Source organism: Salinivibrio sp. MA440 (assembly GCF_001996265.1).
In the GTDB taxonomy this organism is placed as follows: Bacteria; Pseudomonadota; Gammaproteobacteria; order Enterobacterales; family Vibrionaceae; genus Salinivibrio; species Salinivibrio costicola.
The window spans coordinates 1-43,693 of record NZ_MUFI01000029.1 but is presented as its reverse complement, the minus strand read 5'-3'; the positions used below and the strand labels follow the sequence as shown (position 1 = coordinate 43,693).

43 protein-coding genes and 7 tRNA genes are annotated in these 43,693 nt (G+C 51.3%); 33 read left to right on the top strand and 17 right to left on the bottom strand.

All coding sequences use genetic code 11. The annotated features are described in order from the left end of the window. Positions 1–137: 137 nt before the first annotated feature. The 25 genes from mnmG (at position 138) to BZG80_RS10210 (ending at position 17,833) form a co-directional block, all read left to right on the top strand. A complete protein-coding gene (gene mnmG / locus BZG80_RS10330; protein WP_077576850.1) occupies positions 138–2,027 on the top strand; it encodes a tRNA uridine-5-carboxymethylaminomethyl(34) synthesis enzyme MnmG in 1,890 nt (629 codons plus the stop codon). 1 nt (position 2,028) lies between these two features. Next, on the top strand, positions 2,029–2,655 hold the full coding sequence (gene rsmG / locus BZG80_RS10325; RefSeq protein WP_077576851.1) for a 16S rRNA (guanine(527)-N(7))-methyltransferase RsmG: 627 nt from the start codon (positions 2,029–2,031) through the stop codon (positions 2,653–2,655). Between the two features lie 13 nt (positions 2,656–2,668). Continuing rightward, the gene (locus BZG80_RS10320) at positions 2,669–3,466 is read left to right on the top strand and encodes a ParA family protein (RefSeq protein ID WP_025744729.1); all 798 of its coding nucleotides are present in this window, start codon (positions 2,669–2,671) and stop codon (positions 3,464–3,466) included. A gap of 8 nt (positions 3,467–3,474) precedes the next feature. Next, positions 3,475–4,365: a ParB/RepB/Spo0J family partition protein gene (locus tag BZG80_RS10315; protein WP_077679282.1), complete on the top strand. Its 891-nt coding sequence runs from the start codon at positions 3,475–3,477 to the stop codon at positions 4,363–4,365. A gap of 180 nt (positions 4,366–4,545) precedes the next feature. Next, positions 4,546–4,935 carry a F0F1 ATP synthase subunit I gene (locus BZG80_RS10310; RefSeq protein ID WP_077461786.1) on the top strand — a complete coding sequence of 130 codons (390 nt, stop codon included), beginning with the start codon at positions 4,546–4,548 and terminating at the stop codon, positions 4,933–4,935. 8 nt (positions 4,936–4,943) lie between these two features. Then, complete coding sequence (atpB, locus tag BZG80_RS10305; protein WP_025744730.1) at positions 4,944–5,732, top strand: F0F1 ATP synthase subunit A; 789 nt, start codon at positions 4,944–4,946, stop codon at positions 5,730–5,732. A 70-nt stretch (positions 5,733–5,802) separates the two neighbouring features. Beyond that, positions 5,803–6,054: a F0F1 ATP synthase subunit C gene (atpE, locus tag BZG80_RS10300; RefSeq protein ID WP_025672872.1), complete on the top strand. Its 252-nt coding sequence runs from the start codon at positions 5,803–5,805 to the stop codon at positions 6,052–6,054. Between the two features lie 52 nt (positions 6,055–6,106). Continuing rightward, positions 6,107–6,577, top strand: coding sequence for a F0F1 ATP synthase subunit B (atpF, locus tag BZG80_RS10295; RefSeq protein WP_077461785.1), 471 nt, complete (start codon positions 6,107–6,109; stop codon positions 6,575–6,577). A gap of 15 nt (positions 6,578–6,592) precedes the next feature. After that, a complete protein-coding gene (atpH, locus tag BZG80_RS10290; RefSeq protein ID WP_077677237.1) occupies positions 6,593–7,126 on the top strand; it encodes a F0F1 ATP synthase subunit delta in 534 nt (177 codons plus the stop codon). 16 nt (positions 7,127–7,142) lie between these two features. Beyond that, positions 7,143–8,684 carry a F0F1 ATP synthase subunit alpha gene (gene atpA, locus BZG80_RS10285; RefSeq protein ID WP_077679281.1) on the top strand — a complete coding sequence of 514 codons (1,542 nt, stop codon included), beginning with the start codon at positions 7,143–7,145 and terminating at the stop codon, positions 8,682–8,684. 47 nt (positions 8,685–8,731) lie between these two features. Continuing rightward, positions 8,732–9,598 (top strand): F0F1 ATP synthase subunit gamma, encoded by an 867-nt coding sequence (atpG, locus tag BZG80_RS10280; RefSeq protein WP_025744734.1) that lies wholly within the window; start codon positions 8,732–8,734, stop codon positions 9,596–9,598. Positions 9,599–9,634: 36 nt separating this feature from the next. Beyond that, complete coding sequence (gene atpD, locus BZG80_RS10275) at positions 9,635–11,038, top strand: F0F1 ATP synthase subunit beta (RefSeq protein ID WP_025744735.1); 1,404 nt, start codon at positions 9,635–9,637, stop codon at positions 11,036–11,038. Between the two features lie 19 nt (positions 11,039–11,057). After that, positions 11,058–11,480, top strand: a complete 423-nt coding sequence (locus BZG80_RS10270; protein ID WP_077661256.1) for a F0F1 ATP synthase subunit epsilon — start codon at positions 11,058–11,060, stop codon at positions 11,478–11,480. A gap of 152 nt (positions 11,481–11,632) precedes the next feature. After that, complete coding sequence (gene glmU / locus BZG80_RS10265; protein WP_077576855.1) at positions 11,633–12,991, top strand: bifunctional UDP-N-acetylglucosamine diphosphorylase/glucosamine-1-phosphate N-acetyltransferase GlmU; 1,359 nt, start codon at positions 11,633–11,635, stop codon at positions 12,989–12,991. 117 nt (positions 12,992–13,108) lie between these two features. Next, positions 13,109–13,183: transfer RNA gene (locus tag BZG80_RS10260), tRNA-Gln, on the top strand. Between the two features lie 2 nt (positions 13,184–13,185). Next, positions 13,186–13,262, top strand: a tRNA-Arg gene (locus tag BZG80_RS10255). A 42-nt stretch (positions 13,263–13,304) separates the two neighbouring features. Beyond that, positions 13,305–13,389 (top strand) — tRNA-Leu (locus tag BZG80_RS10250). A 39-nt stretch (positions 13,390–13,428) separates the two neighbouring features. After that, a tRNA-Gln gene (locus BZG80_RS10245) sits at positions 13,429–13,503 on the top strand. A gap of 9 nt (positions 13,504–13,512) precedes the next feature. Beyond that, positions 13,513–13,589, top strand: a tRNA-Met gene (locus BZG80_RS10240). Positions 13,590–13,630: 41 nt separating this feature from the next. Then, positions 13,631–13,717: transfer RNA gene (locus BZG80_RS10235), tRNA-Leu, on the top strand. Between the two features lie 46 nt (positions 13,718–13,763). Further along, positions 13,764–13,848, top strand: a tRNA-Leu gene (locus BZG80_RS10230). 153 nt (positions 13,849–14,001) lie between these two features. Then, entirely contained in the window at positions 14,002–14,766 is a 765-nt protein-coding gene (locus tag BZG80_RS10225; RefSeq protein WP_021022743.1) for a DeoR/GlpR family DNA-binding transcription regulator, read from the top strand. Between the two features lie 21 nt (positions 14,767–14,787). Continuing rightward, entirely contained in the window at positions 14,788–16,623 is a 1,836-nt protein-coding gene (gene glmS / locus BZG80_RS10220; protein ID WP_077679280.1) for a glutamine--fructose-6-phosphate transaminase (isomerizing), read from the top strand. Positions 16,624–16,902: 279 nt separating this feature from the next. Beyond that, complete coding sequence (locus tag BZG80_RS10215; RefSeq protein WP_021022741.1) at positions 16,903–17,274, top strand: helix-turn-helix transcriptional regulator; 372 nt, start codon at positions 16,903–16,905, stop codon at positions 17,272–17,274. A 187-nt stretch (positions 17,275–17,461) separates the two neighbouring features. Then, positions 17,462–17,833, top strand: coding sequence for a helix-turn-helix transcriptional regulator (locus BZG80_RS10210; protein ID WP_021022740.1), 372 nt, complete (start codon positions 17,462–17,464; stop codon positions 17,831–17,833). 45 nt (positions 17,834–17,878) lie between these two features. On the opposite strand, the gene ilvA is transcribed toward BZG80_RS10210, so the two are convergent. The 5 genes from ilvA to ilvG are packed head-to-tail and all read right to left on the bottom strand — an operon-like array spanning position 17,879 to position 24,160. Beyond that, on the bottom strand, positions 17,879–19,438 hold the full coding sequence (ilvA, locus tag BZG80_RS10205; protein ID WP_077576857.1) for a threonine ammonia-lyase, biosynthetic: 1,560 nt from the start codon (positions 19,436–19,438) through the stop codon (positions 17,879–17,881). A 2-nt stretch (positions 19,439–19,440) separates the two neighbouring features. Then, entirely contained in the window at positions 19,441–21,282 is a 1,842-nt protein-coding gene (gene ilvD / locus BZG80_RS10200; protein ID WP_077679279.1) for a dihydroxy-acid dehydratase, read from the bottom strand. 17 nt (positions 21,283–21,299) lie between these two features. Next, positions 21,300–22,241 (bottom strand): branched-chain-amino-acid transaminase, encoded by a 942-nt coding sequence (gene ilvE / locus BZG80_RS10195; RefSeq protein ID WP_077679278.1) that lies wholly within the window; start codon positions 22,239–22,241, stop codon positions 21,300–21,302. A gap of 18 nt (positions 22,242–22,259) precedes the next feature. Beyond that, positions 22,260–22,517 (bottom strand): acetolactate synthase 2 small subunit, encoded by a 258-nt coding sequence (gene ilvM, locus BZG80_RS10190; protein WP_021022736.1) that lies wholly within the window; start codon positions 22,515–22,517, stop codon positions 22,260–22,262. Then, the gene (ilvG, locus tag BZG80_RS10185) at positions 22,517–24,160 is read right to left on the bottom strand and encodes an acetolactate synthase 2 catalytic subunit (protein WP_077679277.1); all 1,644 of its coding nucleotides are present in this window, start codon (positions 24,158–24,160) and stop codon (positions 22,517–22,519) included. The genes ilvM and ilvG overlap by 1 nt, the downstream gene beginning before the upstream one ends. Before the next feature lie 488 nt (positions 24,161–24,648). Between ilvG and BZG80_RS10180 the strand changes: the two genes are divergently transcribed. Further along, positions 24,649–26,172 carry a YifB family Mg chelatase-like AAA ATPase gene (locus BZG80_RS10180; RefSeq protein WP_077576860.1) on the top strand — a complete coding sequence of 508 codons (1,524 nt, stop codon included), beginning with the start codon at positions 24,649–24,651 and terminating at the stop codon, positions 26,170–26,172. On the opposite strand, the gene BZG80_RS10175 is transcribed toward BZG80_RS10180, so the two are convergent. The 9 genes from BZG80_RS10175 to def all read right to left on the bottom strand — a co-directional run bounded on the left by BZG80_RS10175 (position 26,173) and on the right by def (position 35,418). Further along, positions 26,173–26,889 (bottom strand): thiol:disulfide interchange protein DsbA/DsbL, encoded by a 717-nt coding sequence (locus BZG80_RS10175; protein WP_077679276.1) that lies wholly within the window; start codon positions 26,887–26,889, stop codon positions 26,173–26,175. Between the two features lie 32 nt (positions 26,890–26,921). Beyond that, positions 26,922–27,902, bottom strand: a complete 981-nt coding sequence (locus tag BZG80_RS10170) for a serine/threonine protein kinase (protein ID WP_077679275.1) — start codon at positions 27,900–27,902, stop codon at positions 26,922–26,924. 105 nt (positions 27,903–28,007) lie between these two features. Next, positions 28,008–29,435 carry a cytochrome c oxidase accessory protein CcoG gene (gene ccoG, locus BZG80_RS10165; RefSeq protein ID WP_077679274.1) on the bottom strand — a complete coding sequence of 476 codons (1,428 nt, stop codon included), beginning with the start codon at positions 29,433–29,435 and terminating at the stop codon, positions 28,008–28,010. A gap of 178 nt (positions 29,436–29,613) precedes the next feature. Then, positions 29,614–29,889 carry a YihD family protein gene (locus BZG80_RS10160; RefSeq protein ID WP_077576863.1) on the bottom strand — a complete coding sequence of 92 codons (276 nt, stop codon included), beginning with the start codon at positions 29,887–29,889 and terminating at the stop codon, positions 29,614–29,616. A 94-nt stretch (positions 29,890–29,983) separates the two neighbouring features. Then, positions 29,984–31,015 carry a GGDEF domain-containing protein gene (locus BZG80_RS10155; RefSeq protein WP_077461773.1) on the bottom strand — a complete coding sequence of 344 codons (1,032 nt, stop codon included), beginning with the start codon at positions 31,013–31,015 and terminating at the stop codon, positions 29,984–29,986. Between the two features lie 141 nt (positions 31,016–31,156). Continuing rightward, positions 31,157–32,533 carry a Trk system potassium transporter TrkA gene (gene trkA, locus BZG80_RS10150; RefSeq protein WP_077461772.1) on the bottom strand — a complete coding sequence of 459 codons (1,377 nt, stop codon included), beginning with the start codon at positions 32,531–32,533 and terminating at the stop codon, positions 31,157–31,159. 22 nt (positions 32,534–32,555) lie between these two features. Beyond that, complete coding sequence (gene rsmB / locus BZG80_RS10145; protein WP_077679283.1) at positions 32,556–33,842, bottom strand: 16S rRNA (cytosine(967)-C(5))-methyltransferase RsmB; 1,287 nt, start codon at positions 33,840–33,842, stop codon at positions 32,556–32,558. A gap of 108 nt (positions 33,843–33,950) precedes the next feature. Next, the gene (gene fmt, locus BZG80_RS10140; protein ID WP_021022726.1) at positions 33,951–34,898 is read right to left on the bottom strand and encodes a methionyl-tRNA formyltransferase; all 948 of its coding nucleotides are present in this window, start codon (positions 34,896–34,898) and stop codon (positions 33,951–33,953) included. 7 nt (positions 34,899–34,905) lie between these two features. Next, complete coding sequence (def, locus tag BZG80_RS10135; RefSeq protein WP_077679273.1) at positions 34,906–35,418, bottom strand: peptide deformylase; 513 nt, start codon at positions 35,416–35,418, stop codon at positions 34,906–34,908. 117 nt (positions 35,419–35,535) lie between these two features. Here def and BZG80_RS10130 point away from each other — a divergent pair, with 117 nt between their 5' ends. The 4 genes from BZG80_RS10130 to BZG80_RS10115 are packed head-to-tail and all read left to right on the top strand — an operon-like array spanning position 35,536 to position 38,751. Continuing rightward, on the top strand, positions 35,536–36,591 hold the full coding sequence (locus BZG80_RS10130; RefSeq protein ID WP_077679272.1) for a LysM peptidoglycan-binding domain-containing protein: 1,056 nt from the start codon (positions 35,536–35,538) through the stop codon (positions 36,589–36,591). Further along, complete coding sequence (dprA, locus tag BZG80_RS10125; RefSeq protein ID WP_077679271.1) at positions 36,581–37,690, top strand: DNA-processing protein DprA; 1,110 nt, start codon at positions 36,581–36,583, stop codon at positions 37,688–37,690. Before BZG80_RS10130 ends, dprA begins: the two co-directional genes overlap by 11 nt. 2 nt (positions 37,691–37,692) lie before the next feature. Further along, on the top strand, positions 37,693–38,166 hold the full coding sequence (locus BZG80_RS10120; RefSeq protein ID WP_021022722.1) for a DUF494 family protein: 474 nt from the start codon (positions 37,693–37,695) through the stop codon (positions 38,164–38,166). Positions 38,167–38,193: 27 nt separating this feature from the next. Further along, a complete protein-coding gene (locus BZG80_RS10115) occupies positions 38,194–38,751 on the top strand; it encodes a DNA topoisomerase family protein (RefSeq protein WP_077679270.1) in 558 nt (185 codons plus the stop codon). Here the strand turns inward: BZG80_RS10115 and BZG80_RS10110 are convergent. Together BZG80_RS10110 and purE are read right to left on the bottom strand one after the other, a co-directional pair. Next, positions 38,748–39,896 carry a 5-(carboxyamino)imidazole ribonucleotide synthase gene (locus tag BZG80_RS10110; RefSeq protein ID WP_077679269.1) on the bottom strand — a complete coding sequence of 383 codons (1,149 nt, stop codon included), beginning with the start codon at positions 39,894–39,896 and terminating at the stop codon, positions 38,748–38,750. The genes BZG80_RS10115 and BZG80_RS10110 overlap by 4 nt on opposite strands. Positions 39,897–39,901: 5 nt before the next feature. Next, complete coding sequence (gene purE / locus BZG80_RS10105; RefSeq protein WP_077679268.1) at positions 39,902–40,384, bottom strand: 5-(carboxyamino)imidazole ribonucleotide mutase; 483 nt, start codon at positions 40,382–40,384, stop codon at positions 39,902–39,904. A gap of 178 nt (positions 40,385–40,562) precedes the next feature. On the opposite strand from purE, the gene hemF reads away from it, so the two are divergent. Genes hemF through BZG80_RS10090 form a run of 3 tightly spaced genes read left to right on the top strand, consistent with a single transcriptional unit; the run spans position 40,563 to position 42,565 of the window. After that, positions 40,563–41,480, top strand: coding sequence for an oxygen-dependent coproporphyrinogen oxidase (gene hemF / locus BZG80_RS10100; RefSeq protein ID WP_077647449.1), 918 nt, complete (start codon positions 40,563–40,565; stop codon positions 41,478–41,480). A gap of 3 nt (positions 41,481–41,483) precedes the next feature. Continuing rightward, positions 41,484–42,308: a shikimate dehydrogenase gene (aroE, locus tag BZG80_RS10095; protein ID WP_021022717.1), complete on the top strand. Its 825-nt coding sequence runs from the start codon at positions 41,484–41,486 to the stop codon at positions 42,306–42,308. Beyond that, positions 42,305–42,565: a DUF1488 family protein gene (locus BZG80_RS10090; RefSeq protein WP_021022716.1), complete on the top strand. Its 261-nt coding sequence runs from the start codon at positions 42,305–42,307 to the stop codon at positions 42,563–42,565. Before aroE ends, BZG80_RS10090 begins: the two co-directional genes overlap by 4 nt. Here BZG80_RS10090 and BZG80_RS10085 read toward each other — a convergent pair. Next, positions 42,562–43,101 (bottom strand): gamma carbonic anhydrase family protein, encoded by a 540-nt coding sequence (locus BZG80_RS10085; RefSeq protein WP_077679266.1) that lies wholly within the window; start codon positions 43,099–43,101, stop codon positions 42,562–42,564. The genes BZG80_RS10090 and BZG80_RS10085 overlap by 4 nt on opposite strands. Positions 43,102–43,693: the final 592 nt, after the last annotated feature.

The window sequence follows — 43,693 nt, the reverse complement described above, 5'->3', positions numbered from 1 at the left end:
GATCTTATATATATAAAGCGAAAGCCTTAAGAAGATCAGGATCAAGGTTTGGTTCCTTGTTGAGATAAAAAGCGCTAGAATGTCGCCCCTTTTGCTTAGTTCATGCGCAAACACTTAACCAGGTTGAGGCTTTAATCATGTTTTACCAGGATCACTTTGACGTCATCGTTGTGGGTGGTGGCCATGCTGGTACCGAGGCAGCACTAGCCGCCGCTCGAATGAATCAAAGAACGTTGTTATTAACCCATAATATCGACACTTTGGGACAAATGTCGTGTAACCCTGCAATTGGCGGGATCGGGAAAGGACACCTGGTAAAAGAAATTGATGCCCTAGGCGGCGCGATGGCGCAAGCTATCGACAAAGGCGGGATCCAGTTTCGAACCCTGAACGCGTCGAAAGGACCCGCAGTACGAGCAACACGAGCACAAGCTGATCGTGCATTGTACAAAGCGGCGATCCGCCATACCCTGGAAAACACGCCACACCTATCCCTTTTCCAACAAGCCGTGGTGGATTTGATCGTCGATCAGGATCGCGTCACTGGGGTAGAAACAGAAATGGGACTGAAATTCAGCGCAACCACTGTGGTGTTGACTGTCGGTACCTTTTTAGGTGGAAAAATCCATATTGGTATGGATAACTACTCCGGAGGGCGCGCTGGAGATCCACCGTCGAACAAGCTCGCCGATCGCCTACGTGCACTGCCGTTTCGCGTCGATCGTTTAAAAACGGGAACGCCACCGCGTATCGATGCGCGTTCAGTCGATTTCTCAGTGATGCAAACCCAACATGGTGATACACCACGTCCGGTCTTTTCGTTTATGGGCGATGTCAGTCAACATCCTCAACAAATGCCTTGCTATATCACGTATACCAATGAAAAAACCCATGACGTGATTCGAGAAAACTTATCTCGAAGCCCAATGTATGCCGGTGTCATTGAAGGGATTGGTCCACGTTATTGCCCATCGATTGAAGACAAAGTGATGCGCTTTGCCGACAAAGACAAACATCAGATCTTTGTTGAACCTGAAGGGCTAACCAGCAATGAGCTGTATCCAAATGGTATTTCCACCAGCTTACCGTTTGATGTGCAAATGGGGATCATTCAATCGATCAAAGGCTTTGAAAACGCCAAAGTGATCCGCCCAGGTTATGCGATCGAGTATGACTTTTTCGATCCCCGCGATCTTAAGCAAACACTAGAAACCAAATTTATTAGCGGGTTATTCTTTGCCGGACAAATCAACGGCACCACCGGCTATGAAGAAGCGGGGGCTCAAGGCTTGCTGGCAGGATGTAACGCGGCGCTGCAAGCACAAGGCAAAGACGGTTGGAGCCCGCGTCGCGACCAAGCGTATATGGGCGTATTGATTGATGATCTCTCTACCATGGGCACGCAAGAGCCCTACCGTATGTTTACGTCGCGTGCTGAGTATCGCCTATTGCTGCGTGAAGATAATGCGGATATGCGTTTGACGGAAAAAGGCCGTGAGCTCGGTTTGGTCGATGATACGCGCTGGGCGCGTTTTAACCAGAAAATGGAAAACATGGAGCAAGAGCGTCAACGGTTACGTGGCACATGGATCCATCCCCATTCTGACGATGTGGCAGCACTGAACGCGATGCTCAAAACACCGTTAACACGCGAAGCGAATGGCGAGGATCTCCTGCGTCGTCCTGAGTTGCGGTATCGCGATATTGTGACATTACCAAGTTTTGAACCGGCTCATGCGGATCAGCAAGCCAGTGAACAGGTGGAAATTCAGGTGAAATATGCGGGGTATATTGACCGTCAGCAAGATGAAATTGCTAAATCACAACGTCATGAAAATACCGAATTACCCACTGATCTCGACTACGACCACATAAAAGGTTTATCGAACGAAGTGAAAGGTAAGCTCGCCGATGCGCGTCCTGAAACCGTGGGTAAAGCATCACGTATCTCTGGCGTTACGCCGGCGGCGATCTCCATTTTGCTTGTCCATTTGAAAAAGCAAGGCATGCTGAAAAAAGGGGCATAAAATGGAACAACAACTCGAACATGGGCTGGCGCAAGCTGGCCTCGTCCTGTCAGCACAACAGCAACAGCAGTTACTGGACTACGTGCGTCTGCTGCACAAATGGAATAAAGCTTACAATTTAACCTCGGTCCGTCATCCTGACGACATGGTGGTGAAACATATTCTTGATAGTCTCGTTGTCTCGCCCCACCTCAAAGGCCAACAGTTTATCGATGTCGGCACAGGACCGGGACTACCAGGCATCCCATTGGCCATTGCTAATCCGGACAAACAGTTCACCCTATTGGACAGTTTGGGTAAACGGATTCGTTTCATCCGCCAAGTTCTTCACGAACTTGGACTGACAAATGTGACCCCGGTCCAAAGTCGAGTGGAAGACTTTACCCCTGAGCATGGATTTGATGCTGTACTCAGTCGCGCCTTTGCATCGATGAGCGACATGGTGAGCTGGTGTCACCACTTACCGCATGCGCAAGGATGCTTCTATGCGTTGAAAGGACAAGTGGACCAACAAGAAATTGATGCGCTTCCTGCTGATTGTTCTGTGACCGATATCAAAGCTTTGAAGGTACCGGGATTGGAAGGGGCGCGTCATCTAGTAATCTTGAGAGCTAAGAGTAACGAGTAGAGGTCGAAAGCACGTGGGTAAAGTTATCGCGGTAGCAAACCAAAAGGGCGGCGTGGGTAAAACCACCACGAGTGTCAATCTCGCAGCATCACTGGCTGCCACCAATCGCAAGGTGCTACTGATCGATTTGGACCCACAAGGCAATGCGACTATGGCGAGCGGCATCGATAAGTACGATGTCCATGCAACGGCCTATGACCTACTCATTGAAGAAACACCGTTCGAACAAGTTGTGGTTGAAAATACGGCGGGAAGTTATCACCTTGTCGCAGCCAACGGTGATGTGACAGCAGCAGAAATAAAACTCATGGAAGTGTTCGCTCGAGAGGTTCGTCTACGCACGATGCTCGAGACTGTCGTTGACCGTTATGATTATATTTTTATTGACTGTCCCCCTTCCCTGAACCTTCTGACCATCAATGCGATGACTGCGGCTAATTCCGTTCTTGTCCCGATGCAATGTGAGTACTTTGCTCTGGAAGGACTGACTGCTTTAATGGATACCATTAGCAAGCTGGCAAGCGTGGTGAACGCCGACCTTCACGTTGAAGGTGTCTTGCGCACTATGTACGACCCAAGAAACCGATTAGCGACCGAAGTATCGGATCAGATCAAAAAACACTTCGGTGATAAGGTGTATCGTACAGTGATTCCCCGCAATGTGCGGCTCGCGGAAGCGCCAAGTCATGGCCGACCCGCCATGTACTACGACAAACTATCGAGCGGTGCTAAAGCCTACCTCGCCCTTGCGGGTGAAATTCTGCGTCGCGAAGAGCAAGCTCGCTCCTCGCCAGACGCTGTCAATGCCTGAGGAAAACAATGAATTCAGCGAAACGCGGGCTTGGAAAGGGCCTCGATGCCCTATTGGCGACCAGTGCACAGGCACAGTCTTCACAAACAGTGGTCCCTGAATCGACCGATACCAGCAATAGCGAATTACAACAGTTGTCGGTCACTATGCTGGAGCCGGGTCAGTATCAGCCGCGCCAAGGCATGGCTGAAGACGCACTGGAAGAACTGACGGAGTCAATTCGCGCTCAAGGTGTGATTCAACCTTTAGTCGTGCGTCAGATCGCGGCGGGACGCTATGAGATCATCGCCGGTGAACGTCGTTGGCGAGCCGCTAAACAAGCAGGATTAAAGCAAGYTCCTTGTTTGGTACGGGAAATGAGCAATAAGGTCGCGAGCGCGGTCGCTTTAATTGAAAACATTCAACGCGAAAACTTGAATGCAATGGAAGAAGCGCAGGCATTGGCGCGCTTAGTAGATGAATTTGAACTGACTCACCAACAGCTTGCTGAGTCACTGGGAAAGTCTCGGACCACTATTAGTAACCTACTTCGGTTAAATGGTTTGGAATCCGGGGTGCGGCAATTGCTGCTCAACAAACAACTCGAAATGGGCCACGCACGTGCCTTGCTGGCACTGGAAGGCGACGTACAAATTGATGCGGCTTTGACCGCGGTCAATAAGAAAATGACGGTTCGCCAAATAGAAAAACTGGTAAAAAAAATGCTTTCGCCACCAGTTGAAGCGAAAAAGCCTAAATTATCACCTGAAGTTGAAGCCCTTCAGCAACGCCTGGGCGATAAATTTGGCGTGAGTGTCGCTTTAACACAACAGAAAAACGGCAGTGGGAAATTAGTGATTAATTTCGAAGAATCTGAAAAGTTAGCGCAAATTCTTGCAATTTTCGACGAAGAAATGTGACTTATGCCAGTCGCTTTTTGTTACATAAAAGTGCTTACTGTGATCAGGTTACGCTGTTGTAAAATTTTCCCTGCTTTTTTACATTGATGCGATTGCATTAGTCGGGGCGAAACGTATAATTTTTGCTGTTTTCCCAGCACGGCAACAGTGCTAAGTGGAACGGAATCGAGGAACAAATACATGGTATCGACGCTCGCGCGGCCGGGTCGTGAAATCGCGACAAAATTGGTGCTTTTGCAGGCTGGCGTCGTATTAGCAACGGCAATCTTGATGGCACTTGCTATCAATGTCGACTGGGGAAAATCCGCGTTAATCGGTGGGGGTATCTTTGTGATAGCCAATGCTGTGTTTGCGTCGTGTGCTTTCCTCTTTAGTGGGGCAAGAGCTGCAAAATTTGTGGTCGCGTCCTTCTTTGGCGGTGAAGTCTTAAAAATTTCACTGACCGTCGTCCTGTTTGTCCTTGCTTACCTGTATGTCGAGGTGGAACTTGTTCCCCTCAAACTGGCCTATTTGCTGGCATTAGGGATTAATATCTTTGCGCCAGTTTTATTCATTAACAACAACAAATAGGATGAGTTATGGCTGCGTCAGGTGATGCGCTTACACCGTCTAGCTACATCACTCACCACCTGACACACTTGTCAAGCGGTGAGGGGTTTTGGGCGGTTCATATTGATAGCCTGTTTTTCTCTGTCCTCATCGGTATCGTCTTCTTAGGCATTTTCCGATCAGTGGCAAAGAAAGCATCGACAGGTGTCCCGGGTAAGCTTCAGTGTTTTGTCGAAATCTTGGTTGAGTTCGTTGATGACAATGTCCGCGAAACCTTCCATGGACGCAATCCGCTGATCGCACCTTTGGCCCTGACTATCTTCGTCTGGATATTCCTGATGAATACGATGGACTTAATTCCTATCGATTTTCTTCCTTATCCGGCGGAACACTGGTTGGGTATTCCATATTTAAAAGTGGTTCCAACTGCAGACGTAAATATCACCCTTGCAATGGCGCTGGGCGTGTTCTTCTTGATGATTTTTTACAGCATCAAGATAAAGGGTATCGGTGGCTTTGCTAAAGAGCTAGCGTTACACCCGTTTAATCACCCGATCATGATTCCGTTCAACCTCCTGTTGGAGATAGTTTCGTTACTGGCGAAGCCTATTTCTCTTGGGATGCGTCTGTTCGGTAACATGTTTGCCGGTGAGGTGGTATTTATTCTTATCGCGGCGTTACTGCCGTGGTGGGCGCAATGGCTGGGTTCTGTGCCGTGGGCAATTTTCCACATTCTAGTCATTACGATTCAAGCCTTTGTCTTTATGATGTTGACCGTCGTGTATCTCTCGCAGGCGCACGAAGACTCAGATCATTGATGACATTTTTTAGAAAGCAATTTGTTAGTCATTATTGGCTTATAGCCGACAACGAAAACTGGAGATAGTGATGGAAACTTTATTGAGCTTTTCTGCAATTGCCGTGGGCATCATTGTAGGTCTTGCTTCCCTTGGTACTGCGATTGGTTTCGCCCTGCTGGGTGGTAAATTCCTTGAAGGTGCAGCACGTCAACCTGAGATGGCTCCTATGCTGCAAGTTAAGATGTTCATCATCGCGGGTCTTCTTGATGCGGTTCCAATGATCGGTATCGTAATTGCACTGCTGTTCACGTTCGCGAACCCATTCGTAGGTCAACTGTAAACTGGCTAATAGCTGAACAGACCCTTTAGCTTATGATTAAGGAGGCGCCGTTGTGAATATCAACGCAACTCTGCTAGGCCAGGCAATCGCGTTCACTATCTTTGTGTGGTTCTGCATGAAATATGTATGGCCACCATTGATGCAAGCGATTGAAGAGCGTCAGAAAAAAATAGCTGACGGTCTCGCGGCGGCTGATCGCGCCGCCAAAGACCTGGATTTAGCCCAGGCGAACGCTTCTGATCAATTGAAAGAAGCGAAGCGCAATGCAACTGACATTATCGAGCAGGCCAACAAACGCAAAGCACAAATCCTCGATGAGGCACGTGTCGAAGCGGCTGCTGAGCGCGACAATATCCTAAACCAGGGTAAGGCCGAGTTGGAAGCAGAGCGTAACCGTGCACGCGATGAGCTGCGTAAGCAAGTCGCATCGCTCGCTGTTATTGGTGCCGAGAAAATTATTGAGCGTTCTATTGACCAGAACGCGCATAAAGATCTTCTCGATAAAATCACTGCAGAACTGTAATAAGGAGGGGCAGCAATGTCTGAACTGACAACACTCGCTCGCCCCTACGCGAAAGCAGCCTTTGATTTTGCGGTAGAAAAAGGCGAGTTAGTCCAATGGGCTGAAATGCTTGCCTTTACTGCTGAGATTGCCCGTGATGAACGCGTAAAACATATGTTAGACGCGTCCTACTCTGCCGAGAAATTAGCAGATATTTTCATCACAGTGGGTGGCGATCAGCTCAACGATTTCGGCCAAAATTTGATTAAAATGATGGCGGAAAACAAGCGTCTAAAAGCGCTTCCTGAAGTTTGTGAACAGTTTCTCGCCATGCGCGCGGAATTGGAAAAAGAAGTTGATGTGCAAGTCACGTCAGCGACGGCTCTTTCCGAAGAGCAACAACAAGCCATCAGTGAAAAGCTAACGACGCGTTTTGAGCGCAAAGTAAAGCTGAACTGTAGTGTAGACGAAGCCCTGGTTGCCGGGGTTATTATTCGAGCTGGAGACTTGGTCATCGATAACTCAGTAAGTGGCCGTATGCGCCGCCTGAGCGATGCATTGCAGTCTTGATTTGGGGAATTGGAGCATGCAACTTAATTCCACGGAAATTAGCGATCTGATCAAACAACGCATCGAAAAATTCGACGTTGTGAGTGAAGCGCGTAACGAAGGTACCATCGTGTCAGTCAGCGACGGTATTATTCGTATCCATGGCCTTGCTGATGCGATGCAAGGGGAAATGATTGAACTGCCTGGTAACCGTTATGCGCTAGCATTAAACCTTGAGCGTGACTCTGTAGGTGCGGTTGTGATGGGTCCGTATTCGGACCTACAAGAAGGCATGAAAGTCACCGGTACTGGTCGCATTCTTGAAGTACCGACGGGTCCTGAACTGTTAGGTCGTGTGGTGAACACCTTGGGTGAGCCAATCGACGGTAAAGGACCGATCGAAACCGAAACCACTTCGCCTGTCGAAGTGATTGCGCCGGGCGTTATCGCTCGTCAATCGGTCGATCAACCTGTTCAAACCGGCTATAAAGCGGTTGACTCAATGATCCCTATCGGCCGAGGCCAGCGTGAGCTGATCATCGGTGACCGCCAAACCGGTAAAACCGCGTTGGCGATCGATGCGATCATTAACCAGAAAAACTCTGGTATCTACTCTATTTATGTCGCGATTGGTCAAAAAGCCTCAACCATTGCCAACGTAGTTCGCAAGTTGGAAGAGCATGATGCACTGAAAAACACCATTGTTGTGGTGGCTTCAGCGTCTGAAGCGGCAGCATTGCAATACCTTGCGCCTTACTCGGGTTGTGCAATGGGCGAGTATTTCCGTGACCGCGGTGAAGATGCGCTGATTGTTTACGATGACCTGTCTAAGCAGGCTGTTGCATATCGTCAGATCTCGCTGCTGCTACGTCGTCCACCAGGCCGTGAAGCCTTCCCGGGTGACGTTTTCTACTTGCACTCACGTCTTCTTGAGCGAGCTGCACGTGTAAACGCGCACTATGTCGAAGCGTTCACCAAAGGTGAAGTGAAAGGTAAAACCGGTTCATTAACCGCCTTGCCTATCATTGAAACCCAAGCGGGTGACGTGTCTGCATTCGTACCGACCAACGTTATCTCGATCACCGATGGTCAGATCTTCCTGCAAACTGAGCTGTTCAACGCCGGTATCCGTCCCGCGGTTGACCCAGGTATCTCGGTCTCTCGTGTCGGTGGCTCTGCGCAAACTAAGATCATGAAAAAACTGTCAGGCGGTATTCGTACAGCCTTGGCACAATATCGTGAGCTTGCTGCATTTGCTCAGTTCTCATCGGATCTGGATGACGCAACCAAGAAGCAATTGGATCACGGTCAGAAAGTGACCGAGCTGATGAAGCAGATGCAATATGCGCCAATGTCTGTCTTTGAACAGGCCATGGTTATTTTTGCGGCTGAAAAAGGCTACTTGGAAGACGTTGAGCTGAACAAGATCGGTGACTTTGAGCAATCTCTGCTCGCCTTTGCGAAGGCGCAGTATGCCGACCTAGCTGCTCAGATTGATGAGTCTGGTGCTTACAACGATGACGTTGAAGCGCAGTTGAGAAAGCTGTTGGACGACTTCAAAGCGACCCAGACTTGGTAACATTGTAGGTGACCACTTAGGTGGTCACCCACTAACGGAGAGTAACTATGGCCGGCGCAAAAGAGATTCGTACTAAGATCGGAAGTGTGAAAAACACACAGAAGATCACTAAAGCGATGGAAATGGTGGCAGCCTCCAAAATGCGTAAAACGCAAGAAGCCATGGAGTCGTCACGTCCATATGCTGTCACTATGCGCAAAGTGATCGGTCATCTTGCACTGGGTAACTTGGAGTACCGTCATCCTTATTTGGAAGAGCGGGAAGCCAAGCGCGTTGGTTACATCATCATTTCTACTGACCGCGGATTGTGTGGTGGCTTGAACATTAACCTGTTCAAAAATGTCATCACAGATATGGAAAGCTGGACCCACAAAGGTGCTGAGATCGATATGGCATTGGTCGGGGCGAAAGCGACCGCTTTCTTTAACAATTACGGCGGAAATGTAGTCGCACAAACCTCTGGTTTGGGGGATACCCCCGTACTGGAAGACCTGATCGGTACGGTCGGGGTGATGCTGAAAAAATACAATGAAGGTGAGCTGGACCGCTTATATGTTGTTTTCAATAAATTTGAGAACACCATGGTGCAGACCCCAGTGATCGATCAATTGCTGCCTTTGCCCAAGTCAGACGACGAGGATATGCAGACTAGCCACGCTTGGGATTATATCTATGAGCCTGAGCCGAAGCCCTTGCTCGATACTTTGTTGGTTCGCTATGCCGAGTCACAAGTGTATCAAGGTGTGGTGGAAAACCTCGCCAGTGAGCAAGCGGCGCGTATGGTTGCGATGAAAGCTGCGACCGACAATGCAGGTAATCTGATTGATGATCTGCAGTTGGTGTACAACAAAGCCCGTCAGGCTGCGATCACCCAAGAGCTGTCAGAGATTGTTTCTGGCGCAAGTGCGGTGTAAAGGCAAAGGTTAACGAACTAGTTTAGAGGAATAACGATGGCTACAGGTAAGATCGTTCAGATCATCGGTGCGGTAGTCGACGTAGAGTTTCCACAAGACGCAGTGCCTAAGGTATATGATGCGTTGAATGTGAAACGTGAAGGCGAGCGTCTGGTGTTGGAAGTTCAGCAGCAGCTAGGTGGTGGCGTAATTCGTGCTATCGCTATGGGCTCATCTGATGGTCTGCGTCGTGGAATCGAAGTAGAAAACTCAGGGGCTGCAATCCAAGTCCCTGTTGGGGAAGCAACGCTAGGACGTATCGTCAACGTTCTGGGTGATGCAATTGATGAGCGTGGCGATCTTGGTGAAAAAGAGCGCTACTCGATTCACCGTGAAGCGCCAACTTACGAAGAACAATCGAATTCCACTGAGCTTTTGGAAACCGGTGTTAAGGTTATCGACCTTATCTGCCCGTTTGCGAAAGGCGGTAAAATCGGTTTGTTCGGTGGTGCGGGTGTTGGTAAAACCGTCAACATGATGGAGCTTATCAACAACATCGCACTGCAACACTCAGGTCTGTCTGTATTTGCTGGTGTAGGGGAGCGTACTCGTGAGGGTAACGACTTCTACTACGAAATGCAGGAAGCGGGTGTTGTTAATATCGAAAACCCTGAAGAGTCAAAAGTGGCCATGGTGTATGGTCAGATGAACGAGCCACCAGGTAACCGCCTGCGTGTCGCACTGACCGGTCTAACCATGGCGGAAAAATTCCGTGATGATGGCCGTGATGTTCTACTGTTCATCGACAACATCTATCGCTATACCCTTGCCGGTACTGAGGTATCTGCACTGTTGGGTCGTATGCCATCAGCAGTAGGTTATCAGCCAACGCTCGCTGAAGAGATGGGTGTATTGCAAGAGCGGATCACGTCTACCCGTACTGGTTCGATTACTTCCGTACAGGCGGTTTACGTGCCAGCGGATGACTTGACTGACCCGTCACCAGCCACCACCTTTGCCCACTTGGATGCAACGGTTGTATTGTCACGTAACATCGCGTCTATGGGTATGTACCCAGCGATCGACCCATTGGATTCGACATCACGTATGTTGGACCCCTTGGTGGTAGGTCAAGACCACTATGATATGGCACGTGGTGTGCAATCTGTGCTTCAGCGCTATAAAGAGCTGAAAGACATTATTGCTATTCTGGGTATGGATGAGCTATCTGAAGAAGATAAGCTAACGGTTGCACGTGCACGTAAGATTGAACGTTTCTTGACTCAACCTTACCACGTCGCTGAAGTGTTCACCGGCCAACCAGGTGTTTATGTTTCGCTGAAAGATACTATTGCAAGCTTCAAAGGCCTGCTCAGTGGCGAGTACGATGATATTCCAGAGCAGGCTTTCCTGTACTGCGGTAGCATCGACGAAGTACTCGAAAAAGCGAAAAACCTGTAAGGCTTGAGTAGGAGGCGATATGGCAGCGATAACCTTCCATCTGGATGTGGTCAGTGCAGAGCGACGATTGTTCTCTGGCCGTGCCGAGCATATTCAGGTGACCGGTAGCGAAGGTGAACTGGGTATTCACGCAGGACACACACCGCTGCTGACCGCTATCACGCCGGGCATGGTGCGTATCGTCAAGCAAGGCGGTAGCGAAGAGATTATTTATCTTTCTGGCGGCACGCTTGAAGTTCAGCCTAGTACAGTCACTGTACTGGCTGATACGGCAATTCGTGGTGAAGAGCTAGACCAAGCCAAGGCAGAAGAAGCGAAGCGTCGCGCTGAGGATAAAATCCATAATCAGCATAAAGACGTCGACTTTGCTCAAGCGGCCAGTGACCTGGCTAAAGCGGTTGCGAAGCTTCGAGTGATCGAGCTGACCAAACACAAGCGTTAATCAGGCACTTACGGTAAGAATATAAGCGACGCTTCGGCGTCGCTTTTTTTATGTGCCGCGCGACGTGATATCTGCTAGGTGCGTCTTACCACCAAAAAGCGTTACACTGAGCCTCATTATTTATTCAAATCAACCCTCATCACGGAAAGACTATGCAATACAGTGCGGTTATTCTCGCGGCCGGTAAGGGCACGCGCATGTATTCTCAAACCCCTAAAGTGCTTCACACATTGGCTGGTAAACCAATGGTTGAACATGTGATTGATACCTGCCACAGCCTCGGCGCTTCGCAAATTCATTTAGTATATGGCCATGGTGGTGAAACTATGCAGCGTGTGTTGGCTCACTCGCCGGTGAATTGGTGCTTACAAGCCGAGCAGCTCGGGACTGGCCATGCAGTGCAACAAGCTGCGCCACATTTCGCCGATGATGAGCAAGTGTTGGTGCTCTATGGCGATGTGCCCTTAATTTCAGAGCAAACCTTAACGCGTTTGCTAGAAGGGCAGCCAGAGGGCGGGATTGGGCTGTTAACTGTGCATCAGGACGATCCAACCGGTTACGGTCGTATTGTGCGTGAAAAAGGGGAAGTGGTCGCGATTGTCGAGCAAAAAGATGCGACTGACAGTCAGCTTGCGATCACCGAAATTAACACCGGCGTATTGGTGGCAACAGGACGCGACCTACGTCATTGGTTGTCGCAGCTAGACAATAATAATGCCCAAGGCGAGTTTTACCTTACGGATGTGATTGCGCTGGCGCATCAACAAGGCCGGGCTATTCAAGCGGTTCACCCCGTCAATGCTGTCGAAGTCGAAGGCGTCAATAACCGCCTGCAGCTCTCTCGTCTTGAGCGTGAGTATCAAAAAATGCAAGCCGAGCAACTGCTACTGAGCGGCGTCATGCTTACCGATCCGGCGCGCTTTGATCTACGCGGCCAGTTGCAATGTGGCCGAGATGTCACCATTGATGCCAACGTCATCATCGAAGGCAGTGTGACCTTGGGTGATAACGTCACTATCGGGGCCGGAAGCGTACTGATTGATTGCGAGATTGATGACAACACCTTAATTCGCCCTTATAGCGTGGTGGAAGGTGCTAGCGTCGGGGAAGACTGCACGGTTGGGCCGTTTACGCGGCTACGTCCTGGCGCTGAAATGGCACGCAATGCCCATGTGGGCAACTTCGTGGAAATGAAAAAAAGCCAACTTGGCGAAGGCTCTAAAGCCAACCACCTGACGTATCTTGGTGATACTGAGGTGGGATGCGGCGTGAATATCGGCGCTGGCGTGATCACCTGTAATTACGATGGTGCCAATAAACATAAAACCGTGATTAAAGATAATGCCTTTATTGGATCGGACTCTCAGCTCGTCGCCCCGGTGGTGATTGGTGAAGGGGTCACCGTTGGCGCGGGCAGTACCATCAGTAAAGATGTCGCGGATGGTCAACTAATCATCACTCGCGCCAAACCAAGGACAATTGAGGCTTGGCAACGGCCGAAAAAGAAGTAGAATACTGACTATTGAGCGCGCACAGCGGCTTTTTAGCTTGATAGGCGAAAAGTTGTGCGGTTGGTAAAATCAGGTATTGACTCCCGATAAAAACCAGCCTATTATGCGCGCCTCAGTTGGGGTATCGCCAAGCGGTAAGGCAACGGGTTTTGATCTCGTCATTCCCAGGTTCGAATCCTGGTACCCCAGCCAACGCGTCCGTAGCTCAGCTGGATAGAGTACCTGGCTACGAACCAGGCGGTCGGAGGTTCGAATCCTCCCGGACGCGCCATCTTTCTTCAACTACCATGAAGTGAGATGAACAACTTGGAAAGCGGAAGTGGCGGAATTGGTAGACGCACCAGATTTAGGTTCTGGCGCCGCAAGGTGTGAGAGTTCAAGTCTCTCCTTCCGCACCATTTATTAAAGACATGTGGCTGTAAAGCGGCATGAAAAATTGGGGTATCGCCAAGCGGTAAGGCAACGGGTTTTGATCTCGTCATTCCCAGGTTCGAATCCTGGTACCCCAGCCACTTTAGGTCGGCTACGTAGCTCAGTTGGTTAGAGCACATCACTCATAATGATGGGGTCACAGGTTCGAATCCCGTCGTAGCCACCATTATTCTGATTTATTGCAGATGCAGTGAATCACACCGGTTTGCGGCGGTGGCGGAATTGGTAGACGCGCTAGCTTCAGGTGCTAGTGTCCGAAAGGACGTGAGGGTTCAAGTCCCTCCCCCCGCACCAAGACAATTGATACTTAGCCCGCCCGCTGAGTTATCATAAAAAACATGCGGAAGTGGCGGAATTGGTAGACGCACCAGATTTAGGTTCTGGCGCCGCAAGGTGTGAGAGTTCAAGTCTCTCCTTCCGCACCATATTAAGCCCACTAGCTTCAGCTGGTGGGCTTTTTTCGTTTTTGTTATCTGCCAGTCACACTTCTCGGTCCCTCTAATACTTTTCGCCACTTCATCTTGAACTTTGTTTTGTTTTGTTTATCATAAGTTTCGAATCGAAACTTTAGTGGTTATATGTCGAAACGAAATACCCAACAACGCCGTCACACCATTGTGTCCTTGCTAACAGAGCAAGGGCAGGTGAGTGTTGATGCCCTCTCTCAACGCTTTGAAACCTCCGAAGTGACTATCCGTAAAGATTTGGCCGAGCTGGAGAAAAACGGCCTGCTACTGCGCCGTTATGGCGGAGCTGTGCCTGTACCGCAAGAAATGGTATCGGAGCAGGCGGTGAAAGTGTCGAAGCAAAAGCAAAGTATTGCCGATACTGCGGCGGCGCGTATTCGAGATCATAACCGTATCGTCGTCGACAGTGGCACCACGACTGCGGCTTTAATCCCTTTGCTCGACAAAAAGCGCGGTCTAGTGGTGATGACTAACTCATTGCAGGTTGCCAATGCGATTCGTGAGCTTGAACACGAACCCACTTTATTAATGACGGGGGGAACGTGGGATACCCATTCTGAGTCCTTTCAAGGCCAAGTAGCCGAACAAACCTTACGTGCCTATGACTTTGATCAGCTCTTTGTTGGCGCCGACGGCATTGATGTCGGGCGTGGCACGACCACATTTAATGAAATGACGGGTCTGACACGGGTGATGGCGGAGGTCGCGCGTGAAGTGGTGGTGATGATCGAATCTGACAAGATCAGTCGCCGTATTCCTAACTTGGAGCTTGCCTGGTCCAGCATCGATACCTTGATCACCGATAGCCAACTCGACGACGATCTCAAGCGCGCGATCGAACAAACGGGGACAGATGTGATCTGTGCCGATACCTGATAAACCCAATAAGGAAAGACTATGTGTGGAATTGTAGGCGCTGTGGCGCAGCGTGATGTGGCTGAAATTTTAGTGGAAGGCCTACGTCGTCTTGAATACCGCGGTTATGACTCTGCTGGCGTTGCGATCACGGATGACCAGGGGCAATTAACCCGCGTTCGTCGTTTGGGTAAGGTTGCTGCGCTCTCCGATGCTGTTGCAGCGTCTCATCCGACCGGGGGAACGGGGATTGCGCATACACGTTGGGCCACCCATGGAGAACCCAGCGAAGCCAATGCCCACCCACACATGTCCGGTAATGATATTGCGGTGGTCCATAATGGCATTATCGAAAACCATCAGACATTGCGTGAACAGCTGCAAGCACGTGGCTATCAATTTGATTCGCAAACCGATACCGAAGTGATCGCTCACTTAGTTGACTGGGAGATGCAACAAGGTGGTGATTTGCTGAATGCATTTCAACGCACCGTCGATCAGCTTGAAGGGGCTTACGGCACCGTAGTGATGGATAGACGCCAACCTGAACGGTTGATTGCCGCGCGCTCGGGCAGTCCATTAGTGATTGGCCTTGGGGTAGGAGAAAACTTTCTCGCCTCGGATCAGCTTGCGCTGCTCAATGTCACGCGTCGCTTTATCTATCTCGAAGAAGGGGATGTGGCTGATATCTCTCGCCGCGAGGTGACAATTTATAATCAGGAGGGCACACCGGTCGAGCGCGAGGTGAATGAAGCCAGTGCTCAATACGATGCCGCCGATAAAGGCCAATATCGCCACTACATGCAAAAAGAAATCTATGAGCAACCCACGGCATTGACGAACACCATGGAAGGCCGTTTGGGCAACGACCATGTGATTGTGGATGCGATTGGCAATGGCGCCAGCGATATTTTGGCCAAAGCGCAGCACATTCAAATTATCGCCTGCGGGACCTCTTACAATGCGGGCATGGTGGCACGTTATTGGTTTGAGTCGTTGGCTGGGATTAGCTGTGATGTCGAGATTGCTTCTGAGTTTCGCTATCGCCAGTTTGTTACCCGTCCCAACAGTGTGCTCATTACCTTATCGCAATCTGGCGAAACGGCCGATACGCTAGCGGCGCTGCGCTTAGCGAAAGAGCGTGGTTATATGGCGACCATGGCCATTTGTAATGTGGCAGGTTCATCACTGGTTCGTGAGTCTGACTTAGCCTTTATGACGCGAGCAGGGACGGAAATCGGCGTTGCATCGACCAAAGCTTTTACTACCCAGCTGTCCGCGCTACTGATGCTGGTCACCGCGCTGGGTAAAATGCAAGGGCGTATCGGCCGTGATAAAGAGCGTGAGGTTGTCGATGCCTTGCACCATCTCCCCTCTAGCATTGAGCAGGCACTCACGTTTGATAAAGCGATTGAGCAGCTCGCTCAGGACTTTGCTGACAAGCATCATGCGCTCTTCCTTGGCCGTGGTGAGTATTATCCGATTGCCATTGAAGCCGCGCTCAAGCTAAAAGAAATCTCTTATATTCACGCTGAGGCCTATGCCGCTGGTGAGCTAAAGCACGGCCCATTGGCGCTGATTGATGCTGACATGCCGGTGATTGTGATCGCACCGAACAATGAGCTGTTGGAAAAGCTCAAATCAAACATTGAAGAAGTGCGTGCCCGTGGTGGCCAGCTCTATGTGTTTGCCGATCAAGATGCCGGTTTTACACCGGAAGAAGGCATGAAAATTATCGCCATGCCACACGTGGATAACATCATCGCCCCGGTGTTCTACACCATCCCGATGCAGCAATTGTCGTATCATGTAGCCTTAATTAAAGGCACGGACGTTGACCAACCTCGTAACCTCGCCAAAGCGGTGACGGTGGAATAATCCTGCCTAGTAATCACCACGCTCTGACTAGGAGCGTGGTTGATCATTTATCAGTTACTTCTTCTTTGCTATAAAAATGCGATCTGCATAGGCTTTGTTGCAAAATGCAAATCATTTTGCATTCAATCTCAGGCATGGCGTCTTGAAAAATAAACAGGATGTCGTGTGTGTATCTAAGTATATGATTTTTAAGTCTTTATTTGATGCCTAATAACCTGGCCTACATTGTGCATACTCAGGGTATAACGACAAATATTGATAAGTTGTAGTGAGGAAGCAATGATTGATTCTAAAACCCAAGTAGCAAAACGCATCAAAGAAGCGCGTGAGTGGAAAGGCATCACTCAAGTAAAAATGGCCAAACTACTCAATGTGGCGCGTCAGACTTATTTGGATATCGAAAACGGTAAAACTGAGCCTCGCGTTCGCATGCTTTCCAATATCGCTGAATTGACTGAACGTCCATTAGTGTGGTTTGTCTATGGCGACGAAGATGTTGAGATGCATGATGTTCAATACAAGCAAGATGTGAACCGCTTGCTCGAGCATTTCTCGCGTTTACCCCATGAAGCGCGCACGGCCATTTTAAATCAAAGCGTGAATATGGCGTCGTTCCTTGTGAACTATTCAAAGGCCGCTCAACGCGCATAAGAGCACTGCCTGACCGACTAGATATGCGGGTAAGTGCTTGCTTACTGAGGTAGGCATCCGTAGCGCAGCATCACACTATCGATGTGCGCTACCATGATACGCCTACCGAGCCATGCATAATGCAGGGTTGGTGTTGTGACGGGCTTTTGTTTAATACAGCTCGGGTAGCAGAGATGAGGCATGAATCATGGTGATTTCGACCGCGCATATGGCGCAACGGATCCGTGAAGCACGGGAATTCAGTAAAATCACTCAGGTAGAGATGGCGCAGCGTTTGAATGTCGCGCGGCAAACCTATCTAGATATGGAATCGGGGAAAACCGATCCAAAAATTCTAGCGCTGGTCACGATTGCAGAGATCACCGGTCGCCCTTTTAATTGGTTCGTGCATGGTGAGTCTGATGAGCGAGACATTGCCTTCACTCATCGTGACGATTTGGCCGCCTTAACCAGCTTGCTGAGTCAGTTGCCGCAAGTTGCGCGTCAAACCGTTATGGATAACGCACTATCAATTGCTGAGTATGTCGTATCAATGACGCCCGAGCCGCGAAACGAATAAACAAAAAGCCCGATAAACGTTATCGGGCTTTTGCTTATTTGGCGTCTATGTCGCCGAGTGGGAGAGGAAAAAACGAAAGGCGGGATTCGACGTTTCATCTTTCCATTCATAGCCGAGCTCGCGTAAATGCGCGGTAAATGCCAGCAAATCCTGGTCGCCGATCTCAAAGCCACATAAAACACGTCCGTAATCTGAGCCATGGTTTCGGTAGTTAAACAGGCTAATATTCCAGTGGGTGCCCAGTGTTTGTAAAAAATGCAATAGTGCGCCTGGGTATTCAGGAAATTCGAAGCTGTACAGGCGTTCATGGAGGTGGGTTGAGGGACGCCCGCCAATCATGTAACGCACATGAACCTTGGCCATTTCATCGTCGGATAAATCTTCTACCGGATAACCTGCTTGGCGTAGATCCTTGATTATCTGATCCAACTCTTCTTGGCCTCCCAGCAACCGCACCCCGACGAAAATGTTCGCCAGGTTTTCATCCCCATATCGATAGTTAAACTCAGTCACGGCGCGATCGCCCAAAATCTGACAGAAATTGAAAAAAGCGCCAGTGTGTTCAGGGATAGTGACGGCAAGTAGGCCTTCGCGTTTTTCCCCCAGCTCAGCCCGTTCAGAGACGTAGCGTAGCGAGTGAAAGTTGGTGTTGGCACCGGATAACACCGCCGCCATTTGCTTGTCTTTTAGCTGATGTTTTTCAACATAGTGTTTTAGTCCAGCCAGTGCTAACGCGCCTGACGGTTCGGAAATAGCACGGGTGTCTTCAAAAATGTCTTGTACCGCCGCGCAAATGGCATCACTGGACACCGTGATGCTATCATCAAGGTATTGCTGGCATAGCCGAAAGGATTCATCGCCGATGCGCTTGACTGCAACGCCATCAGCAAAGGTCCCAACCCGATCGAGGGTGACGGGAAAGCCAGCATCTAACGCCGCGCGCAGACAGGCCGAGTCTTCCGCTTCGACACCGATCACCTTGATGTTAGGCATCAGTTGTTTGATAAGCACTGCGACGCCGGCAGCGATGCCTCCGCCTCCGACGGGTAAGAAGACGTAATCGAGGTGACCATTTTGTTGCACTAGCTCAAGACCGATAGTTCCTTGACCGGCAATCACCTGTGGGTGATCAAAGGGCGGAACAAAGGTATAGCCATGCTCATCGGCAAGCTGTTGTGCTCTGCCTTTGGCGTCATCAAAATTATTACCATATAGTACCACTTTGCCGCCAAAGCCGCGTACCGCATCGACTTTAATCGCCGGTGTTGTCCGTGGCATGACGATGGTTGCTTGCACGCCAAGCTTGCTTCCAGATAACGCCACCCCTTGTGCATGATTACCGGCAGAGGCAGCAATCACACCGGCTTGCTTTTGCGCGTCGGTTAACTGGGCCATCATATTATGCGCGCCACGCAGTTTAAATGAATGAACCGGTTGACGGTCTTCGCGTTTGAGCTGCACCTGGTTATCGAAGCGCTCAGACAAGCGTTTCATGGTTTGAAGTGGCGAGGTGATCGCCACTTCATAAACAGGCGCGCGCAAGATATCCCTAAGGTAATCAGCACCGTCCATCGGTTGTGCGGGTAAAGATTGCGCCTGTTGCATGCTTACTCCTCCAATTTACTGCGATCGCGCACCGCGCCTTTATCAGCACTGGTGGCAAGGGTGGCATAGGCTCTTAAGGCGTAAGAAACCTGACGCTGGCGATCTTTCGGTTTCCACCCTCTTGCCTGCGCCTTTTCTCGGCGTGCAGTGAGGGTGGCTTCATCTACCCGCAAGCTGATTTCACGGGTCGGGATGTCAATGTGAATGCGATCACCGTCTTCAACGAGGGCGATGGTGCCGCCGTTAGCTGCTTCGGGTGACACATGACCAATGGATAGCCCGGAAGTGCCGCCAGAAAAACGGCCATCAGTGAGCAGGGCGCACGACTTACCCAGCCCCATCGATTTTAAGTAGGTGGTGGGGTAGAGCATTTCTTGCATCCCTGGTCCACCTTTGGGTCCTTCATAGCGAATCACGACCACATCGCCGGCTTTGACTTCTCCACCGAGAATCGCTTCCACGGCGGTATCTTGGCTTTCGAAGACCACCGCGGGCCCTTCGAAGGTCAGAATGCTCTCATCCACGCCGGCGGTTTTGACGATACAGCCATTTAAGGCGATATTACCTTGTAGCACGGCAAGGCCACCGTCTTGGCTGAATGCGTGCTCGAGGGTACGAATACAACCATATTGACGGTCATCATCCAGAGTGTCCCAACGACAGCGTTGCGAGAAGGCTTGGGTGGTACGGATGCCCGCCGGCCCTGCTCGATAAAACGCTTTGATGTCTTCATCGTCGGTTTGCATGATGTCATAGTGCGCCAGTTGCTCTTTAAGGCTCATGCCCAGCACAGTTTGCTGGTCCATATTCAGTAAGTTGGCGCGTTGGAGTTCGCCGAGGATCCCCATCACACCACCGGCGCGGTGCACATCTTCCATGTGATACTGCTGGGTGGAGGGTGCCACTTTGCAAAGATGAGGGACTTGGCGTGACATGCGATCAATATCATCCATACCAAAATCGATATCGCCTTCTTGAGAGGCGGCCAGCAAGTGCAAGACGGTATTGGTTGATCCTCCCATGGCAATATCGAGCGCCATGGCGTTTTCAAACGAGGCGCGGTTGGCGATATTACGCGGTAGGATGCTGTCATCGTCTTGCTCGTAATAGCGCTTGGCCAGCCCGACAATCCGTTTACCGGCGTTGATAAACAGTTGTTCACGATCTGCATGAGTAGCGAGCATGGATCCATTACCGGGTTGGCTGAGCCCCAGCGCTTCGGTTAAACAGTTCATCGAGTTGGCAGTAAACATCCCTGAGCATGAGCCACAAGTGGGGCACGCTGAGCGTTCAATTTGCTCGCTTTGCTCATCAGACACATCTGGGTTGGCCCCTTGCATCATGGCATCGACCAGATCGAGTTTAAGGATTTGATCGGAAAGCTTGGTTTTCCCCGCTTCCATCGGGCCGCCAGAGACAAAAATAACGGGCACATTTAAGCGCATGGCGGCCATTAACATGCCTGGGGTAATTTTGTCACAGTTGGAAATACAGACCATGGCATCGGCACAGTGGGCGTTGACCATGTACTCGACCGAGTCAGCGATAATCTCACGCGAGGGCAGTGAGTAGAGCATGCCGCCGTGGCCCATGGCGATGCCATCATCCACTGCGATGGTATTAAATTCTTTGGCAATCCCGCCGGCTTGTTCGATTTCTCGCGCCACCAGCTGGCCCATATCTTTGAGGTGGACGTGCCCGGGCACAAACTGGGTAAACGAGTTCACCACCGCGATGATGGGCTTGCCGAAATCATCATCTTTAACGCCGGTGGCACGCCATAGTGCGCGTGCGCCTGCCATGTTGCGACCGTGGGTGGTCGTTTTGGAACGATAGGTTGGCATATTACGACTCCTTTGCCTTATGCGCGCTGGTCGGGGTGAACGGGATCAAGCCAGCCCCATTTGTCTTCGGTAGTGCCATCAAACAGGCCAAAAAAGGCTTGCTGTAGTGAGGCGGTGATCGGGCCTCGTTGACCTTCACCCACTGTAATTTGGTCGACGCTGCGAACGGGGACGATTTCAGCTGCGGTTCCCGTCATAAACACTTCATCGGCCAAATAAAGCGCTTCACGTGCAATCGACTCTTCGCGAATCGTTAGCCCTTGTTCTTTCGCCAGGGTGATGATGGAATCACGCGTGAGCCCCGGCAAAATCGCGCTGGTGGCCGGTGGGGTACTGATCACGCCATTTTTGACAATAAAGAGGTTCTCACCGGCCCCTTCGGACAGATAGCCACGCACATCCAGTGCAATGCCTTCTGCGTAGCCATGACGACGGGCTTCACCACCTACCAACAGAGAGGATAAGTAGTTGCCGCCAGCTTTGGCCGCGGTTGGAATGGTATTGGGGGCGGCACGGTTCCAGCTAGAGATCATGGCATCGACCCCTTGTGCGAGGGCGTCTTCGCCAAGGTAGCTTCCCCAGCTAAAGGCAGCGATGATGATGTCCATTTGTGTATCAGGTGGCGGGCAGACCCCTAGGCCAACATTGCCGACAAAGCCAAGCGGGCGAATATAGGCGGAGCGAAGCTGGTTCACGCGCAGGGTTTCTCGGCAACCTTCCATCAGCGCATCCACGCTAAATGGGATCGGAAAACGATAAATCTTCGCCGAGTCTTTAAGGCGCTGCATGTGTTCGCGATGGCGAAATACCACGGGACCGTTTGGGGTGTCGTAGCAACGTATCCCTTCAAAGACTGAGGTGCCATAGTGCATGGCGTGGGTGAGTACGTGCACAGTGGCATCCTGCCAAGCGATCATTTCCCCGTTAGACCAAATATAATCAGCGGTATTTGTCGACATTCTTTTCTTCCTTTTTGGTTATGCGCGTAGGGACTGTGTAGTCGAAGAGGCCATCATGACCTCTGCCACGTCCCATAGCTTAGTCAGTTGTGGCCGCAAGGTCTCGATCGCGCGTTGGCTTTCGACGGTGACATCAAAAATTACCTGTCCCGAGTCCGAAGGCATTGACATCGTAAACTGGCAGACGGTAAAGCCACGATGACGGATCACGCGCAACACGCGCTCCAACAACTCAGGGCTGTGGGTGGCATGAATTGAAAATTGGTGTTGTGTCATCAGCTTTGCTCCATCATTTGTTGGTTGGCTGCCCCAGGCGGTACCAGTGGCCATACATTTTCCATTTCGTCGATGGCAACATGCAGCAAATACGGGCCCTGATGTGTCATCAAGGTGTTGAGGGCGCCCTCGACCTCGTCTTTGCGCTGGATACTGTGTCCGGGTATATCAAAGGCGCGCGCGAGGGTGAGAAAATCCGGATTGTCAGACAGGTCGGTCTCGCTGTAGCGTTGATCGAAAAACAGCTGCTGCCATTGACGAACCATGCCTAAACGCTGGTTATCAAGCAGAATGATTTTAACGGCGATCCCTCGGCGTTTGAGTGTGCCCAGCTCTTGAATATTCATCATAAACGAGCCATCTCCGGTCACTAACACCACCTCATCATTGGGGCGAGCGACTTTGGCGCCCATTGCAGCCGGTAAACCAAAGCCCATAGTGCCCAGCCCTGCTGAGGTTAATAGATTCTCTGGCCGTGATGGGAGTACATGTTGCGCGACCCACATCTGGTGCTGGCCGACATCGGTCGCGACCACCGTACTGGTTGGCATACGTTGTGAAAGGTTGTTCAGCAGTGCCGGCGCATAGATGGCCTCACCTGGGTGGTCATAACGCCACGTGTGCGTCGTTTGCCAGGTGGTGATTTGAGCGCGCCAATCAGGCGATGTGTCAGGGTTTTCTAGGGTGGGAAGCACGAGATTGAGCGGGGCGCAAACCGGTGCTTGTGCGCGGCGCAGTTTGTTGATTTCCGCCGCATCGATATCGATATGCACCACGTTAGCGTGGGGGGCGAATGTATCGAGCTTGCCGGTGACTCTGTCATCAAAGCGTGCGCCGATGACAATCAGCAAATCGGATGCTTGCACTGCCAAGTTAGCGGCTTTGGTGCCATGCATGCCCAACATGCCTAGATAATACGGATAGTGCGGTGCGACGGTGCCTAAGCCTTTTAAGGTACTGACCACAGGCAGTTCACTGCGCGCTAAATAATCGCGCACTGCTTGAGTGGCTTTGCCTAACACCACACCGCCGCCGAGATAGATCATAGGGCGCTGACTGGCTCGGATAAGCGCATTCGCCTGGTCGATATCTGTCTTGTTGAGTGGCGCGATATGTGGCGTGGTGATTTGGACTGTAGTCTCAGGGATCAAGCCTTGCTGTACGTCTTTGGCGATATCGACGAGCACGGGGCCCGGTCGACCTGATTGTGCCACTTCAAATGCTTGTGCGAGTGTGGGGGTGAGCTCAGCGGGATCGGTCACTAAAAAACTGTGTTTGGTGCAGGCTAACGATAAGCCCAGCACATCGATTTCTTGAAAAGCATCGGTACCGATAAGAGGGCTAGCAACCTGGCCGGTGATGGCCACAATAGGGACTGAGTCCATCATCGCATCGGCAAGCCCGGTCACGAGATTGGTGGCGCCAGGGCCTGATGTCGCAATGCATACCCCAGGACGGCCACTGGCTCGGGCATACCCGATCGCAGCCATGGCGGCGCCTTGCTCGTGGCGACAGAGGATATGTTCCACCCCACCGTCAAAAAGGGCATCGTAAACGGGCATGATGGCGCCCCCAGGATAACCAAAAACGGTATCCACCCCTTGTTGTTGTAACGCTTTTACCACCCATTGTGCACCGGTCATCGTCGCCCCTCCCCGTCTAAGCGGGGAGAGCAGGGTTGCGAATAACCTGTCTCTGCGCGCTCCATCATGATTGCTTCCGTTGTCGCGTGGCATCGCCACATGAATGAAAAAAGCCCCCGAACCTTTGGGTTGCGGGGGCTTGGTTGCGATGTTGCTGCTGTCTTTCGCGTACCTACACCCCTCGCGGAATAATGACCACGATGAGGCGAATAATGAGAACGATAGCGAAATTTAACATTTGTCTGTCTTATCYTTTATTGGGCCCATTTTATGAGCGTTTTGTTAATTATGTTTTTGTTTATGCCTGCTTGTTGCAGGTCAGTCACGGAGCCGATCTATCGCCGAGTCTCGTGTTTAATTGTTGTGCATTTGTAGTGGTATCACAGACCTCACTCGCATGACAAGAAAAAATTACTCTCAATCACAGATTAGCGCGGCAGTATAAGAGCTGGGTTTCATAGCGATGACAGTAAGCGGAGTGGGAAAATATGGCATTGGCGATAGTTCACAGTCGAGCCTGTGTCGGTGTAGAAGCGCCGAGTGTGACCGTAGAAGTACATATATCCAATGGTTTACCGGGGTTTGCGCTGGTGGGCTTACCGGAAACGACGGTCAAAGAAGCCCGTGATCGGGTACGAAGTGCGATTGTGACTTCTAATTTTGAGTTCCCCTCGCGCCGGATCACCGTCAACCTGGCCCCAGCCGACTTACCTAAAGAAGGGGGACGATTTGATTTACCCATTGCGCTTGGGATCTTGGTGGCGTCGGGACAGTTGCCAGAAAAGCGTTTAAACGCGTTTGAGTTTTTAGGTGAACTGGCGTTGTCGGGGCAATTACGGCCGGTTAAAGGCGCATTGCCGGCGGCGCTCGCCAGTCAAAAAGCGCAGCGAGCCCTGGTGGTGCCGGATGATAATGCCAATCAGGTGGCGCTGGTAGACAATGAGCGGCATGTGTCAGCGCCCGACCTGATTGCCGTGAGCCAACACCTAGCCGGCCAGCAAAGTTTATGTTTAAACGCTGTCCCTGCCGTGAATGACACGCCAGCGGTGACGCGATGCTTACGCGACATTATCGGTCAGCAACAAGGTAAGCGGGCGTTAGAAATTGCCGCCAGTGGATCTCATAACTTACTTTTTGTGGGCCCTCCCGGCACTGGGAAAACCATGCTTGCGTCGCGTTTATGTGACTTGCTGCCACCGATGAATGATGATGAAGCGTTAGCCTCAGCCGCCGTCACCTCTTTGACTCAACAACCTTTGCATGAGGGTAATTGGCGTCAGCGCCCTTTCCGTAGCCCCCACCATTCCAGCTCCATGGCAGCCTTGGTCGGAGGCGGCAGCGTACCGCGCCCTGGTGAGATTTCGCTGTCTCACCATGGGGTATTATTTCTTGATGAAATGCCGGAGTTTGAGCGTCGCGTACTCGATGCGTTGCGCGAGCCGCTTGAGTCTGGCGAAATTGTGATTTCGCGCGCCAATGGTAAAACCCGGTTTCCGGCTCGCTTCCAACTTATCGGTGCATTAAACCCGAGTCCAACCGGTCATCATGAAGGTGAATTGGCCCGGTCTAACCCACAACAAATTCTGCGTTATTTAGCGCGTTTATCTGGCCCACTGTTAGACCGATTTGATATGTCCATTGATATTCCCGCACTGCCACGAGGCTGTCTTTCTAGTGGCGGAGAACGCGGTGAGTCAACATCGACGGTAAAAGCGCGGGTAGCGGCTGCGCGTGAGCGTATGCTGGCACGCCAAGGAAAGGTGAATGCGTTGTTGAGTAATCAAGAAATGGAGCTGCATTGTCAGCTCGTTCAGGCTGATGCGGCGTTTTTAGAGCAGGCTTTACATCGATTGGGGTTGTCCGTTCGGGCCTATCACCGCATTATCAAGGTAGCACGTACCATTGCCGATCTTGGCGGCGACGCTCAGATCTCACGCTCTCATTTAGCGGAAGCGCTGGGATATCGGGCGATGGATGGCTTATTGCGCCATCTCAACGCCCAAGTCAGCTAATTACTTTTGGGTCAGTAAAAAGTTGATCAACTGGAAGTATTCTTCCGGAGTTTCTACTGTTTTGGGTGTCACGTGATATTTGCCGTTGACGATCACCGCAGGCACACCGCGCAAGCCCGCTTTTTCGAACGATTGGTCGAAACGCTTGGCCATGGAGTTCGCGGCAAAGCTGTTGTAAGCGCTGTCAAATTCTTTGCCATCAATGCCGTTATCGACAAACATTTGGCGAACCTCCGCCAGTGATTTCGGTGGGTTTTGTGCCGCATGAATGCGATCAAACATCACCGGAATAATGGTTTTTTGTGCATCGAGCACAACCGCCGCTGCGTAGGCGCGTGTTACCACACTGCCCATCTCGCCGCCCATAAAAGACACATGGTGTTTTACCACTTTCGCATTATCAGGCACTTGTTGTTTGAGCTGCTGGACCAGTGGTTCAAACTGATAACAATGTGGGCAATAGAAAGAGAAAAACTCGGTCACTGTTGGGGAATCAGTTGCCGGCATCTCTAGCACCTGGTAATCCTCACCAGCTTTAAAGCGGCCTGGTTTAGCATCCGCTACCTCAATCGGTGTTGCAGGCTCTGCCGACTCCGTTTGCGTCTGCGTGGTTTCGGTTGTTGGGGTGGTGTCTGGTGATGTCTGCGTCACGCTCTCAGGCTCAGAGCACGCGGTTAGGCCTACGACCAGTAGCAAAGGCAACAGTTTTTTAAACATGATTGAATGACTCTCCGTTATCGATTGAGCGCTTACGGATACAGTGTAAGCGGTGGTGCTTCAAGGGCGGCAAGCTGTTCTTTAAAAGCGAGCACCTGACCTTCCCAGTATTTTGCATCAGCAAACCAAGGAAATGCACGAGGAAACGCCGGATCTTGCCAGCGTTTTGCCAACCAGGCCATGTAATGCACCATTCTCAGACCACGCAATGGCTCGATCAGTTGCAATTGGTCGGTGGGGAATTCACGAAATTCACGATAACCCTCCGCCAAGGTGTCGAGTTGGGCGAGCTGATCGGCGCGACTGCCGTTTAAAAATAGCCATAAATCTTGCATCGCGGGACCGTTACGGGTGTCATCAAAATCCACAAACAGCGGACCGTCGCGCCACAGAATGTTGCTGGGATGGCAATCGCCATGGAGCCGAATCACGGGCCACTCCGTGTGCCATCGCGCCGCGATGGCATCGATTAATCGGTCGAGATCAGAGAAGAATGTCGCTTGCAGGCTTGCTGGGATCAAGCTGGCTTCTCCTAGCTCGCGGCGTGGCTGATAAAGGTGGCTGTCGAGATCAAATTTAGCGCGAGTTTGAAAAGGCTTAGCGGCGCCCATTTGGTGGATACGACCCAGGTAACGGCCGACCGCTTCGAGCTGATCCCAATTGTCCACTTCAAAGCCGCGACCGCCCACACTGGGGAATAAGGCAAAGCGAAAGCCTGACGCGTAAAAAAGACTGGTTCCCTCTCGTTGAATCGGCGCAACGACGGGAATATCTGCGTCAGCTAGCTCGCGGCAGAAAGCATGTTCTTCATGAATTTGCGCATCGGACCAGCGAGCGGGCCGATAGAACTTGACCACATAGCGCTGGCCATCATCGGCGACAAACTGGGCCACCCGATTTTCATAGCTGTTCAGCGCGAGTAGGCCGGATTGAGGAAAAATACCGACCGATTCAATCGCATTTAATTGAACGTCGGGAGTAAGAGCATGAAAGTCAAAGCCTATCTCGGTCATACGCCACCTGAGAATGACAAAAGAAACGTTATAGTAACAAATAAAAAGGGCGCTGCCTGCGCCCTGTTTAGTTGTCGTGAATGGTTGTTGTGGTGAATTGGCCGATTACAGATCCGTGATAAAGCGGCTTTCTGCCGTTACCCTTTTTTGTTTGTCGCCTGATTCACGCTCCATCACAAAGGTGATGTCGGCAATGCGTTGCTCCATCTCGTACGTATCGACTGCCAGACTAATCGGCAGTGAGAAAACCTCACCCGCCTGTACATTAACGGATTGTGGCCCGTGCCATGTCACCTCATCCAAGCCTTTAACCGACAGCTGATATACGTCGTCTGTCTGCGTTTTATTTAAGATTTTTAAGGTGTAGGTATTTTCAACCAGTCCTTGGTTGTTAATGCGATACAGTTGATTACGGTCGCGTATCACATCCAGCTCCATCGGCATGACCGACATCGCCAGATAAATAAACATTGCAGTCACAATAACCATGACCGCCCCATAACCCACCAGTTTTGGTCGCATGACCGCGGTTTTCTTTCCTTCGAGCTTGTGCTCGGTGGTGTAGCTGATTAGGCCGCGCGCGTACCCCATGCGATCCATGGTTTCATCACACGCATCGACACAGGCACCACAGTTGATGCATTCATACTGCAAACCATCACGAATATCGATACCTGTCGGACACACTTGCACACATAGGTTGCAGTCAATACAGTCGCCTAATCCTAATGCTTTGGGATCTTTCTTACGTGGGCGAGGCCCGCGTTTTTCGCCGCGTTTGGCATCATAGCCAACGATAAAGGTGTCTTTATCAAACATTGCGGACTGAAAGCGCGCGTAGGGGCACATGTGAATACACATGATCGATCGCATCCAGCCCGCATTCCCGTAGGTACAGGCAGCAAAGAAGATCACCCAAAAGCCGACCCAAAAGCTAGTATCGAACGTGACTAAATCGACCGCGAGCGATTGCACGGGAACAAAGTAACCGACAAATGTGGCGCCGGTGACCAGAGATATGAGCCACCAAGCCGCATGCTTCGCGGCTTTTCGCGCGGCCAATGCCGGCGTAAGTTTGAGCGAGTCTTGTTTTCGGCGTTTGTTGGCCGCCCCCTCCAGCTTTTCTTCAAACCAGATAAAGAGAAAGGTCCATACTGTTTGCGGGCACAAATAGCCACACCACACCCGGCCAAGAAAAGTGGTAATAAAAAAGAGGCCGAAGGCGGCGAGCATCAAAAGTGCAGCCAACAAGGTCAGGTCTTGTGGCCACAACGTGGTGCCGAAAAAATTAAACTGTTGATTGCCTATATCCAGCAAAATGGCTTGTCGGCCTTGATACGGGATCCAGGGCGTTAGCAGAAACAGCAGCATAAAGAACCAGCCCATGTAACGGCGCATTCGCTGGTAATAGCCTTTCACCGCGCGCACATAAATGCGATTACTCGGATTAAAGCGATCGTCATTACCTTTATGGGTTTTGGGATTGTATTCTTTTGCAGTCACGTCTTTGACGTTAATTTTTTTATCGCTCATGACATTGGCTTTCCTTGGGATAGCGGGTCCATGGTGCATTGCCAGGCCCTAATTATCATTGTGCCTGTGATTGTAGCGCAGCAAACGCCGTGAATACGCTACCAGAGTCATAGTTTGCGATACAGCCACAAACTGAACGAATTCCAGCTATAACAGACGATTAGCGAGGGTCACTGACTCACTCTTTTGTTGGGGTAATGCCTCTCGCCCGTAAAATAGCGGCTTTAAAGTCGTCTTCATTGTCTTTTGCAAGGCCAGGAATAGGCGCGTTGCTATCTTCTAGTCGCATTTTGAGTTGATAGATCAAGGTGTCGTCCGATAGCGTTGTTAAGTCATCGCGATGACCGGCCTCTTGGGCAATCAGATTGAGCATGGTCATGAGCGAGTGATCGGGCGTTTGTTGCCAAGATTGGTTCAGTAGATCGAGCAACTCGTTGATACGATGGCAGTGCATGGTGGTATCCTTAATGTGGCACGTAAAAAATACCATTTTGCCCGACGGCGAGCGGTGAATACTTAGCCAAGATCAAATTCCTTTCAGGCGAGAGTTAATTTATCGGCATCACACGATTACGCCCGAGGTTTTTGGCCTTGTAGAGTTGTTGATCAGCACGGTAAATGAGATCGGCGCCAGATTCGCGAGCATGCTCGTCGTACTCTGCGACGCCCATGGACACGGTAATATGATCCAATGTTTGGCCACGACGCCGGTCTTTTATCACCATTCTATCGATAGCGGCACGTAGCGTTTCAGCGGTCCGTTTTGCGCTGTTGAGGCGTCTTTTAGGTAACAGTAGCGCAAACTCTTCGCCGCCGTAGCGGAACGCTTGTACGCCTTCTCGGCAGTAGTCGAGTAATCGCTTGGCGACCTGCTTCAAAGCGATATCGCCGAGCACGTGACCGTATGTATCGTTAAGTTGTTTAAAGTGATCGAGGTCGACGAGGACTAAAGCAAACGGCCAGGTTTGTGCGTTTTCGGTGTACGCATTGAGCTCGCGTTCAAAGGCGGCCCGATTGAGCAGGCCGGTTAAGCCATCATGGGTGGCTTGCTCGGTCATCTCTGCGAGGTTTTGTTTTAGTTGGGCAATTTCTTGCTGGGCATCACTCAGTTGGTGTTTAAAGTAGCGGGTCGATTGAGTCAGAGCTTGCGAGTCTTTCACTACATTACGGACAACGGCGATGGTTTCATCAATGGACAACCCTTCGTTTTCAACGCGAGACAGCTGTTCGAATGTTTTGTCGAGTACCGAGTGAAACGCGTCTGTGTCCTGAAGCGTGTCAGACATCGAATGACTCATCTCCGTCATCATTGACTCAAGGCTTTGCTTAAGGCTGCCAATGTTCTGGCTGTGTTTATCCGCCATATGCTTTTGATACAAGATGTCGCTTTGAAGAGGACTGCACGTGCCATGCTCATGGACGGTGGTATCGACGTCAGCGGTGAGCTTTGCATCGGTATTGGCGACGTAGGTGTACCATAGCGCGTAGTTGGTCGGTGTCGTGGGCACCTTATATTTCATCATCAAAGGGACCGCTTTTTTGAGAAATACGGTCGATTGTTGAAATTGATCGTCTGACATGGCGGTCCTTTCTGCTAAGCAACATAGATAGGCACTTTGTTCAGTGTATACCCAAAGTGACAGGAGTGGCAGCGTTGAGATAAAAAGCGTGAGCCTGCAGACACGGATGTCTGCAGGCTTGTGTTGGCGCAATAACGGGTGTTAAAGAAAGAACGGGCTGGGTTGGAATAGGCGTTCAACATCCGGAATGTATTTTTTATTCACCAAGAATAACACCACATGATCATCTTGCTGGATCACGGTTTTATCATGGGCAATCAATACTTCATCGCCTCGTACAACCGCACCTATGGTCGTGCCCGGTGGTAACTTTATCTCGCCAATTGCCCGGCCAACCACTTTGGACGTTGACGCATCACCGTGCGCAATTGCTTCAATTGCTTCAGCGGCGCCGCGTCGTAATGACGACACATTGACAATATCGGCGCGGCGTACATGGGTGAGCAACGCCGAAATCGTCGCTTGTTGGGGGGAGATGGCAATATCAATCACCCCACCTTGAACCAAGTCGACATAAGCACCGCGTTGAATCAGCACCATGACTTTTTTTGCCCCTAGGCGTTTAGCGAGCATTGCCGACATAATATTGGCTTCATCTTCGTTGGTGACCGCGATAAAGACATCAATCTGCTCAATGTGCTCTTCGCTGAGTAATTCCTGGTCAGACGCATCGCCACAAAAAACGGTGGTTTCTTCTAATAGCTCAGCCAAGTGTTCAGCACGAGCTGGATTGCGCTCAATTAACTTCACGCTGTACTGGCGCTCAAGTGCCATGGCTAGGCCAGCACCAATATTCCCCCCACCCACAATCATGATGCGTTTGTAAGGCTTTTCGAGGCGCTGCAGTTCACTCATCACTGAGCGGATATGGTTGCTGGCGGCGACGAAAAAGACTTCATCATCGGCTTCGATAATGGTCGTGCCTTGGGGGCGAATCGGGCGGTCACGCCGAAAGATAGCGGCAACACGGGTATCGACATGCGGCATGTGCTCGCGCAGTGCTGAGAGCGCTTTGCCGACCAAAGGCCCGCCGTAATAGGCCTTAACAGCCACCAGGCCCACTTTTTTGTCGGCAAAGCTGACCACTTGTAACGCGCCTGGGTATTCAATTAAGCGACGAATATAATGCGTCACCAGCTCCTCTGGGGCGATAAGGTGGTCAACCGGACAGGCGTCACTGTTAAACAGTTGCTCTTTTACCGCGAGATATTCAGGACTTCGGATCCGAGCAACACGATTGGGTGTGTTAAAGCGGGTAAAAGCGACCTGACAAGCGATCATGTTTGTTTCATCGGAGTTGGTTACGGCAACCAGCATATCCGCATCTTGCGCGCCAGCCTCTTGCAAGGTCGACGGATGGCTGGCAAACCCGTGTACAACACGTAAGTCGTATTTATCTTGCAGTTCGCGAAGCCGTTCTGGGGCGCGGTCAACAATGGTGATGTCATTGTTTTCTCCGACCAGATTTTCTGCCAAAGTACCGCCGACTTGGCCTGCACCCAAGATAATGATTTTCATGTTGTTGTTACTCCCTGCCTCGTTACTTGCCGGTTGGCTTTTTTAGGCATGCGTAATAGAAGCCGTCCATGTCGTGTTCTCCGGGGAGAATTTGTCGTCCTGGCTGGTCGTGGGTGCCGGTGCGCAATATTGCTGTTGGCTCGCGAGTTAAAAAGGCGCGAATTTGTGTCGCGTTTTCATCCGGTAATACCGAGCAGGTCGCGTAGACCAGCGTACCGCCTGGCGCCAATTGCTGCCACATTGCGTCCAAAATCTCCGCTTGTAACGTGACCAAGGCTTGAATATCGCTATCGCGTCTTAGCCATTTAATGTCCGGATGGCGACGGATCACACCTGTGGCCGAGCAGGGCGCATCCAGCAAAATGCGATCAAATGCTGGGCCCGAATGCCAAGCGCTCGGCAAGCGAGCATCGGCGTGTTTCACCTCAGCATTAAGCCCTAAGCGCGATAGGTTCTCTTTGATCCGCGACAAGCGATTTTCATCGGCATCAATGGCAGTGACGATCGCATCAGGCTGATGTTCAAGAATATGACAGGTTTTGCCACCGGGGGCGGCACAGCAGTCGAGAATGTGCTCTGCTGAATCGGGCTGGAGGTAGTCGACAGCGAGTTGTGCGGCGGCATCTTGTACCGATACCCAACCTTGGGTAAAGCCTGGCAAACGTGTTACGTCGCACGGTGCGTCGAGCTTGATAGCGTCCAAAGCTTGGGTGTGCGGAGAACCAGCGATACCAGCCGCTTGCAGTTCAGCAAGGTAACTTGCCTGAGTATGATGCTGGCGGTTTACGCGCAACCACATGGGGGCTTTTTGATGATTCGCCGCGATAATCTCTTGCCACTGGTTAGGGTAGGCCTGTTGAAGACGCGTTAATAACCAGCTGGGATGGCAGTGTTGCCCGGCGGACTCGGCTTGACTGGCATCATCGAGCGAGGCTTGATCGCGTTGATAGTTACGCAATATCGCATTGATAAGGCCACGTAACTGCGGACGCTTGAGTGTTTTGGTCGCGTTGACCGTTTCCGCCACCGCGGCATGGGCCGGAATACGCATATAGCCGAGTTGATAGAGGCCAACGAGTAACAGGTGATGAAACACACGTTGCTTACCTTTTAATGGTTTGTCCATCAAAGCTTGCACGATATGCTCTAAACGCGGCAACCAACGTAAGGTGCCGTAGCAGATCTCTTGCAGTAATGCCGCATCCCGTGGTGCGATGTGCTGCTGCGCAAGTGGCAGTTGCTGCGAGAGGGATTGGCCTTGATCGACCACTTGATATAGAACGCGGGCAGCCGCGGCTCTTACATTCATATGTTTACCCATTAAAAGGCCAAAATGGCATCAGACGATAGCGTCGCCTGTTACATTAAAAAAGGCCAGCGTACTGGCCTTAAACGATGTTGCTACAAAACGCACCCTTTATACTAATTGGGTGCCGGTTTCAAACCACTCGCGACGCGCATTGAGCAGCTCGTGAGCCTGCATGGCTTTCTTGCCCGGTGGCTGTAGGTGTGTCAGCTGAAGAACACCTTTGCCGGTCGCAATTTGAATACCGTGTTTATCAGTGTTAATGACGGTCCCCGGCGCAGCATCAACATCAATATCGAGTGCGTTCGCGCCCCACACTTTGATATTTTGCTCACCTAAGGTGAAAAAACTCACCGGGCGAGGATTGAATGCGCGTACACAGCGTTCGATAAACGCCGCGTCTTGATGCCAATCGATATGAGCTTCTTGCTTGGTTAGCTTTTCGGCGTAATTGGCTTTGGCGTCATTTTGCGGTTCAGCCAATATAATGCCGTTGGCCATATCATTGAGGCAGTCAATCAGTGCCTGTGGACCCAGCTCAGCCAAGCGCTCATACAGACTGCCACTGGTTTCTTTGTCATCAATCGGTAAGGTGGCGATTTTTAACATGTCACCGGTATCGAGCCCTTCATCCATCTGCATGATGGTGACGCCGGTTTCGTTGTCGCCTGCCCAGACCGCTCGCTCAATCGGTGCGGCCCCCCGCCAACGTGGCAAAATTGAGCCATGCACATTAACGCAGCCCAATCTTGGGATCGTTAACACGGCTTTCGGCAAAATAAGTCCATAGGCGACCACCACCAGAACGTCGGCATCGAGCGCGGCTAACTCGGCCTGTGCCGTTTCGTCACGCAACGTACGAGGCTGGTATACCGGGAGTGCATGTTCAATCGCCAGTTGTTTAACTGGGCTCGCCGTGAGCTTTTTGCCCCGTCCTGCTGGTTTATCTTCGCGGCTATAGACCGCAATGACCTCATGCTCACTGTCGAGTAAGGCTTGTAAATGGCGCGCGGCAAAGTCCGGCGTGCCCGCAAATACTATACGCAGCGGTTTGCTCAAAGTGACCTCAGCTTGCTTTTTGGTTAGCGCGTTTGAGTTTTTCCATTTTTTGTTTGATGCGTTGGCGCTTCAATGGTGATAGGTAATCAACGAATAGCTTGCCTTCTAAGTGGTCAAGCTCATGTTGAATACAAATCGCCAGTAAGTCGTCTGCGTCGAACTGAAATGGATTGCCGTCACGATCGAGTGCTTTGACCGTCACTTCGGCTGCTCGAGGCACTAAGGCACGTGAGCTCGGCACAGAGAGGCACCCTTCTTCAATACCGTCTTCACCGCGCTTTTCGATAATTTCAGGGTTGATCAGCACCATAGGCTCGTCACGCGTTTCTGATACATCGATCACGACCATGCGTTGGTGAAAATCAACCTGAGTAGCGGCAAGACCGATACCGTCTTGGTCGTACATGGTTTCAATCATGTCATCGGCCATTTTCTGGATCTCAGGGGTAACGGTATCCACCGGTTTCGCAACGGTGCGAAGGCGCTCATCTGGAAATGTTAATACGTTCAGTAAAGCCATAACGTCTCGCAAAAATTGAACTGTGCCGAATGCGGCACGGGATAATTGGGTTAATTCTAGACATTTTGCCAGCCAATTGACAGCATCAGCGCGTTCTGTCTGACAAGGAAGACGACGATGACAAAGAAACTGTGTAGGCTTGCTATGGCAGTCCTATTGACAGCGCTACTCCCGTTCAGTGTGGCGGCACAAAAGAGTGAAACACGTTATACCGTTGAGCGTGGCGATACGCTTTGGGATATTGCCGCCACCTTTTTTGCTGACCCTTGGCATTGGCCAAAGGTATGGTACGACAACCCAAGTATAAAGGATCCACACCTTATCTATCCGGGCGATACGTTGACGCTTAAGTGGCAACAAGGGAAACCGCATCTAACGTACCAAGCCTCTCACACGATAGCCGCAGACGAACCGGCATCGCCTGTGCCCAGTGTTGGGCCCTTACTCTTACCCCACCTAGCACAAGATACCTTGATTGAGAAAGCACGATTAGTTGCGTTACCCAGGGTGTTGGGCTCGCCTGAGGGGCGTCGCCTTTTATCGGCGGCAGACACTGTGTATATCGATGCCGCATTACACGCGATCGATTGGCAGGTATATCGGGTCGCGCACACCTTTTCGCATCAACGCGCAGATCAAACGGCTGATAATCGCCCACAAATGGTTAGCTTGACGCACGTGGCCAATGGTTCAATCACCGACGTGGCGTCGAACTATAGCGTGATGACACTGACTCAGGTCAATCAAGAGATACGACCCAATGACGTGCTATTGCCGGCCCCCGACCGTGTTCAGGCGCCATTCTGGCCTTATCCAGCGAAAACCAAAGCGACCTTATTGGGTCACCTTTACGGCAGTGAATACGTGGCTCAAGGGCAGTTAGTCGTTCTGGATAAAGGGGCAAAGGCGCAGGTTTCGGCCGGGCAAGTATTTGAAGTTACTCAGTCTGGAAAACAGGTCGTGAATCAGCCAGGTGAGTACCAGTATCAAGCACAAGCCGATAAAACCCCACCTGAGGTCACTGTATTACCGAACGTCAAAGTCGGTGAGCTGATGGTTATCCGTTCCTATCCATGGATGAGTTTGGCTGTCGTACAGCAAGCCACTCAGCCGATTAAAGCGGGTATGCAGGCGATTCCACCTTCAAGCGCTCGGATCAGTCATGAAAGATGAGACGTTATACGCGTGGTTAACCTTGGCTCAAGTGCCACGGCTACGGGCCAGGCAACGTCGAAAACTCTTATCGACATGGCCGGTCGAGGCTATCCATCAGCAATCTCAGCAGGCGTTGGCCGCGATTGGATTAAGTGAGGATCAATGCCAGGCGATATGCAGCCCAAATCAGGCGTTAATCAATGCGAGCTTGCGCTGGGCCGAGGCGCCCGATTGCCACTTATTGTGTTTTGATCATCCCGCTTATCCCTCGTTGTTAAAAGAAATCGCCAGTGCGCCTCTCATTCTCTATGTTCAAGGTGATCCCAGCGCCTTAGCCAAGCCCCAGCTCGCCATGGTTGGCAGTCGTCATGCCACCCAGTCTGGATTGACGACGGCTTATCACTTTGCCAAACAGTTGGCCGACTACGGGTTGACCATTACCAGCGGTTTAGCCTTGGGCATTGATGGGCGGGCGCATAAAGGTGCCTTAGACGGCAAAGGACAAACATTGGCGGTGCTCGGCAGCGGGCTAGGGCGTATTTATCCTGCACGTCACCGTGACTTAGCCAGCCAGATTATTACGCAAGGGGCGTTGGTGTCCGAGTTCTGGCCAGATGCGCCGCCACGGGCGGAACACTTTCCTCGTCGTAACCGTCTGATCAGTGGCTTATCAGCGGGCGTATTAGTGGTGGAAGCGGCACCACAAAGTGGCTCATTGATTACGGCGCGCTACGCACTTGAGCAAAATCGAGGAGTGTTTGCGATCCCAGGCCCAATCGATCAGGTCCAAGCGCGTGGATGCCATCAATTGATCAAGCAGGGCGCAACCTTGACGGACAGTGTGGATGATATTTTAAGTGAAGTAGACAGTTTGGTTCAGTTTGCAGTGAGCCAACAAAGCGAATTATTTAGTGATGCGCCCAAGTTAGATGCCGATCAAGGATTGCCATTTCCCACGCTGTTGGCTAACGTAGGGACTAACGCGACGTGTGTCGACGTACTAGCTGAGCGCTGCAACCAACCGGTTCACGAAATCATGATGCAGTTGTTAGACTTAGAACTCCAGGGGCTTGTAGCAGCAGTACCCGGTGGCTATGTCAGAACGAGGAGGGGCTAGCCATGATGGACATTCTTATGTACCTGTTTGAAACCTACATCCACAGCGATGTCGAGGTCATTATCGATCAGGACGAGTTAGCGGATGAATTGTCCCGTGCGGGTTTTCATCAAGATGATATTTATAAGGCCCTAAACTGGCTGGAAAAATTAGCTCAGTTACAAAACGCGGATAAACAGCCCTATCTAACAGGCAGTGCACAGAGCTCGATTCGTGTATTCACCGAGCAAGAAACCCGTTTTCTCGATCAAGAAAGTCGAGGTTTTTTATTGTTTTTAGAACAAGCTGGGGTGCTGTCACCAGAAACGCGTGAGATGGTGATCGATCGGGTGATGGAATTAGAAACGCAAGAGTTTGGTTTGGATGATCTAAAATGGGTGATCCTAATGGTGCTGTTTAACGTGCCAGGTAATGAGCGCGCGTATACGCAAATGGAAGACATGCTGTACGACGCACAAGAGGGGTACGTGCATTAACGCTTATCAATGACAGTAAAGGTGTGAATGAATACAGATAACACCCCGAAGACCCAGGAGCGCTGCCCGGAATGTGGCAGCGCTCTTGCGTTTAAATCGGGCAAACGAGGCCCGTTTCTGGCCTGTACGGCCTATCCAGACTGCCACTATACCAAAGCGTTACACCATGGTGATGGCCATGTGGTGAAAGCGCTTGGCGTGACCTGTCCGGCGTGTCAGCAGGGAGAGTTGGTGCTGCGCCAAGGTCGATTCGGCATGTTTATTGGCTGTGATCAGTTCCCGCAATGCACGCATATCGAAAAACCAGATGAACCCGATCACACCACTCTGACCTGCCCAGCCTGCCACAAAGGTGAGCTGGTGGAGCGTACCTCGCGTTACGGAAAGCGCTTTTTTGCCTGTGATCAGTACCCCAAGTGCCATTTTGCCGTTAACGCACAACCGATAGCCGGCACCTGCGAGCAATGTGGCTTTACGCTGCTAGTGGAGCGTAAGAAAGGCGGGAAGACTGTACGTCAATGTGCCGATAAGCCCTGCAGCGCGATTCAAGATGAATCGGCTGCAGAGTCGGAGAGTGAGGATTAATCGGCTTGTGCGGCCAGTGCTAACGCGGCGGACTGTAAACCGTGAAAGGTGTCGTCGGGCAGGTAGCTGGCGAGGCTCGCTAACTTGGTGGCAAGCTCGGCGTTCGAGGTGGCCGTGACATTGATATGGCCCACTTTGCGCCCCGGGAGAGGCGTTTTGTTGTACCAATGCACATGGGCGTCGCGATAGGTCGCAAGCGGGACACTACCTTGACCCAAAATATTGATCATCGCAGCGGGCTGAACTAAACGGGTAGCGCCAAGCGGTAGGCCGCTGACCGCACGCAAGTGGTTTTCAAACTGACAACAGGCGCTACCTTGCTGGGTCCAGTGGCCCGAGTTATGGACTCGAGGTGCGATTTCATTCACCAGCAAGCGACCGTCAACATCAAAAAATTCGACCGCGAGCACACCCACATAATTGAGTGTATCGGCAATCTTTTTCACCATTTCAGCCGCTTGTAACTGCAAATCCTGTTCGTCAGGCCGTGCCACCGACAAAGTCAGTACGCCGTTGTGGTGATGGTTTTGGGTTAGGCTGTAGCTGGCAAATTCGCCATTGGCACCACGTACACCAATTAGTGACACTTCACGCTCAAAAGGGATCATGGCCTCAGCAATGATCGCCTGGCCATCGCGCTGCTCGGGCGCGGCAAGAAAGGCGTCCAATTCGGCCCATAATGCGCTGAGATCATCACCATCACGATAGCGCCATTGCCCTTTGCCGTCATAACCATCGAGCGTGCTTTTTAACACCAAGGGCGCGCCCAGTGCATCGACGGCCTTTTCCAAATCCGCCTGTGTATACACCACACGGTATGGCGCGTTAGCCACCCCAGCTTGCATCAATAAGGCTTTCTCTATTTGACGGTCTCCACCGGTTAAAATTGCCTGCGCACTGGGGCGTAACTTTCCGCTTTGCTCGCATTGATGCAAAATGTTGGCAGGAATATGTTCAAATTCAGCGGTGATAATATCCGCGCCGGCTATCGCGGTATCGAGCCCTTGACCGAGTGGCTGCTGGGTTAAAGGATGGATAATGTCGCCGCTGCGCACATCATAAGCACTGACGATAAGATTGAGCGGCGCGCCGGCTAATGCCATCATCCGGGCCAGTTGTCCCGCGCCTAACACCAGAATATTCATGGTCGTTACCCTTGTGGGTTAGGCTGAGCGAGAACGGCCTCGGTTTGCGTTTGGCGAAACGCATCCACTTTTGCCATCAAATTAGAGTCGGCCGTGGCGAGAATTTGTGCTGCAAGGAGGCCTGCATTTGCGGCGCCAGCGTCACCAATAGCAAGCGTGCCCACTGCCACGCCCTTGGGCATTTGAGCAATCGAAAGCAATGAGTCCATGCCTTTTAACGCTTTCGACTGGACCGGTACGCCGAGTACGGGCAGGCTGGTGTGTGCGGCAGTCATCCCGGGTAGATGGGCGGCACCACCGGCGCCGGCAATAATCACTTTAATACCGCGCTCAGCCGCTTGCTGGGCATAGTCGGCAAGTAACTGTGGCGTGCGATGGGCGGAGACAATACGGGTTTCGTAAGGGATAGCAAAGTGATCCAACATAGCCGCTGCATGTGTCATGGTAGGCCAATCGGATTGCGAGCCCATGATGATACCGACAGTCATAATACGTCCTTCTTGATGACAAGCGTGAATAAGTTAAGCTGAGCGTGGTGCGAATTATACCCAGATTTCATCGCAAGGAAAACGTTTGCGTCAGCGGTGGGATATGAAATTCCGTCAAGATCCCACTGCGTGGATCAGGTAAAGTACACACATAGTCTCAGTAACAAAGGATGTGAGCGTGGCACACGGTCAGTCGACAATTGATAAGCAAGCCGTGAAGGCTTTTTTCCTCCAGCTTCAAGATGATATTTGCCAACAGCTTGCGCAACAAGATGGTCAAGCGCACTTTATTGAAGATGCGTGGGAGCGTGAGAAAGGGGGCGGTGGCCGTAGTCGCGTCCTGCGTCAGGGCCACGTGTTTGAACAAGCGGGAGTGAACTTCTCGCATGTATTTGGCGATCAAATGCCTGCTTCGGCGACAGCACACCGTCCGGAGCTCGCCGGGCGCTGTTTTGAGGCCATGGGGGTGTCGTTAGTGATCCATCCTCATAACCCATACGTGCCAACCTCACACGCGAACGTGCGGTTTTTCATTGCCGAAAAAGAAGGCGCTGATCCTGTGTGGTGGTTTGGCGGTGGCTTTGACCTCACGCCTTTCTATCCGTTCGAGGAAGACTGCCAGCACTGGCATGAGACCGCCAAAGCCTTGTGCGCGCCCTTTGGTGATAGCGTGTACGCTGATCACAAAGCATGGTGCGATCGCTATTTTTATCTGCCCCATCGCGATGAAACCCGTGGCGTCGGCGGGCTTTTCTTTGATGATTTGAACCAATGGCCATTCGAACAGTGCTTTGCCTACACCCAAGCGGTTGGAAAAGGTTTTATCGATGCCTATCTGCCGATTGTACAGCGCCGCAAAGCTACGCCCTATGGTGAGCGTGAACGCGATTTTCAGCTTTACCGTCGCGGACGCTATGTTGAGTTTAACTTGGTGTATGACAGAGGCACGCTATTTGGCTTGCAAAGCGGTGGGCGTACCGAATCTATTCTGATGTCGATGCCGCCGATGGCGCGTTGGGAATATAATTGGTCACCTGATGACGATGCGCCGGAAGCGAGACTCTATCGCGACTACCTTAAACCGAGGGAGTGGTAACCAATGACCGATCGTTATTGCGTGGTCGGCCACCCGATTGGCCACAGTAAGTCGCCGCAGATCCACGCCGCGTTTGCGACACAAACCCAACAAGACATCGACTATCAAGCCATTGAGGCGCCGCTTGAAGGCTTTGTGACCACCATGCAGGCGTTTTTTGCGCAAGGAGGGCGCGGCGCCAATGTGACCGTGCCTTTTAAACAGCAAGCGTATGATTGGGCTGATACACTGACAGAGCGTGCCCGCCGCGCCGGTGCCGTGAATACGCTGGTTAAGCAAAGCGATGGCTCTCTACTCGGTGATAACACCGATGGCGCCGGTTTGGTGACTGACTTACACCACCACCATGTGGCACTGCGCGATAAGCGCATTATAGTTGTGGGAGCGGGCGGTGCCGCACGGGGTGTGTTGCTTCCTTTACTGGAGCAAGCGCCAGCATCGCTGATGATTGTCAATCGCACTGAGCAAAAAGCCCAGCAATTAGCCGCTGCATTTGGTGAGGCCGGACCGATCGCCAGTCATGCCGTGGATAAACCTGTGGCGGCGCCTGTTGATGTGATCATTAATGCGACCTCGGCGAGCTTACATCAAAGCTATCCCCCTCTCCCGCAAGGAGCGATTGGCCCAGCGACCACTGTCTATGACATGGTGTATCAAGCTGGCAGCACAACCAGCAACCAATGGGCGCAACGCCAAGGAGCAGGGCGGTGTTTAGACGGCTTGGGCATGCTGGTGGAACAAGCGGCGGAAAGCTTTGCTATATGGCGCGGCTGTCGGCCACAAACCGAACGTGTGCGCGAGCAGTTAAGAGAGGCACTCAATCGATGAATCAGTCCCTTATTCTGGCTGCGGACGAAGCGCAGGTCGATACGGCAAAGGCCCGTGTTTGTTTTTACGGCCAGCTTAATGGTGCATTGCTAACATGCGCTGTCCGCTTTACCACCTTATCTGCGCTCGCCGGCTGTGCGGTGGACACGGATAATGCGCAGGCGATCGTCGAACAGGTATGGTTTGATATTGAAGAGCAAATGGAAGCGGCCATCGAATCAGAAGCATTTGAACCCGATGGCAGCTTGGTGATCTAGTGCTCGCAGCGGTAGATGTCTTTGGTGTCGACATAGTTTTGCGCTGAGCGGGCAAAATAAGCACGCTCTTTGTCAGTGAGGGGGCGGACCTGTTTGACCGGTGAGCCAACATAAAGGTAGCCGCTCTCTAAGCGTTTTCCTGGTGGGACTAAACTGCCAGCGCCAATCAGCACTTCATCTTCTATGACAGCGTCATCAAGAATAATCGTCCCCATTCCCACGAGGACTCGGTTGCCAATCCGGCAGCCATGCAACATAACCTTGTGGCCGATTGTCACTTCTTCGCCAATGATCAGCGGATAACCTTGTGGGTTTTCGGCATTTTTATGGGTGACATGAAGGACTGAACCATCTTGTACATTGGTTCGTGCGCCAATCTGGATATGGTTCACGTCACCACGCGCCGCAACCAGCGGCCAAATACTCACATCATCGCCTAGCGTAATATCGCCAGCCAATACACTGGATTCATCAATATAGACGCGTTCGCCAAGCTGAGGTGTTATGCCTTTAAAGGCGCGTCGCTGTTTTGCCATCACAAATCCCTCTTTGATCTCTATATAATGTCGAATAATGGCGAGTTTGCTGTCAGTTTTACACTCTAGTGAGTAAAAAAACAGCGAGTGACAATTTTTTCAAAAAAAACACCTAAAAAGGGTTGCCAATCTGATCAGCTTCCCTATAATGCGCCTCCATCGACACGGCACACAGGGCAAGCGCTCAGCGCTATGTTGACGTAAAAAATCAAATAAAAATAAACGCTTGACGTGAGTTTTTAAAAGATTAAGATAGCCGTCCACTTAACGCCAAGCGTTAGGGGAGTCAAAAAGAGGTTTTATTTCCGGCCTGAGGGTTGAAAATAAAAGATAAAATTTCTTCTTGACTTTAACGGTAAGGCGCGTAAGATACGCAGCCCTGACCAAGCGAAGCGCAGMTTCGCACAGTCAAYGCTCTTTAACAATTTGACCTATGCAATCTGTGTGGGCACTCGTTGAGAATAGACAAAAAGATTTATTCGATGAACTGAGTGACCAATACGATATAACTTTTAGTTATTCGGCACAGTCAATTCGTTTGTCTCGCAAGAGAYGAACAAAACAGTATTTATCGAGCCGTTTGTCTTTTCTT

Excerpts from the sequence above, each read along its gene's own strand:
- mnmG (WP_077576850.1), top strand. The coding sequence starts at position 138 with ATGTTTTACCAGGATCACTTTGACGTCATCGTTGTGGGTGGTGGCCAT.
- rsmG (WP_077576851.1), top strand. The coding sequence starts at position 2,029 with ATGGAACAACAACTCGAACATGGGCTGGCGCAAGCTGGCCTCGTCCTG.
- BZG80_RS10310 (WP_077461786.1), top strand. The coding sequence starts at position 4,546 with ATGGTATCGACGCTCGCGCGGCCGGGTCGTGAAATCGCGACAAAATTG.
- atpB (WP_025744730.1), top strand. The coding sequence starts at position 4,944 with ATGGCTGCGTCAGGTGATGCGCTTACACCGTCTAGCTACATCACTCAC.
- atpE (WP_025672872.1), top strand. The coding sequence starts at position 5,803 with ATGGAAACTTTATTGAGCTTTTCTGCAATTGCCGTGGGCATCATTGTA.
- atpH (WP_077677237.1), top strand. The coding sequence starts at position 6,593 with ATGTCTGAACTGACAACACTCGCTCGCCCCTACGCGAAAGCAGCCTTT.
- atpA (WP_077679281.1), top strand. The coding sequence starts at position 7,143 with ATGCAACTTAATTCCACGGAAATTAGCGATCTGATCAAACAACGCATC.
- atpG (WP_025744734.1), top strand. The coding sequence starts at position 8,732 with ATGGCCGGCGCAAAAGAGATTCGTACTAAGATCGGAAGTGTGAAAAAC.
- atpD (WP_025744735.1), top strand. The coding sequence starts at position 9,635 with ATGGCTACAGGTAAGATCGTTCAGATCATCGGTGCGGTAGTCGACGTA.
- BZG80_RS10270 (WP_077661256.1), top strand. The coding sequence starts at position 11,058 with ATGGCAGCGATAACCTTCCATCTGGATGTGGTCAGTGCAGAGCGACGA.
- glmU (WP_077576855.1), top strand. The coding sequence starts at position 11,633 with ATGCAATACAGTGCGGTTATTCTCGCGGCCGGTAAGGGCACGCGCATG.
- BZG80_RS10225 (WP_021022743.1), top strand. The coding sequence starts at position 14,002 with ATGTCGAAACGAAATACCCAACAACGCCGTCACACCATTGTGTCCTTG.
- glmS (WP_077679280.1), top strand. The coding sequence starts at position 14,788 with ATGTGTGGAATTGTAGGCGCTGTGGCGCAGCGTGATGTGGCTGAAATT.
- BZG80_RS10215 (WP_021022741.1), top strand. The coding sequence starts at position 16,903 with ATGATTGATTCTAAAACCCAAGTAGCAAAACGCATCAAAGAAGCGCGT.
- BZG80_RS10210 (WP_021022740.1), top strand. The coding sequence starts at position 17,462 with ATGGTGATTTCGACCGCGCATATGGCGCAACGGATCCGTGAAGCACGG.
- ilvA (WP_077576857.1), bottom strand. The coding sequence starts at position 19,438 with ATGCAACAGGCGCAATCTTTACCCGCACAACCGATGGACGGTGCTGAT.
- ilvD (WP_077679279.1), bottom strand. The coding sequence starts at position 21,282 with ATGCCAACCTATCGTTCCAAAACGACCACCCACGGTCGCAACATGGCA.
- ilvE (WP_077679278.1), bottom strand. The coding sequence starts at position 22,241 with ATGTCGACAAATACCGCTGATTATATTTGGTCTAACGGGGAAATGATC.
- ilvM (WP_021022736.1), bottom strand. The coding sequence starts at position 22,517 with ATGACACAACACCAATTTTCAATTCATGCCACCCACAGCCCTGAGTTG.
- ilvG (WP_077679277.1), bottom strand. The coding sequence starts at position 24,160 with ATGACCGGTGCACAATGGGTGGTAAAAGCGTTACAACAACAAGGGGTG.
- BZG80_RS10180 (WP_077576860.1), top strand. The coding sequence starts at position 24,649 with ATGGCATTGGCGATAGTTCACAGTCGAGCCTGTGTCGGTGTAGAAGCG.
- BZG80_RS10175 (WP_077679276.1), bottom strand. The coding sequence starts at position 26,889 with ATGTTTAAAAAACTGTTGCCTTTGCTACTGGTCGTAGGCCTAACCGCG.
- BZG80_RS10170 (WP_077679275.1), bottom strand. The coding sequence starts at position 27,902 with ATGACCGAGATAGGCTTTGACTTTCATGCTCTTACTCCCGACGTTCAA.
- ccoG (WP_077679274.1), bottom strand. The coding sequence starts at position 29,435 with ATGAGCGATAAAAAAATTAACGTCAAAGACGTGACTGCAAAAGAATAC.
- BZG80_RS10160 (WP_077576863.1), bottom strand. The coding sequence starts at position 29,889 with ATGCACTGCCATCGTATCAACGAGTTGCTCGATCTACTGAACCAATCT.
- BZG80_RS10155 (WP_077461773.1), bottom strand. The coding sequence starts at position 31,015 with ATGTCAGACGATCAATTTCAACAATCGACCGTATTTCTCAAAAAAGCG.
- trkA (WP_077461772.1), bottom strand. The coding sequence starts at position 32,533 with ATGAAAATCATTATCTTGGGTGCAGGCCAAGTCGGCGGTACTTTGGCA.
- rsmB (WP_077679283.1), bottom strand. The coding sequence starts at position 33,842 with ATGAATGTAAGAGCCGCGGCTGCCCGCGTTCTATATCAAGTGGTCGAT.
- def (WP_077679273.1), bottom strand. The coding sequence starts at position 35,418 with ATGGCTTTACTGAACGTATTAACATTTCCAGATGAGCGCCTTCGCACC.
- BZG80_RS10130 (WP_077679272.1), top strand. The coding sequence starts at position 35,536 with ATGACAAAGAAACTGTGTAGGCTTGCTATGGCAGTCCTATTGACAGCG.
- dprA (WP_077679271.1), top strand. The coding sequence starts at position 36,581 with ATGAAAGATGAGACGTTATACGCGTGGTTAACCTTGGCTCAAGTGCCA.
- BZG80_RS10120 (WP_021022722.1), top strand. The coding sequence starts at position 37,693 with ATGATGGACATTCTTATGTACCTGTTTGAAACCTACATCCACAGCGAT.
- BZG80_RS10115 (WP_077679270.1), top strand. The coding sequence starts at position 38,194 with ATGAATACAGATAACACCCCGAAGACCCAGGAGCGCTGCCCGGAATGT.
- BZG80_RS10110 (WP_077679269.1), bottom strand. The coding sequence starts at position 39,896 with ATGAATATTCTGGTGTTAGGCGCGGGACAACTGGCCCGGATGATGGCA.
- purE (WP_077679268.1), bottom strand. The coding sequence starts at position 40,384 with ATGACTGTCGGTATCATCATGGGCTCGCAATCCGATTGGCCTACCATG.
- aroE (WP_021022717.1), top strand. The coding sequence starts at position 41,484 with ATGACCGATCGTTATTGCGTGGTCGGCCACCCGATTGGCCACAGTAAG.
- BZG80_RS10090 (WP_021022716.1), top strand. The coding sequence starts at position 42,305 with ATGAATCAGTCCCTTATTCTGGCTGCGGACGAAGCGCAGGTCGATACG.
- BZG80_RS10085 (WP_077679266.1), bottom strand. The coding sequence starts at position 43,101 with ATGGCAAAACAGCGACGCGCCTTTAAAGGCATAACACCTCAGCTTGGC.